Origin of the sequence: Amycolatopsis sp. NPDC006125, from assembly GCF_040614195.1 — a bacterium.
GTDB lineage: Bacteria > Actinomycetota > Actinomycetes > Mycobacteriales > Pseudonocardiaceae > Amycolatopsis_E > Amycolatopsis_E tucumanensis.
This window is the reverse complement of record NZ_JBEXTZ010000035.1, coordinates 1-54989: the sequence shown is the minus strand read 5'-3', so window position 1 is coordinate 54989 and position 54989 is coordinate 1. Positions and strand designations below refer to the sequence as shown.

Sequence of the window (54989 nt, the reverse complement as noted above, 5' to 3'; positions counted from 1 at the left end):
TGCGCGAACACCACGGCCGCCGCGGGGGCACCACCCAGCACGGACGCGTACGAGCCGTCCACGGCGAGCACCGTCATGTTCGGGTTCAGCGTCTTCGAGAACACCACGAACGCCCCGCCGTGGTAGCGCGAGATGACGCAGAACACGATGGGCCCGCGGAAGTTCACGATCGCCCGCCCGATCTCCGCGCCGTACTCCAGCTGGAGCTTGCGCATCGACTCCGGGGAACCGTCGAAACCGGACAGGTTCGCCAGCACCACCAGCGGCCGGTTGCCGCTCGCCGCGTTGATCGCGCGCGCCGCCTTCTTCGACGAGCGCGGGAACAACGTGCCGGCGGTGTAGGTGTCCGGGCCGTCGGTGGGCGGGAACCCGCGCCGCGGCACCGACCGCGACTCGATGCCCAGCAGGCACACCGGGATCCCGCCGAGGTGCACGTCCTGCACGACCGCGGTCTCCGCGTCCGCCATGCCTGCCCAGCGTTCCAGGATCGCGTGGTCCTGGTCGGCCAGCGCGCGCATCACGGTGCGGATGTCGAACGGCTTCTTGCGGTCCGGGTTGGTCTCCCGCGAGAAGATCTGGCCCACCGTGGTGAAGTCGGACCCGACGATCGCGTGCGGGTAGTCGCACACGTCCCGGTCGACCGGGTCGGTCGTGGTCGCCCGGCGCGGGCCGTTCTCGCCCGGCAGCACGTACGTGTGGTCGTAGTGGGTCATCAGCACGCCGTGCGCGGCGCCGAGGTTCGGCGCCCAGTACTGCGCCTGCCCGTTCGGCCCCATCACGCGGTCGTACCCGCCGATGCCGAAGTTGTCCTCGGCCGACACACCACCGGAGAAGTCCAGCGACTGCTTTCCGGTCAGCACCATCGCCGAGTCCGGCGTCATCACCAGGATGCCCTTGGTGTGCATGAGCATCGTGGCTTCGGCGTTCCAGTACGGCTGCGCGCCCACGTTGATGCCTGCGACCACGATGTTGATCTCGCCGCCGTCCTGGGTGAACTGGACGATGCGGCGCAGGGCCGCGGCGATCCAGTCCATGTTCTCGGTGCCGGAGTCCATCGCGATCCGCGCGCCGGCGGACAGCGCGTACCACTCGACCGGGACCCGCAACCGCTCCGCGAGGTCCAGCGCGGCGATCACGCGGGCGCACTCCGGTTCGGACAGCGCGCCCAGCGCCTTCGTCGGGTCGCCGAGCAGCACCACGCGGGTCACGCCCTCCGGGTACCGCTCGGTCGGCGTGGTCGCCACGCCGGCGACGATCCCGGCCTTGTTCAGGCCCCGCTCGCGCTCGACCGGCACCAGCGCGCCGGAGTCGTCGAGGTCGTACTCGGTGAACGAGCCGCCATCCCCGGCCAGCATGCCGGTCAGCTCGTACGGGTAGACCGTGCCGCGGCGTCGCGCGCGCAGCACCTTCTGGCCGTAGTCGTCCAGCGGCTGGATCAGCTCGGTCGGCGGGTCGGTGATGGTCAGCCGGACACCGGTGGCGACGTCGTAGGTCACCCGCACCGCGATCGGCCGCAGCTCGCCGGTCTCCTTGTCGCGCTGGCGGCCGAGGAACAGCACCTCCTCGACACCGGCGCCCGCGGTGGTTGGCACCACGCGCTGCGCGACCGTGTTCAGGTCCTCGGCGGTGAGGTCGCTGGGCGGCCACACGTAGAGGAAGATCCGGTTGGTGTCGAGCCGTTTCTTGGCCGGGCGCTGGGCCTGCACCTTGCGGATCGCGTCCAGGCACGCGCCGAGCGCGCCCTCGACCGCGGGCAGGGCCAGGATGCGGCCCTCGTCGTCGCGCAGCGGAGTCAGGTCGCGGACCTGCGCCATCGCCACCAGGCGCTCGTCGGACGGGTTCTTCGGTGCGACGCAGCGCAGCAGGTAGACGTCCTCGTCGGCCGACGGCAGCCGCGTGAGGTCGAAGTTCTGCAGGCGCCGCAGCTGCAGCCGCTGACCGATCAGCGGGTGCAGGCCGCGGATCAGCCGCTCCTCGGCCAGGCCCGCCGACGACGGCCGGAACGTGAAGTGGTGGTGCATCGCCGATCCGCTGCGCCCGGCGACCGTCGTGGTGACGCGGCGCAGGTTGCCCGGCAGCGCGACGCGGGACAGCACCTCGCGCAGCTCCGCGGCCATCAGGTCCGCGTCGGCGGGCTGGCCGGTCCAGGTCAGGTAGATGTCGGCGACCAGCGCGCCGGGCTCGGCCTTCGCCGCGACGTCGGCGACCGTGCGCACCGCGTCGGCCAGGTCGTCGAAGTCGGCGACGGTCGCGATGAGCCGCTGCCGCTGGCCGTCCAGGTCGTACCCGGCGGTGACGAACGCGTGCCCGCCCGCGGTGCCGGTCTCCACGCCCTCCAGGCCGTGCTCGCGGTAGTAGCGGCGGCTGAGGACCTCCAGCAGCGGGCCGGGGTCCAGGCCGGGCCGTCCGATGCGCTGGCCGAGCAGCCGCACCAGCGGTTCGGGGCTGGCGACCATCTCAGCGATGCGCTGCTCGCGGTCGGGCGCCTCCGGGTTGGCGTCGAGGTAGCTGAGGTGGCGGCGCACCTTCGTGTAGACCTCGGCGCGGGTGCGGCGCAGCAGCGGCTGGGCGAACCAGCGGAACACCAGGCTGCGGGCGAGGTCGCCGACCACCGGGAACCGCAGCTGGGTGGCGCGGATCAGGTGCTCCAGCGCCTGGCCGACGGTCTGCCGGAGCCCGTTGTGCGGCGGGGCCTCGGTGAGCCACTGCTGCAGCAGCGCGGTGATCACGGCGACGTCGGAGGCCGCGCGCGACTGGGCGAGGAAGATGCGGAAGACCGCCTCCTCCAGCTCGGGCGTGCGATCGAGCCCGTCGACGCCGTAGTGGCTCAGCACGCGGGTCAGCCGGCCCTGGAAGTTCTCCGACAGCCCGGCGCGCTCGGCGTCCAGGCTCTGCAGGTAGGTGTGGAAGTGCTCGCGCGGGCTGTGCACCCGCGTCTCGGCCTTGGTCTCCTCGCCGTCCGGCTTGTTGCGGGACAGCTCGGACAGGTCGGCGAAGACCTCCAGCAGCGCGGTCTCGGCCTCCAGCGGCCGCTGCGGCAGTTCGGCGCGCGCGGCCAGGTACCGGGCCAGGGTGCGGCCGCCGTCGCGCGGGTCGACGTCGAACCCGAGCAGCATGCTGCGCAGGTCGGCCAGGCCCCGCTCGACGCGGTGGGCCGCGGCCAGCCCGTCCGGCTCGGACGGCAGGTCCAAGTCCACCCCGGCGGTCTCCGGGGCCGCGTCGGCATCCTCGGCCAACGGTTCCAGGCGCAGCAGTGCGGCCCCGGTTTCGACCTGGCTGCCGACGGAGACCATCGACTCCTTGAGCAGCGCCTTGAACGGCGCGCGCAGGACGGTCTCCATCTTCATGGACTCCAGCACCAGCACGGGTGCGCCGGCCTCGACCTCGTCGCCGACGGCGAGCGGCGTGGCGACCACCAGGGCCGGGGCAGGCGAGCGGACCACGCCGCCCTCGTCGCGGCTGATCCGGTGCGTGACGCCGTCGACCTCGACCAGGTGGATCGGCCCGTGCGTGCCGGTCACCAGGCGGAAGCGGCGGCCGTTGACGTGGATCTGGCCGGTGTGGGAGTCGTAGCGCTCCAGCTCGGCGTCGACGGTCTGCACGTCGTCGCCGGTGACGAACCCGATCCGGTAGCGGCCCGGCCCGGTTTCGGCGACGGTCAGCCGGTAGGTCGCGCCGCGCAGCTTGAGGTCGATCGGGCGGCCCACCTCGTGCTGCACCTGGGGGCGGCCACCGTGCGCGGTGGACAGCAGGCGCTGCAGCTCCACCTGCTTCTCGTCCTGGTAGGCCTCGATCGCGGCGGCGGCCAGCGCGATGCCGGAGTGGGCGTGCGAGACCAGGCGGCCCTGCGCGCGGACGCGGTCGATCCAGCCCGTGTCTGCGCTGGCGTCGATCACCTCGGGCTGGTCGAGCAGGTCGAGGACGAAACTCTTGTTGGTGGTGCCGCCCTCGATGAGCACGGTGGTCTCGCGCATCGCGCGGCGCAGGCGGGACAGCGCCTCGTCGCGGTCGCGGCCGTAGGCGATGATCTTGGCGATCATCGAGTCGAAGTCGGCGGGGATGGTGTCGCCCTCGCTGACGCCGGTGTCGACGCGGATGCCCGGGCCTGCCGGGAGGTCGAGCAGCGCGATGCGGCCCGGGGCGGGCGCGAAGTCGCGGTCGGGGTCCTCGGCGTTGAGCCGGGCCTCGATGGCGTGCCCCAGCTCGGCGGGCGGGGCGCCCTCCAGCTTGCCGCCGGACGCGACGTGCAGCTGGGCCTTGACCAGGTCCATGCCGGTGGTGGCCTCGGTGATCGGGTGCTCGACCTGCAGGCGGGTGTTCACCTCGAGGAAGGCGAACAGCTTCTCGCCGGGGTGGTAGAGGAACTCCACGGTGGCGGCGCCGCGGTAGCCGACCGCGACGGCCAGCCGCTCGGCGGACGCCTTCAGCTCGGCCACCTGGTCCGGCGCGAGCAGCGGCGAGGAGGACTCCTCGATGATCTTCTGGTTGCGGCGCTGCACCGAGCAGTCGCGCACGCCCAGCGCCCACGCGGTGCCCTGGCCGTCGGCGATGACCTGGACCTCAACGTGCCGGGCGCCGGTGACCAGGCGCTCCAGGAACACCACGCCGCTGCCGAAGGCGCGCGCGGCCTCCTGGCTGGTGCGCTCGTAGGCGTCGCGCAGCTCGTCGGCGTTGTGGATGACCCGGATGCCGCGGCCGCCACCGCCTGCGGTGGCCTTGAGCATCAGCGGGTAGCCGATCTGCTCGGCGGAGCGCAGCGCGGCGTCGAGGTCCTCGACCGGGCCGCGGCTCCACGGCGCGACCGGCACGCCCACCTCTTCGGCGATCAGCTTCGCGCCGATCTTGTCCCCCAGCTTGCGCATCGCCTCCGGGTTCGGGCCGATGAAGGTGACGCCGATCTTCTCGCAGAGCTCGGCGAAGGCCGGGTCCTCGGCGACGAAGCCCCAGCCGACCCAGGCGGCGTCGGCCTTCGTCTCGGTCAGCGCGCGTTCCAGGACGGCGAGGTCGAGGTAGGGGCGGTTGGCCGCGGGACCCAGGTTGTAGGCGATGTCGGCTTCCCGCACGAACGTGGCGTTGCGGTCCGCGTCGGTGTAGAGGGCCACCGTTTCGATGCGCGGCCCGCCCTCCGCGTTGAGCTCACCGACGGCGTGGATGAGCCGCATCGCGGCTTCTCCCCGGTTGACGATCGCGACACGACTGAACACCGAATCGAGCCTCACAAGTTGTGGTGGTTGGACTGCGCGGCCTCCCCTGGCCGCTGGTCCAGCATCGCGCGTACCCACCGGTAGTGTGATCGTCGCACCCGCACCGTGCCGACGGCGGTTTTTTGTCGGAACCCTCCAAAGGACCGCTCTGACCCGGGACTATGCCCACGGCTCGCGCGCACGCGGGACCGCGCGGATCGTGAGAGCCTGGTCACTCGCCCTTGTAGAAGACGGCCAACGGCCGGCTAGCCGCGGCGCACCGGGAGGCGCAGGTGCAGCACGCCGTCGCCCTGGACGACCACCTCGGGGTCGCCGAGCATGAGGTCGCCGCCGGCGAGCGGTCCGAAGTACGGCTTCCCCCGGCCGAAGACGACCGGCACGACGTCGATCGCCACGTGGTCGATGAGCCCGAGCGCCAGCGCCTGCCCGCCGACGTCGCCCGCGCCCACCCCGATTTCGCCGTCGCCCGCCAGTTCCTGCGCTCGCGCGATCCCCTCCTCCACCGAGCCGGCGAAGTGGTAGGGCGCCTCCGGGTGCCAGCCTTCCGGCCGCGGCCGGTGCGACACGACCACGACGTGCTCGCTCGCGGGCGGATGACCTTCCCAGCCGTTGGTCAGGTCGAACTGGTGCCGCCCGACGACCAGGACCTTCTGGCGCGACCACATGCCGCGGACGTACTCGGCGGAGGCCGCCGAGACCCGGAACGGCGAACCGTGGATGTCGGGGTGGTCCTCGTCGACGAGCGGGTGGTCGCCGTTGAAGTACCAGTCGTGGAGCGGTCCCACGTCGTCGTTCTCGTCGGCGATGTAGCCGTCCAGCGAGGCCACCGCGTGCAGGTAGGTCGTCCCCATCGTCGCTCCTCCCAGGGGGACCAGCGTCCCCCAGGGGCCGTGCGGGCGCAACCGCCCCGGCGGGGCACCCCGCACGGCGGAGGTGCCCCGTCAGCGCCTCACAGCTGGTAGAGCCAGTCGGTCCAGCGGTAGTCGTCCAGGGGGCGTTCGGTCAGGTACTGGTTGCGCAGCAGCCGGGCCAGGCCGTCGCAGTGCCAGAGCTCGCCCCAGACCCGCGCGCTGGACTGCACGCGCGCGGTCCGCGCCGTGCGGGCCTGCTCGTACGCCGTGAGCGCGGCCGGCCAGTCCAGCGCGGCGGCGGCCTGCTGCTTGGCGACCTCGCCGGCGAGGCTGTGCGCGTCTTCCAGCGCCTGGCACGCCCCCTGCGCGAGGTATTGCAGCATCGGGTGCGCCGCGTCGCCGGTCAGCGCCAGCCGTCCGTCGACCCAGCGCGGCACCGGCAGCCGGTCGTACATCGGCCACCGCCGGTCCCGCCACAGCCACGCCAGCCCGCGCCGCACCGCGTCGCAGGTATCCTCGAACGCCGCGTCCAGCTCCTCCGGGCCGCCCCACTCGGTCTCGCCGCGCTCGTAGGCGGGCGAGGCGAACACCGCGACCGTGTTGAGCAACTCCCCACCCCGCAACGGGTATTGCACGAGGTGGCACTTCGGTCCGAAGTGGACGACCACGTCGGTCAGCACATCAGCATCCAGCCCGGTCACCTCGGACACCGGGCGGGTGCCGCGGTAGGCGACGTACCCGGAGCACACCGGCTGGTCGCCGGACAGCCGCGACCGCAGCGACGACCACAGCCCGTCGGCGGCCAGCGCGGCGCCCGCCGCGAACTCCCGCTCCCCCACCCGCAGCCGGACGCCGTCGGGCCGCACCTCGACGTCGTCGACCTTGTGATCGGCCAGCAACTCGACTCCGGCATCGGCACAAGCGTCGTGCAGGATGGTCAGCAGGTCGCTGCGGTGGATCACCACGTACGGCGCGCCGTAGCGTTCGACGAACCCCGGCCCGAGGTCCATCGACGTCAGCTCGGCGCCGTCGAGCGCGTCCTTGAGCACCAGCCGCCGCGGCAGCACGCCGCGCGCGACCACTTCGTCCAGCAGACCCCACTCACGCAGGATCCGGGTCGCGTTGGGGGCCAGCTGCAGCCCGGCGCCCACCTCGGCGAACGCCGGGGCCCGCTCCAGCACCCGGACCCGTTGCCCGGCCGCGGCGAGGGCGAGGGCGTTGGCGAGCCCGCCGATCCCGCCGCCGACCACCACGACATCGGTGTCGGTCATGTCTTCCTCCTACAGCCAGGGGCCGAGTTCAGGGGCCTGCTCGGCACGTCCGGTGAGCCAGCGCGCGAGGGCGGGGCCGTGGCCCTGCGCGGTCCGCCGCCGGAGCGCGTCGGCGATCAGCGCCTCGACCAGGTCCGCGGGCAGGTCCTCGAACCCGACGCCGCAGTCGAGGTCGACGGCGTGCACGGCGACCTCGCGGGTGCGCATCCAGACGATCTCGGTGGCGGGCACGGTCCGGCCCTGCGCGGTGACCACCTCGTTGGCCCAGGCGTCCGCGGGCAGGGCCGCCACGTCGGCCGCCAGCGCGTCCGCCGAGCCGTGCACCAGCCGCCGCAGTTCGGGCACGGGCAGCTTCGCCCCCGCCTCGATTTCGGCGGCGCGGTGCTCGGCACTTTCGTACATGCGCGACTCGACGCCGGTGCGGGCCCAGCTCAGCAGGCGCCGCAGCGCTTCGGCGTTGTAGTGCAGGTGCGCCACGAGGTGGCGGCGGGTCCATCCGGGCAGCAGCGTCGGCGCGTCGAACGCGTCGTCGGGCAGCTCGTCGACCGCCCGGAGGACGAGCCGCGTGCCGTCGTCCATCCAGTCACTCATCGCGGGCCACGTTCTCCAGCCTGCCCAGTCCGCTGATCTCGGTGACCAGCCGGGCGCCGTGGGACAGGTACCGCGGTGGTTTCCGCGCGTGGCCGACCCCGCCGGGGGTGCCGGTGGCGATGACGTCGCCGGGCCGCAACGTGAGGATCGTGGAGGCGTAGCGGACCAGCTCGACCGGGTCGAACACCAAGTCGCCGGTGTTGGCCTTCTGCACCTGCTCGCCGTCGACCGCGCAGCTCAGGTCCAGCTCGGGCCTGGTGCCGCCGGGCAGCTCGTCCGGGGTCACCAGGTACGGGCCGAACGGCGTGGTGCCCTCGAAGGTCTTGCCCTGCAACCACATCGGCGACCGGTACTGCCAGTCGCGGGTGGTGACGTCGTTGAGGACGCTGAACCCGGCGATCGCCGCGGCCGCCTCGGTCTCGCTCGCGCGGCGCACGGTGGCGCCGACGACGAGCGCCAGCTCGGCCTCCCAGTCCACCGCGTCCGATTCGGGCGGCAGCGCGATCGGGTCGGCCGGGCCGACGAGCGCCTCCGGGTACTTGGCGAACAGCGTCGGGTACCGCGGCAGTTCGCGGCCCATCTCCAGGATGTGGTTGCGGTAGTTCAGGCCGACGCACAGGATCTTGCCCGGGCGCGGCACGACCGGGGCGAGGTCCGCACCGGCCAGCGGCCGCTCCGGGGTGACCGTCTCGGCCTGGGCGCGCCAGTCCTCCTGGGCCAGGAACGCGCCGACGTCGGGCGCGCCGAGCTCGGCGTAGCGCTCACCCTCGACTCGGATGGCGCGGGTGCCCTCGGCGGTGCGCAGGGTCGCGAGCTTCACCGCTGCCCTCCCACCCGCACGCGGTCGGCGTGCAGCCGTTCGAAGATCGGGGTGTCGCTGAAGCGGAACAGGTCCAGCTGCGTGTCGGCGGCGAGGGTCACCTCGGCCCAGGACGGCACGACGAACAGGTCGCCGTGGTCGACGGTCCACTCCTGATCGCCGACGCGGACCGTGCCGGAGCCGTCGAAGACCTGCCACACGGCCGATCCGACCTCCTGCCGCGGCGCGGTCTCGGCGCCGGCGCGCAGCCGGTGGAACTCGGCGCGGATGGTCGGCATGACGTCGCCGCCGGTGGTCGGGTTGGTGAAGCGGACCGCGGCGTGACCGGGCTCGACCACGCCCGGGTGGCCCTCGTCCTCCAGCGCGAGCTGGTCGGTCAGCGCGGCGTCGGTGTGCTCCCAGCGGTAGGCGGCGATCGGCGAGTTCACCGCAGGCGCGGTCTGCGACACCGGGCGCAGGCCGGGGTGGGCCCACAGCCGCTCGGCGCGGGAGCGCTCCGGAGTTTCGGTGCTGGACACCTGCTCGGGGCCGAACTCGAAGAACGCCGAGCCGGTGTAGTGCACGAACGGGATGTCCAGGCCGTCGATCCAGGCCATCGGCTCGCTGGCGGTGTTGTGGTGGCCGTGGAAGTGCCAGCCGGGGGTGAGCAGGAAGTCGCCGCGGCGCATGGCGACCGGGTCGCCGTTCACGACGGTCCACACGCCTTCGCCCTCGACGACGAACCGGAACGCGTTCTGGGTGTGCCGGTGCTCGGGCGCGTTCTCACCGGGGCCGAGGTACTGGATCGCGGCCCACAGGGTCGGCGTCGCGTACGGCGCGCCGCCGAGGCCCGGGTTGGCCAGCGCGATGGCGCGCCGCTCCCCGCCGCGGCCGACCGGCACCAGCTCGCCGGCCTTCTCCGCCAGCGGCAGCAGGGTCTTCCAACGCCAGGCGTGCGGGCGCATCGCCGGGGACGGGCTCATCGGCATCAGGTCGCCGATCTCGGTCCACAGTGGAACGAGCAGTTCCTCCGCGAACCCCCGGTACAGCTCGTCGAGCTCGGGGGACGGATCGGGCTGGTTGGCGGTCATCGCCTGGCCACTCCTTCCTCGGGGACGGCGGGTCGAGGAGGACGCTAGGCGATGTTCTGTCAGCAGGGATCTAGAATTCTGCTGTGAAGAACAAGCCGTCCTACGCGATCGACTCGGTCGACCACGCGCTCCACCTGGCCACGGTGCTGCAGCAGGAGGGGCCGATGGGGGTGTCCGAGGCGGCCGCACGGCTGGGCGTGTCCCGTTCGACGGCGCACCGGCTGCTGCAGATGCTGGTGTACCGGGACTTCGCCGAGCAGGGCCCGGACCGCCGCTACCAGGCCGGGCCGGTGCTGCGGCCCGCGGATCCGGCCGGCGCGCCGGTGGCGTTGCTGCGCCAGGCGGCGATGCCCCACCTGCGCGCGCTGGTGGCGCGGGTGCGGGAGACGGTGAACCTGCAGGTCCTGGCAGGCACGGAGACGCGGTTCGTGGCGTCGGTGGAGTGCGACCAGATCCTGCGGGTGGGCGACCGGGCGGGCCGGGCGCTGCCCGCGCACCAGGTGTCCGGCGGCAAGGCGCTGCTGGCCGCGCTGCCGCCGGCCGAGCTGACGCGCCGGTACGCCGGGACGGACGTGGACCTCGTCCGCCTGCGGCGTGAGCTTGGCCTGGTGCGGCGGCGCGGCTTCGCGGTCAACGACCAGCTGACGGAGACCGGCCTGACCGCGGTCGGCGTGGCGATCCCGTGGCCCGCCGGGGCCGAGCCCGCGGCCGCGTTGTCGGTGGCCCTGCCGTCGGCCCGGTTCGACCACGACCTGCTGCCCACCTGGGTCGGCGCGCTGTCGGCGGCGGCGACGGCGATCGCGAACGACCTGGGCTGAGGGTCAGCCTTTCCGCGGGATCGCGGCGATCGCCTCGACCTCGACGACGTACTGCGGCGCGGCCAGAGCCGCGACCACGGCCAGCGACTGTGCCGGGAAGTCGTCGCCGGGGAACCAGAGCTTGAACGCTTCGGCCTGCGCCGCGCGGTAGCCGTCAAGGTGCTCCACCCCGCCGACGAGCGTCAGCAGCTTCACCAGGTGTTCCGGCCCGCCACCGGCGGCGGAGAGCAGCGCCTCGATGTTGGCGAAGATCTGCTCGCCCTGGGCCCGCGCGTCCGGCCCGGCGAGCGTGCCGTCCGGCCGCACGCCGAGCTGCCCGGCGAGGTAGACGATCTCGTGCCCCTCGGGCACGGACGCGAGGTGGCTGTAGCGCCCGGCGGGCGGCGCGACGGTGTCGGGGTTCCAGCGGTTCACCCCGCCATGATCCACCCCGGGCGGGTGCGCGGCAACCGTCCGGGGTGGACAGACGCGCCGTCAGCCGATCTGCAGGTCCACGCAGGCGTAGAAGGCGTTGGCGGTGTCGGCGATGTTCCACACCGCCAGGAGTTTCTGCCGCCCGCTGAAGCCGCTGAGGTCGACCGGATGCGAGACGGTCGCCGGGGGCTGCGCGCCGCCGTCGTCGACGAACCCGACGCGGGTGCCGCCGATGTAGTACTCCCACGTGCTGGTGCGGTGCTGGGCGGTCAGCCTCCAGGTGAAGGTCACCGTGTTGCCGACCGGGGTGGCGCGCCAGCCCTTGCTGTCGTCGTCGAGCTCGGCGAAGCGGGTGTTGCCGCCGCTGCAGCTGCGCAGCCCCTTCGGGCCTTCCACGCTCTGCGGTTCGTACTTGATGTCGCCGCAGGGCACGATCCCCTGCGCGCACTGGGCCTGCCTGCTCGGCGGGGAGTTGACGTAGCCGTGGGCGCTGGCGGTGCCCGGGAGGGCCACGAGGGCGATGGGAGCGAGGGCCGCCCCGGCGGCGATGGTCGCGATGCGTCGTCTGATGGTCATGTCGGCTCCTTGCGGTGAACCCGGATGACTTTTGGTCTAGACCACGTGATATGGACCATAACGTGAAGTTTGTTCGCGGTCAACGGCGCGGTCGGAAAAGCACCACCTTCTGGAGCAACAGCGGCGAAACGGCGAAACCGTGCCGCTCGCAGGCCCTCACCGCGCGCGACGACGAATGCACGGTCACCCGTTCCACCCCAAGCTCCACGGCCAGCTCCAGCAGCCCGTCGATGAGCCGTCCGCCGAGGCCGGCGTCCCGCGCTTCGGGCACCACGTACACGCACTGCACGTCACCGGAGGTGCGCGAGAACGACTGAGGCGCCGGCACGCGCGGGGTGATCGCGAGGAACCCCATCCCGATCACCGCACCCTCCCGCACCAGGACGAGGCACCGGTGGGTGGTCGCGTGCTCCCGCGCCCACACGGCGAACTCCCGGACGAACCGGCCGCGGTCCACCCCCGGCGGCGGACCGTCCCGCTCGGCCACCCACCGCCACCGCAACGCGGCCACGGCCTCGAACTCCTCCGGGCGGGCAGCGCGTACTTCGATCACACCTCCGATCCTCGCAGCCCTTCCCCGTCGGACCGGTCAGCGGGGCAGCCGGACGGTGGCGACGAGCCCGCCCTCCGGCCGGGCAGCGAGTTCGAGCGTCCCGTCGTGGGCGCGGACGATGCTCGCCACGATGGCGAGCCCGAGGCCGACCCCCGCGTGCTCCCCGGTGCGGGTGCGTTTCGTGCCGCGATGGAAGGGTTCGGTCAGCGTCGGCACCAGGTCCGGCGGCAACGGCGGCCCGGTGTTCTCCACCCGCACCACGCTCGCGTCCCCGTCCGGTCCGGTGTGGACGGTCACGCTGCCGCCGGCCGGGAGGTTGTGCACGATCGCATTCTGGACGAGGTTCGTCACCATCCGCAGGACGAGCTCGGCCGAACCGGTGACCCGCGCCGCCTCGCCCGCGACACCGAGCTTGATCCCGCGTCGTTCGGCGAGGGGCAGGAGTGTTTCGGCGGCTTCTTCGGCGACGAGGGACAGGTCGACGGGCTCGCGGGTGAAGCTGCGCCGGTCGCTGCGGCTGAGCAGCAGGAGCGCCTCGGTCAGGTCGATGGCCCGCGTGTTGACGACGTGCAGGCGTTCGATGAGCTCGTCCCGATCCCACGTCGGGTCCTTGCGGGCGACGTCGAGCAGCGTCTGCGAGATCGCCAGCGGGGTGCGCAGCTCGTGCGAGGCGTTGGCGGCGAACCGCTGCTGCTCGGTGACCTGGGATTCGAGCCGTTCCAGCATCGTGTCGAGCACGTCGGCGAGCTCGCGGAACTCGTCGTCCGGGCCGTCCATGCGGATGCGGTGGGACAGCGAGCCGTCGGACGCCCGCCGCGCCGCGTCGGTGATCCTGTTCAGCGGCGCCAGCATCCGCCCGGCGAGCACCCATCCGCCGAGCAGGCCGAAGAACAGCAGGAAGGCCACCGCGGTGGCCGCGGCGGGCCCGCTGACGGCGAGCAGGCCGGGAGGGCGCCGGGGCGGCCCGGGCGCCCGGTCGGGGAACGAACGCGCGAGCAGCACCCAGAGCAAGACCATCAGCAGCGCGCCGGCGAGCAGGAGGAACCCGGCGTAGCTGAGGGTGAGTTTCAGCCGCAGGCTCAGCCCGCGACGCCTATCCACGGTCTCCGCCGGTGTCGATCCGGTAGCCGACGCCGGGCACGGTGGCGATGAGCCACGGCTCGCCGAGCCGTTTGCGCAGCGCGGACACGGTGATGCGGACGGCGTTGGTGAACGGGTTGGCGTTCTCGTCCCAGGCCCGCTCCAGCAGCTCCTCGGCGCTCACCACCCCGCCTTCGGCCGCGACGAGGACTTCCAGCACGGCGAACTGCTTACGGGTGAGCGCGACGTAGCGGCCGTCGCGGTAGACCTCCCGGCGGAACGGGTCCACCCGCAGGCCCGCGATCTCGCGGACCGGCGGCCGGGCGTGCGCGCGCCTGCGGTCGAGCGCCCGCAGCCGCAGGACCAGTTCCCGCAGCTCGAACGGTTTGGTGAGGTAGTCGTCGGCGCCGAGCTCGAACCCGGAGACCTTGTCGTCGATCCGGTCGGCGGCGGTGAGCATCAGGATCGGGGTGCCGCTGCCGGAGGCGATGATGTGCCGCGCGATCTCGTCGCCGGAGGGGCCGGGGATGTCGCGGTCGAGGACCGCGAGGTCGTAGGAGTTGACGCTGAGCAGCTCCAGCGCGGTGTCCCCGTCACCGGCGATGTCGGCGGCGATCGCTTCCAGCCGCAGGCCGTCCCGGACTGCTTCGGCCAGGTAGGGCTCGTCCTCCACGATCAGCACGCGCATATCGGCAGCGTAGGCAGCGCGGCATATCGCCCGCATATCCGGAGCGGATCACGGCCGCATCCGCGGGTCCTCCGACGGGTCCGGGTACATCGGCGGGCAGCCGTGGCACACCGCGTCCGGGCGGAGTTCGTAGTGCCAGGGCTCGTTGCGGTAGATCTGGCACAGCCCGTACGCGGCGCCGTGCGCGGACAGCCACGCCGCGGCGCGGGCCGGGCCGATGTCGACGGCTTCGCCCGCCACGTGCGGCGACGTTTCCGGGGTCGCGACCCAGCGCGCGGCCTCCTGCCGGGAACCGTGCCGGGCGACCGCGCGCCGCAGCAGCTCCTCCTGGTACTCGGGCGAGCGCCAGCCGCTGTTGACGCGGAGCCGGACGCCGTCCGCTTCGGCGGCCTTCGCCGCACGCCGCAGCGCGTCGAGGAGGTCGGCGTCGAGCTTGCCCACCGCCGGGGTTTCGTCCCACACCGAGACCCGCGCGCCGTCCGGGACGACGCCGTCGGCCTCGCCGAGGGTGGTCCACGGAACCGGCGGCGCGGCGGCCACGAACAGCCGCCGCACCCCGGGTGCGGCGATCACCACCCCGGCGATCGCGAGGCCGACGAGCACGATCCGGCGGACGCGCCGGGCGGGCGCGGGCAGTGGCAGGGTGTGGTCCATACCTCCACTCAAGGCGGGAGGCTGTTGCCACGGCGTCTGCGCTTTCCGATACGCCCGCGATATGTCCCCGCGATATGTCTTACGGGTAGTAGCGGGTCAGGGATTCCGCCACGCAGGCCGGTTTCGCCAAGCCCTCGATCTCGAAGGTGAAGTTCCGCGTCACCTGCACCCCGCCGCGGCCGACCTCCTCGACCGCGGCGATCACGGCGTGCAGGCGCACCCGGCTGCCGACCGGGACGGGCGCCGGGAAACGGACCTTGTTGACCCCGTAGTTCAGCGCCATGCCGACACCGGTGACCTGGAGCAGCTCGGCGACCATCGGGATGCCCCAGCTCAGCGTCATGTAGCCGTGGGCGATCGTGCGGCCGAACGGGCCGTCCGCCGCGCGGGCGGGGTCGGTGTGGATCCACTGGTGGTCCCCGGACACCTCGGCGTAGGCGTCGATCAGCTCCTGCGTCACCTCCCGCCACGACGAGCGGCCCAGGTCGCGCCCCGCGAGCGCCAGGATCTCCGGGATCCCGTTCGCCACCACCGGCATCGAAGTCACTCCCCTCAGGCCGCGACGGCCTGCGCACCGGTCGGCTCGCCGGCGCGCTCGTCGTAGTTGGGCTTGCGCAGCAACGCGAGCATGCAGCCCAGCGTCAGCACGACCTGGAACACCGCGTACACGATCACCGCGACGATCGACCCGGTCTGGTTCAGCAGGAACTGGCCCACGATCGGCGTGGTGCCGCCGAGCAGGGTGCCGCACAGCTGGTAGCACAGGGAGATGCCGGTGTAGCGCACGTTCGCGGGGAAGCGGCTGGCGAGCATCCCGGCCAGCGCCGCGTAGTACAGGCAGTGCGGCACGGTCGCGACCGCGGTGCCGATCATCGCGAGCGCGTAGTTCTCGGTGCCGATGAACAGGAACATCAGCGGCATCAGCAGGATCTCCGGCACCAGCATCACGATCACGGCGCGGGACCAGCTGCGCATCTTCGTCGCGATCACCGCGCCCCACGGCTGCACCAGGATCTGCGTGATGTTGGCGACCAGGATGATCGTCAGGAACGAGCTCTTGTCGAAGCTGAGGTCCGAGGTGGCCCAGGACAGCGCGAACGTCGACTTGAAGTAGGTGGCCGACAGGCCGATGGTGCAGGCGCCGATGCCGAGGACGATCAGCAGCGGCTGCGTGCGGAGCACCTCGGTGAACGGCAGCTTGGCGACCTCCTTCCTCTCGATGAGGTTCGCCATCGCCGGCGATTCGGCGACCCGCAGCCGGATGAACAGGCCGACGATCACCAGCAGCGCGGAGAACAGGAACGGCAGGCGCCAGCCCCACGCGGTGAACGCGTCGTCGGGCAGCTGGCTGATCGCCAGGAAGCACACCGTGCTCAGGGTGTTGCCGACGGGCGAGCCCTGCTGGGCGAACGCGCCGTAGAGGATCGACTTGCCCTTGGGCGCGTGCTCGGAGGCGATGAGGACGGAGCCGCCCCACTCCCCGCCGAGGCCGATGCCCTGCACCATGCGGATCGCGATGAGGAGCAACGGCGCGGCGACGCCGATCTGCGCGTAGGAGGGCAGGACGCCGATCAGCGTGGTCGAGATCCCCATCATCAGCAGCGTGATGACCAGTGTCTTCTTGCGGCCGAGGCGGTCGCCGTAGTGGCCGAAGATCACCCCGCCCAGCGGGCGGGCGAGGAAGCCGACCCAGAACGTCGCGAACGCCACCAGCGTGCCGAGCGCCCCGTCCAGCTCGGGGAAGAAGACCTCGTCGAAGACCAGCGCCGACGCGGTGCCGTAGATGTAGAAGTCGAACCATTCGATGGTCGAGCCGATGAACGACCCGATGCCCGCTCGTCTGGCCGCCGTGGCCGTGCTCATGGTGATTTTCTCTCCCTTGAGATCCCGTGTTGCTCGGACACCGTGCCAAACGGGACCTAGAAGAGTCCAATACCGAATCGCGGGGCCGGTAAGACGGCGGTCGTCTCAATCACGCACGAGGATGACCGTGCGCTCCCCGGGCGCGTCCCGGTGGGCCCAGGCCGCCTCGACCTGGTCGAGCGGGAACGGGTTCGGGCGCACGGCCATGCCGCCCGCCGCGATCGCGGCGACGAGCTCGGTGAACTCCGCCTGCATGACCTGCGTGTCCACGGCGCCGAAGCCGCTGCCCAGGATCCGGAAAGCGTTGGAGCGCAGGAGGTGCCCGGACAGGGTGATCCCGTCGCCGCCCATGCCACCGATCTGCACCCAGTCGAGCAGGCGGGTGTGCTGGGTCCGCGCTCCGAGGACGGCACGCATGGCGAGTTCGGTGGGCTGCCCCCACACGTAGTCCAGGACCACGTCGACCTCGGCGGCGGCCTCGGCGAGCGCGGCCACGGTGGCGTCCTCGTCGGGGCGGAGCTGCACGACGGCGTCCGCGCCCTGGTCGAGGAGTTCGTCGAGGCGGGCGCGGTTGCGTCCGGCGGCGATCACCCGCCCCGCGCCGAGGTGCTTGGCGACCTTGACGGCCGTCGAGCCGGCGTTGCCGGTCGCGCCGTGCACCAGGACCGACTGCCCGGCCCGGAACGGCACGCGGGTGCGCAGCGCGGTCCATGAGGACAGCGCCGGGTTCATGGTGGCGGCCACGAGCGCGGGATCGGCTCCGTCCGGAACCGGGATGACGGCGGCCGGATCCACGACGATGCGCTCGGCCAGTGTGCCTGCGCCCATGAGCATGACGTAGCCGAGGCTGCCGTCCGCCCGGCGGACGACGGCGTCCGCACCCGCCAGGGCGGGCAGTGCCTGGGAACTCGTGTAGTGCTTGCCGGCGGCGATGCCGCGCGTGGCGGGGTGCACGCCGACGGCGAGGACGTCCACCACCTCCTGGTCGGGACCAGCCTCAGGAGCCGGGACGGAGCGGAAGTGCGGCGGCTCGTCGAAGGACTCGACAAGCGCGGCGTTGATCGTGGACATGCGGATCTCCCCCCGTTTAGAAACGGCTTGGTATCTTATGGGTCCGAGACTACGTCCGCGGGTTAAGATACGCAAGCAGATCTAACCGAATGGCTGACGACAGGGGGCAGTGATGAGTGAGCGGCGGACGGAGGGCATTGCCACGCGACGCAGGGGTGCCACCCTGGAGAACGCGATCACCGATGCCGCCTGGGAGGTTCTGGTCGACCAGGGCTACCACGGCTTCACCTACGAGGCAGTCGCAGCGTGCGCCGGCACCAGCAAGCCGGTGCTCTACCGCCGCTGGCCGCAGCGCGAGGACCTCCTCGTCGCCACACTCGCCCGGCACTGGCGTCCACTCGACATCCCTCCCGACACCGGCAGCCTGCGCCAGGACGCCCTCGCACTCCTGCGCACGATCAACGCCGAGCGGTCCCGCGCGGTGGTGCTCCTGCGCATCCAGCTGGCGGACTACTTCCGCGAGACCGGAACCACCTTCGACGACCTGCGCGGCCGCCTCCGCCCCGCGGACCAGACGCCCCCCTTCGCGGCGCTCGTCGAGCGCGCCGTCGAACGCGGCGAGCTCGCGGACGAGCCGCGGTCCGCGCGCCTGGTGAACCTGCCCTTCGACCTGCTGCGCCACGACATGCTGATGCGCATGGGCGCGGTCCCGGACGAGGCGATCGTCGAGATCGTGGACACCGTGTGGCTTCCCCTGCTCGGCGTGTCACCCCACGGCGCGCAATCCGCCAGGACCCCTAAGCAGGCGTAGGCAAGGCCTGCTCCGCGATCGCCAGCACCGTCCGCAACGCCGCCGACGGGTTGTCCGGCCGCCAGGCGAGCGCGGCCTGCAACCGCACCGGCTCACCCGCCAGCGGCCGGTACGCCAGCCCCGTCTGCTGGATGTGCTGGCACGACGACACCGTCAGCGTCACCCCGACCCCGGCCGCCACCAGCGCGAGGATCGTGTACGAGTCCGGCGCCTCCTGCACCACCCGCGGGTTGAACCCGGCCGACACACACACCCGCACCGTCGCGTCCCGCACGCTGGACCCAGCGTTGGCCGGGAAGCTCACGAACGCCTCCTCCGCCAGCGCCTCCACCGGCACCTCGTCCAGCCGCGCCAGGGGATGGTCCGACGGCAGCGCGCAGATCATCTCCTCCTCGTCGATCACCCGCGCCTCGACGCCGGGCTGGGTGATCGGCAGCCGGACGAACCCCAGGTCCAGCGAGCCGTCCGCGACGCGCGCCAGTGCCACGTTCGCATACGTCTGGCCGCGCATCACCAGCTCCAGCCCGGGGTGCGCGGCCCGCACGGCGCGGGTCAGCAGCGGCAGGCTCTCGTGGCTGGACGCGCCCGCGAACCCCACCGTCACGCGCCCGTACTCGCCCCGGCCGGCCGCGCGCGCCGCCTTCGTGGCGATGTCCAGGTCCTCCATCACCCGCCGGACCGGGGCGAGGAACGACTCCCCCGCGCTGGTCAGCCGCACCGAGCGGGTGTTGCGCTCGAACAGCTGGACCCCCAGCTCCTTCTCCAGCTGCCGGATCTGCTGCGACAGCGGCGGCTGCGCCATCTGCAGCCGCTTGGCGGCGCGCCCGAAGTGCAGCTCCTCGGCCACGGCCAGGAAGGACGTGAGGTAACGCAGCTCCATTATTACCAACTCCGTCTTGATCTGACTCCGATTCGGTATTGGACACTAATCAATCTCGGTGGCACGGTGAAGACCGCCCCATCCACGAGCTGCACAGGAGCGCGACGATGCCCCGCCCGGGTCCGGACAAGACGATGAGCCTGCGCGACGCGGTCGCGGCTTTCGTGCACGACGGCGACACCGTCGCGCTGGAGGGGTTCACGCACCTCATCCCCACCGCGGCCGGGCACGAGATCATCCGCCAGGGCCGCCGCGACCTCACCGTCGTCCGGATGACCGCGGACATCGTCGTCGACCAGATGCTCGCCGGCGGGTGCGTGCGCAAGCTGGTGTCCTCGTTCATCGGCAACTCCTCCGCCGGGTCGCTGGGCGAGTTGCGCCGCCGGATCGAGCACGCCGACCCCGAGCCGCTGGAGTTCGAGGAGTACAGCCACTACGGCCTGATCTGCCGCTACCTCGCCGGGGCGCAGCGCCTGCCGTTCTACCCGCTGCGCTCCTACGCCGGCTCCGACCTGCCTGGCGTCAACCCGAACATCCGCAAGGTCGCCTCCCCCTACGGCGACGAGCAGATCTACGTCGTCCCGCCGGTCAACCCGGACGTCACGATCATCCACGCCCAGCGCGCCGACCGGGCGGGCAACACCCAGATCTGGGGCCTGACCGGCATCCAGGCCGAGGCGGTGTTCGCCGCGGACAAGGCGATCGTCGTGGTCGAGGAGATCGTGGCCGACGAGGTGGTCCGCTCCGACCCGAACCGCACGGTGGTGCCCGCGCACGCCGTGGACGCGGTGGTCGAGGTCCCGCGCGGGGCCCACCCGTCGTTCGCGCAGGGCTACTACGACCGCGACAACGCCTTCTACCGCGCGTGGTCGGGCATCAGCAGGGACAAGGAGAAGCTGGCCGCGTGGATGGCGGAGTGGGTGCACGGCACGGCCGACCACGCCGAGTACGTCGCCAAGCTGGGCGAGGAGTTCTGGGCCGGCCTCGCGGTCGGCGAAGCGCTGAGCGAACCGGTGAACTACGGACGGAGGCTCTGACATGACCACCTCGAGTGAAACCCTGTCCGTCGTCGCCTCCCGCGAACTGGCGGGCAAGCGCACGGTGTTCGCCGGCATCGGCCTGCCCACGCTGGCCGCGTCGCTGGCCCACCTGACGGTCGCGCCGGACCTGGAGATCGTCTACGAGTCGGGCGTGTGCGGGGCGCACCCGTCGCACCTGCCGGAGACCATCGCCGACGCCGTGCTGATCACCGGTGCCGAGGCGGTGCTGTCGATGCCCGCGTTGTTCGGCTACGTGCTGCAGGGCGGGCACATCGACGTCGGGTTCCTCGGCGCCGCGCAGATCGACCGCTGGGGCAACCTGAACTCCTCGGTGATCGGCGACTGGCACTCCCCGAAGGTGCGGCTGCCCGGTTCCGGCGGCGCGATGGAGGTCATGGCGAACTCGCGCGAGGTGTTCGTGGTGATGCGCCGCCACGACCCCCGGTCCTTTGTGGACGAACTGGACTTCTGCACCTCGCCCGGCCCCGACCGGGCCCTCGCCGACGGTGTGCGGCCCGCCGGGCTCGGCGTCACCAGGGTGATCACCGAACTCGGCATCCTCGCGCGCAGCGGCCCGGGAGAGGAGCTGAAGCTGGTCGCGCTGCACCCTGGCGTCACCGTGGACCAGGCGCGCGAGTGCACCGGCTGGCCGCTGGAGGTGGGCGGCGACCTGACGGTGATCGAACCGCCGAGCGAGGCCGAACTACGGTTGCTGCGCGAAGATGTCGACCCGGAGCGGGTGTATCTGCGATGAAGGAGAGGACCGTGCGCATCAGGATCGTCGGGACCGGGGTGATGGGCCGCGGGATCGCCCAGTGGGCCGCGACCGCCGGGCACACCGTGGAGCTGGCCGACGCCCGGCCGGAGTCGGTCGGCGAGGCCGTGGAGTTCGTCCGCGGCATGCTCGACCGGGCCGTGGCGAAGGGCCGCAGCACCGCCGAGGAGGCCGCCGCGATCGGCGCGCGCCTGGTGCCGCTGGACTCCCCCGCACAGCCGGGCGAGGCGGACCTGGTGATCGAGGCGATCCGCGAGGACCTGGACACCAAGGCCGCGTTGTTCACCGAACTGGAGAAGGCATTGCCGCCCACGACGGTGTTCGCCACGAACACCTCGTCGCTGCCGGTCACGCAGATCGCGGCGCGGCTGTCCGATCCGTCCCGCCTGGTCGGGCTGCACTTCTTCAACCCGGCGCCGCTGATGAAGATCGTCGAGGTGATCCCCGGCGCCCGGACCCGGCCCGAGGTGGTGGACACGGTGTCCGCACTGGTCCGGGACACCGGGCACAGCGCGGTCGTCGTGTCGGACACGCCGGGCTTCCTGATCAACCACGCCGGCCGCGGGCTGGTCACCGAGGCGCTCGCGCTGCTGGAGCGCCAGGCCGCGGAGCCGGCCGAGCTGGACCGCATCGCGCGTGACGTGCTGGGCCTGAAGATGGGCCCGTTCGAGCTGATGGACCTCACCGGGCTGGACGTCACCGCGACGGTCATCGAGTCGATCTGGGCCGGGTTCCGCTACTCCGACCGCCTGCGCGCGTCCTTCCTCACGCCGAACCGGGTCGCCGCCGGCCTGCACGGCCGCAAGACGAAGCAGGGCTGGTTCGACTACACCGAGGGCGCCGAAAAGCCCGTCGAGAAGCCCATCACCGGGGACGCGGATCGTCCGGTGTGGACGGACGATGACGAGCTGCGCGCCGCGCTGACCGAGGCCGGGGCGAAGGTCGCCGACACGCTCACCGAGGACGCGGTCGCGCTCGTCACCACGTGGGGCACCACGGTCGCCACCGCGATCGCCGCGCAGGGGCTGCCGCCGGAGCGGACGTTCGGCGTCGACCCGCTGTCGATCCGGACCGCGCGCCGGGTGCTGGCGATCACCCCGGCCGCCGACCCGGCCGCGGCCCGGGACGCGCGAGCCGTGCTGGCCCGCGGGGACAAGGCGGTGTCGGTGGTGCGGGACGTCGAAGGCGGTGTGGCGCAACGGCTGGTGTCGTCGATCGTCTCGGTGGCCGCCTCGATCGCCGAGCAGGGCATCGCCGCGCCCGCCGACATCGACCTGGGCGTGCGGCTCGGGCTCGGCTACCCGCGCGGCCCGCTGGCCTGGGGCGACGAGGTCGGCCCGGCCCGGCTGCTCGCGCTGCAGCGCGCGCTGCACGAAGCCACCGGCGACTCGCGCTACCGCCCGACGCGGTGGCTGGCCGAACGCGCGCAGCTCGGCCTGCCGCTGACCGCCGCGGGCACCGCGCCCGAAGACGTCTGAGGAGGAGAAAGCCAATGCTGGCACGGGATTTCGGTCTCACCGAGACCCAGCGCGACTTCCGCCGGATGGCGGCGGAGTTCGTGGACGCCGAGATCGCGCCCAACGCCCGGGAGTGGGACCGCGCCGAGCACGTCGACCAGTCCGTGGTGCGGCGGCTCGGCGAGCTGGGGTTCCTCGGCCTGACCCTGGACGAGCGGTACGGCGGGGTGGACGCCGACATGCTGTCCTACGTCCTGGTCACCGAGGAGCTGGGCCGCGGCGACTCCGCGGTGCGCGGGATCGTGTCGGTGTCGCTCGGCCTGGTGTCGAAGACGATCGCCGCGCACGGCACCGACGAGCAGAAGCAGGAGTGGCTGCCGCGGCTGATCAGCGGTGAGGCGCTGGGCTGCTTCGGCCTCACCGAACCGGGCACCGGCTCCGACGCAGGGTCGCTGAGCACCCGCGCCAAGCGCGACGGCTCCGACTGGGTGATCAACGGCAGCAAGATGTTCATCACCAACGGCACGTGGGCGAAGGTCGCGCTGACCTTCGCGCGCACCAGCGACCGCGGCATCACCGCGTTCCTGGTGCCCACCGACTCCCCCGGCTTCACGGCGACGGAGATCAAGGGCAAGCTGGGCCTGCGCGGCCAGGCGACCGCCGAGCTGACCTACGACAACGTCCGCGTGCCCGATTCGGCGCGGCTCGGCGAGGTCGACAAGGGCCTCGGCATCGCGCTCGGCACGCTGTCCCGCGGCCGGATCTCGGTGGCCGCGGGCGCGGTCGGCGTGGCGCAGGCGGCCCTGGACGCGGCCACCCGCTACGCGACCGAGCGGGAGCAGTTCGGCAAGCCGATCGCGTCATTCCAGCTGGTCCAGGAGCTGCTCGCGGACGCGGCGGTGGACGTGCAGGCGTCGCGGCTGCTCACCCACCAGGTCGCGCGCATGGCCGACGCCGGGATGAAGCCGAAGGAGTACGCCACCGACGCTTCGGCGGCGAAGTACCACGCGAGCGAGACCGCGGTGCGCGTGACGAACAACTGCCTGCAGGTGTTCGGCGGGTACGGGTTCATCGACGAGTACCCGGTCGGCAAGTACGTCCGCGACGCCCGCGTGCTCACCCTCTACGAAGGCACCAGCCAGGTGCAGAAGCTGATCATCGGCCGGGACCTGACCGGTGTCAACGCGATGACGTGATGCCCAGCCGCGCCAGCTGCTGGTCGAAGGGGACGAACTCGTCCTCCGCGGCCACGGCCGGCGGGGCGGGCCGCCCGCTCACCGCGGCGGCCAGCTCACCTGCGGCGCGCTCGATGCGCGCGGTCAGGTCGCCGTCCGGCCCGTCGGAGGCGCCCCAGTCCTCCGAGGCGGCGAAGACGGCGGTCGGCATGACGTCGGCGCGCAGGTAGGCGAACAGCGGCCGCAGCGCGAACTCCAGCGCGAGCGAGTGCCGGGCGGTGCCCGCGGTCGCGGCGATGAGGACCGGCTTGCCCTGCAGCGAGCCGGCCTCGATCACGTCGAAGAACGACTTGAACAGGCCGCTGTAGGAGGCGTTGAAGATCGGCGTCACCACGATCAGCCCGTCGGCGCGGATGACGGTCTCGACGGCGTCCCCCAGCTTCGGGCTCGGGAAGCCGGTGACCAGGTTGTTCGCGATGTCGGTGGCGAGGTCGCGCAGCTCGACGACCTCGACCGCGGCGCCGGTCTCGCGTGCGGCGGCCTGCGCCAGGCGGTCACCCAGCAGCCGCGTCGAGGAAGGGCTGCTCAGGCCGGCCGAAACGACCACGAGTGTGCGGGACATGGACCTCACCCTGCTCAGGTAGTTGTGCGTTCAACTAGTCGGCACAACAGCCTGGGCAGGGTGGGTATTCCATCACTGGCGGTAGGACTCGACCTCGCTGACCGGGCGGGCCTGCGCCTGGTCCGGGTCCTCCCCGAACTCGCGCGCGGCCCGGCGCTGGCGGAGCAGGTCCCAGCACTGGTCCAGCTGCTCCTCGACCCGGCGCATCCGGGTGCGGTCCTCGTCGCTCAGGCCGTCGCCGACCGAACGCGACCGCAGCTCGTGCTCCTCGGCGATCAGCTTGTCGATGTTGGCGATGATGTCCTGGTCGGCCATGGTGTGTCTCCTCGTTCCGGTAACCGCTTCAGACCGTACCCGCGATCACCCGTAACTGCGGCCCTTCCAGGCCGCGCCGCGCCCGCGCCAGTGCCGCACGGCCGAGTCGACGGTCATCAGCAGGTACAGCGTCGCCGTGACGGGCAGCAGCAGCGACGCGGGCCACGGCTGCCGGTAGTAGCGCAGCATCGGGACGTAAGTGAGGGTCATCACCAGCCACGCGGCGAGGGCGGGGAGGCGTGCGGGGCCGGCGCCGGCGAGGGTCAGGACCGGGGGCGCGAGGAACACCAGCGCCAGGCCGAGCACGGTGCCAGCGAGAAGCGCCGGGGAGTGCCGCAGCTGGGTGTAGGCGCTGCGGGCGACCATGTCCCACAGCGAGCGCAGGGACGGGTACGGGCGGACGCTGCGCACGTCGCCGGCCAGGCCGAGCCAGATCCGGCCCCCGGCGCGTTTGAGCAGCCTGCCGAGGGCGACGTCGTCGATCACCGCGTCCCGGATCGCGGCCACTCCCCCCGCCCGCTCCAGCGCGCTGCGCCGGACGAGGCAGCACCCGCCGGCCGCCGCGGCCGTGCGGCCGGGGCCGTTCACCCGGCGGAACGGGTAGAGCATCGCGAAGAAGTACACGAAAGCGGGAACGACCAGCCGCTCCCAGCCGGTGCGGGTGCGCAGGCGCGCCATCTGGGACACGAGATCGCGCTCCCCCGCGGCTTCGACCAGCGCGGTGACCGAGTCCGGGCCGTGCGCGATGTCGGCGTCGGTGAACAGCAGGAAGTCCGGCTCGCCGGCCTGCTCGGCGCCGTGGGCGAGCGCCCACAGCTTGCCGGTCCAGCCGGGCGGCCGGTCACCCGGTGCGGTGACGGTGAGGCGGCCGCCGCCCAGGGCGCGCGCGACCTCGGCTGTGCCGTCGCCGCTGCCGTCGTCGACGAGGATCAGCCTCAGCGGCCCCGGGTAGCGCTGGGCGAGCAGCGCGGGCAGTGTTTCCGGCAGGATTCCGGCCTCGTCGCGGGCGGGTACGACGACCGCCACGGAGGGCCACGCCGCGGGCGTCCGGCGGGGCGGTAACCGCTGGTCAGTGCACCAGAACCGGGTGGCGGCCAGCCACAGCCAGACCACCAGCGCGACCACGCCGACGATGATCATGAAGAACAGTTTCCCACCCGGGAATCGTGACGTACCGGATCCGATGGGGTAAGGTCGTTCTTGTCGGGAGTTTTTCGCAGGCTGGCAACCGGGCCGGTTTCGTTCCCTTCGGTTGGCCCTTCGTGGTTGATCCTCCACGAGAGAAGTTTCCTTTTTGACCTCTCCCACTTCCGTCGTCCCGGACCGGAAGAGCCCCAAGCCGTTGCTGTCGGAACAAGCGTCGATGACCGAGATGGTGGTCATCCGGGCGTTCCTGATCATCCCCTTCGTCGCGCTGATCGCGGCCGTTCCCGTGTTCTGGGGCTGGGGACTGAGCTGGCTCGACCTCGCCGTCGCCGCCGCTCTCTACACGGTGTCCACTTTGGGCATCACGATCGGCTACCACCGCTACTTCACGCACGGTGCGTTCCGCGCGAACCGTCCACTCCGGATCGCGCTGGCGATCGCGGGGAGCATGGCCGCGCAGGGACCGGTGATCGGCTGGGTCGCCGACCACCGCCGCCACCACGCGTTCTCCGACCGCGCGGGCGATCCGCACTCGCCGTGGCTGTTCGGCACCTCGCCTGCCGCGCTGGCCAAGGGTTTCTGGCACGCCCACATGGGCTGGCTGTTCGGCCGCGACCGGACCAATGTGGACCGTTTCGCGCCGGATCTGGCCGCGGACCCCGACATCCGCGCGGTGGACCGGTTGTTCCCGCTCTGGGTTTCGTTGTCCGTGCTGCTGCCGGCGCTGATCGGCGGGCTGGCCACGATGTCCTGGCAGGGCGCGCTCACCGGGTTCCTGTGGGCGGGTCTGGCGCGGGTTTCGTTCCAGCACCACGTGACCTGGTCGGTGAACTCGATCTGCCACATGATCGGCGACCGCCCGTTCGCCAGTCGCGACCGCTCGGCCAACTTCTGGCCGCTGGCGATCCTGTCGATGGGCGAGTCGTGGCACAACTCCCACCACGCCGACCCGACCTGCGCCCGCCACGGCGTGCGCCGCGGGCAGATCGACGTGTCCGCCCGGGTGATCTGGGCGTTCGAACGTCTCGGCTGGGCCTGGCAGGTGCGCTGGCCCACCGAGCAACGGCTGGCCCGGCTGGCCGTGAAGTCGTCCGCACCGTCGAAGGGATCGTCATGACCTGGGCTCGCCACGCTTCCGAACAGCAACCCGAGACCGGCCCGATCGCCGAGGCACGGGCCCGGATGGCGCAGGACGAGGCGATCGCCAACCACCGCGCGGCGCGCACGGTCGCCGACCACGCGTTGGACGTCCACGACTGCCGCGAGCTGCTCGACATGCTCGGGCTCACCACGAAGAGCGCGGCCTCCGCGCTCTGATTGTTAGAGAAAATATCAAGGAGAAACACATGGCACAGGGCACCGTCAAATGGTTCAACGCCGAAAAGGGCTTCGGCTTCATCGCGCAGGAGAGCGGACCGGACGTCTTCGTCCACTACTCGGAGATCGACGGCAACGGCTTCCGCAGCCTTGAAGAGAACCAGCAGGTGACCTTCGAGATCACGCAGGGCGCCAAGGGCCCGCAGGCGAGCCGCGTCAGCATCGTCTGACCCTCGCGCGACTGTTCAACGGGCCGGTTCCCCACGGGGGACCGGCCCGTTGCCGTTCGCGGGCACTGCCGGTCCATTGCCGCTCACGCAGAATGATCACCAGCGCCGCCTGGCAACCCCGCGCGCGGCCAGGCAGGCGTACCCACCCGCGCGCCACAGCGCACCCGCCCGAGCGGACCACCTGCTGCCGCCCCCCAAAAACCCGCCTCCCGCCCCGGGCAGGCGCACGAGCCTCCGGAACGCTGCTCGCGCAGCACCGCCCGCCACCGGACCCACTCCGTCGGCCCGCCGCCGCTTCCGGCGGGCTCACCGCCCCTACCGTCAGGCGGCCGTCAGATCCGGCAGCCCCGCCGGTGTGCCCGCGTCGATCCACTTCGCCAGGCGGTCGCGCGTGAACAGCTCGTCCAGCACCATGAACGCGGCGCCCACCACCCCGGCCTGGTCGCCCAGCGACGAGCGCACGATGCGCAGGTCCCGCGTCGCCAGTGGCAGGGACCGTCCGTAGATCACCTCGCGGATCGTGGCGAGCAGGTGGTCGCCCGCGCCGGCCACGCCACCGCCGATCAGCAGCAGCGACGGATTGAAGAAGCTCACCAGCATCGCCAGCTGGTCGCCGATCAGCCGTCCCGCGCGCTGGATCAGCTCCAGCGCCGCGCGGTCGCCGTTCTGCGCCGCCCACGCCACGTCTTCCGCCGTGACCACACCGTTCTCCGCGAGGCGCTCGGCCAGGATCGGGCTGCCACCGTCCTTCGCCGCGGCCTCACCGTCCCTGGCCAGCGCGGCGCCGCCGGCAAGCGCTTCCAGGCAGCCGACGTTGCCGCACCGGCACACGACCGAGGTGTCGGCGCGCGCCGCCGTGTGCCCGATGTCGCCGGCGCACCCCTGGCTGCCCCGGTGCAGGTGGCCGCCGGAGATGAGCCCGGCGCCGATCCCGGTGCCGATCTTGACGTAGAGGTAGTCCCGCGCCCCGGCCGCCGCGCCCGCCCGGAACTCGCCGAGCGTCATCGCGTTCACCTCGTTGTCCACCCACACCGGCGCGTTGTGCCGCCGGGCGAAGTGGTCGCGCACCGGGTAGCCGTCCCAGCCCGGCATGATCGGCGGGGCGCTGGGCCGCCCGGTGGCGAACTCGACCGGCCCGGGCAGCCCGATGCCCACACCCCACACCTGGGCGTCCGGCCGGCCGGCCAGCAGGTCGTCGAAGAGGGCGCCGACCTGGGCGAGCACGGGTTCCGGCCCGCGGGCGACGTCGGAGGCCTCGGTGCGCTGCGCGAGCAGGTTCCCGGCGAGGTCGGTGAGCCCGGCGCTGATGCTGGTCGCGCCCAGCTCGGCGGTGAGGATCACCCCGGCGCCGGAGCGGAACCGCAGCTCCCGCGGCGCGCGCCCGCCGCTGGAGGGCCCCAGCTCGCCGTCTTCCAGCAGCCCGGCGCGCATCAGGTGGCCGACGCGCTGGCTGATGACGGTCCGCCCGAGGCCCGACCGCCTGCCCAGCTCCGGCCGGGTCCGCGCGGCGCCGGAGCGCACCAGGTCGAGCACCAGGACCAGATCGTCGAGCTGGTCGGACGGGATGGTTGCGGTCACGGGGGTCCCTTCGCTCGCACTACCCGGAAATTCGTACCAGGCCCGGCGCTCAGCCGGGCGTGACCTCCACCCAGTCGCGGCGGGCGGCGGAGTTCAGGACCGCCTCGGTGATGGCCGTCGCGCGGGCGCCGTCGGCCAGTGTCGGGAGGCCGTCGGGCTTTTCGCCGCGCATCGCGGCGTAGGCGTCGGCGATGAAGCCGGTGAAGGAGTCCAGGTAGCCCTGCGGGTGGCCGGCCGGGACGAGGTTGCGGGAGGTCGCGTCGGCGCCGAGGGCGGGGTCGCCGCGGTGCAGGATCCGCGTCTCCTCGCGCCCGCCCATCCACAGGACCTCCGGATCCTGCTGGTCGAACGCGTACTCGGTGTCCGGCGTGTCGATCCGCAGCTGCAGCTGGTTGCGCCGCCCCGGCGAGATCTGGCTGATCACCGCCGACCCGAACACGCCTTGCTCGGTCTCGAACTGCAGCAGCGCCGCATCCTCGGTGTCGACCTCGACGCCCGCCCGCACCGGCACGACCCGCGGCAGCACCGCGTGCACCCGCGCGATCCGCTGGCCGGTGACGAATTCCGCCAGATCGCACCAGTGCACCCCGATGTCGCCGAACGCGCGCGACGGCCCGCCGAGCCCGGACTGCACGCGCCAGTTCGTGTCGCTGTCGCGGGAGAGCCAGTCCTGCAGGTAGACGCCGTGGATCAGCCGGACGGGCCCGCCGCGCACGCGGTCCCGCACCTCGCGCACCACCGGGTAGAAGCGGTAGGCGAACGGGACGGCGACCACCCGGTCGGTGTCCCGCCACCGCCGCACGAGGTCGGCGACCTCGGCGCCGCTGGTGCCGACCGGCTTTTCCAGCACGACATGCTTGCCCGCGTCGAGCGCGATGCGGGTCAGCGGCGCGTGCAGGGCGTTCGGGGTGCAGATGTGGACGACGTCGATGTCCGGGGCGGCCGCCAGCTCCTCGGCGCTGTCGACGGCGGTTCGCGCGCCCAGCTCCGCCGCGGCTTCGCGGGAGCGGGCGGGCGTGGACGCCGCCACCGCGGCCAGGTCCTGCCCCAGCGTGTGCACCGCACGGGCGTGCACGGCTCCGATGAACCCGGCGCCGACGATCCCGGCCCGCAACGGCATGCTCACTTCTCCCCCTGTCGACAGGTCTTCTGCACTACTGAAATCATCTAATGCATACCGTGAACAAAAGTCAAGCCGCAAAAAGGGGCGTCGTCCTCGACCAGCCTGGGGGTCACTGGGAGAACGACGCCTCCACCATCATAGCCGCTTCCCGGCGGGGCGTGCAGGGTGAACGGATCCGGACACGAAGAAGGCCGGCGAGCCCCCAGGCCCCGCCGGCCGCGCATCCGCTTCAGCGGATGACGTGGGCCAGAATAGGGGCTGGACACCTCGGTTTGTCAACGGCTCCCGGCTGACTCAGAATGGCTGCCGACCACCGGCCGTCCGCCAAGGCGGACAATCCCTTCGAGCACGAGGAACTCCATGGACCAGGGCGGGCAGGAGGGCGGCTCACTCGCCGCCAAGATCACGCACCTGATCACCACCCTCTACCCCGAGGGCAGGCCCGGGTACGCGAAGCTCGCGGCGCAGATCCGCGAGCGCACGGGGGCGACGCTGTCGAGCACCTACCTGTGGGAGCTGGCCAGCGGCCGCAAGCGCAACCTGACGCAGGACACGCTGGGCACGCTCGCGGCGTTCTTCGGCGTGCCCGCGGAGTACTTCCTGGACGACGCGGTGACCTCCCGTGTCGACGCCCAGCTCGAGCTGGCGCAGGCGCTGCGCAACCACAAGGTCCGGTCCATCGCGCTGCGCGCGGACGGGCTGTCCGACGATACCCTGGACGCGCTGCTGGCCATGGTCACCGAGGCCCGCAAGATCGAGCGGCTCGGGCCGCCTGCCGAGCAGCCGGAGGACGAGCCGGGCGCGTAGACCGGGCAGGCGCCGCGCCGGCTCGCGGACGACGCGCGAGCGGAGGTGACGGCAGCGCGATGGTGACGCGACGCGACCTGCGACGGTGCCAGGCCCTGGTGGCCGACCTGCCGCTGCCCCAGCCGTTTTCGGTGCCCGCGCTGGTGGACGCCCTCGCGGCGCGGCGCGGCCGCCCGATCCACGTGCGCACGCTGCCGCCCGGGTCCGGCGGGTCGGCGTGCGGGGCGTGGATCCGGCTGGCGACGGCGGACGTGATCTACGTCGAGGAGAAGACGAGCCGGGTGCACCGCGACCACATCGTGCTGCACGAGATCGGCCACCTGCTGTGCGACCACAGCGGTGCCGGCGGCGGGGCGCACCCGTTGGCGCGGGTGCTGCCGGACCTGTCGCCGGACCTGATCGAGCGGCTGTTGACCCGCACCGGGTACACGACGGAGGAGGAACAGGAGGCCGAGCTGGTCGCGAGCCTCATCCGGACCGCTGCGCAGGCCCGCGCCACCTGGACGACGACCGGAGCACTCCGCGAGTTCGAAACGGCGCTCGGCCTGCGCGGGACGTGGGAGTGACCGGCGCGCAGCTGGGGCCGGTGGGAGCAGGCGGTGTGCTGCGCGGAATCGCCCGGCGCCCTGCGGTTCCGGCAAGTGTGCCTGGTGCCGCGACCGGTCGCGCTACCAGCAACCGCGCCGGTCCCAGCACTGCGCCGAATCCGCGCCACGGCCCCGCGCCACGCCGTGGAGGCCATCCGTGAACCCGGCCGTCCTGCAGAGCGCGAGCACCGACCTCCTCGTCGCGGGCACCACGCTCCTCTGGGGCGCGCTGCTGATCCGCGCCCCGGCCGCCCGGCGCTCGCCTCCGCGGCGGCGCATGCTCATCGCGATCGCCAGCCTCGCCACCTCGATCACGGTCGCCCTCGATCCGGTCACCGGCCTGGTCAACCGCGCGCTCCGGCTCGGCGACACGTGCGGCATCGTGGTCAACGTCTGGGGCGTGGTCAGCTCCGCGCTCATCCTCGACTTCGTCCTCGCCGCCACCTCCCGCCGCCGCCCGCTGCTGGTCTACGGCGCCGCCGCGCTGGTGAGCGCCGCCTTGCTGCTGCTCAACACCGGCGCCACCGCGGCGGCCTGCGTCACCCAGGCGGACGCGCCGTGGTTCGACCTGTTCTGGCTGCTGCTCTGCCTCGCGCACGTGCTGGGCACCGGCCCCGCCGCGATCCTGTGCGCCCGCTACGGCCGCCGCGCCACGACTCGTCCCCTGCGCGCCGGCCTGTACGTGCTCGCCACCGGCTTCGCGTCCTCGACCGTCTTCTGGGGCCTGGTCGGGCCCGCCTACCTGGTGACGCGTTCACCGTGGGTGGCGGCGACGTTCCCGCTCAACGTCGCGGTCACCGCGTGGGTGATGGCGCTGGGCACGGCCCTGCCGCAACTGCTGCGGCTGCACCGGTCCGTGCACGACCGCCGCACCCTGCGCAGGCTGGAACCGTTGTGGCGGCGGCTGGTCGCGGCGGTGCCGCAGGTCCACCTGCCGGAGAACGGCCGCTGGGCCAGCGACCTGCGGCTGTACCGCCGGGTCATCGAGATCCGCGACGCGGTCCTGGTCCTGCGCGACTACGTCGCCCCGGCCACGCTCGCGGCGGCCCGCGCGCACGCCGGCTCCGAAGCCCTCGCCACGGCCTGCTGGCTCCCGCTGGCCGAAGCTGCCAAACGACGCGGCGCGCACCCGCGCACGGCGCCCCCGCCGGGCGAGGACTGCTCGGGCGACGAGTGGGCCGACGAGGTCGGCTTCGCGCTCACCCTCGCCGAGCACCAGGACTCCGCTCTGGTCCGGTCCTTCCGGCCGGACGCCGAGCTCACTCAGCGGTAGTAGCCCTCCACCGGCACGCGCGCCTCCTCGAACAGGAACGGGCCCTCCTGCGGCACCGGCTTCGCCACGACGGGCGCGGTCGGCTCCTTCAGGCTCTCCAGCTGCTCACCGGACAACGCGAACACCACGCGCCCCAGCCCGGACCGCGCCAGCGCGCCCGCGCACATCCCGCACGGCTGGCAACTGGTGTACATCGTGGTGCCGGCCGCCGTCTCCGGGTCCAGCTCACGCGCCGCCCACCGGGCCAGTTTCTGCTCGGGGTGGGCGGAGATGTCCCGGTCGGTGATCGTCGTGTTGCGGTCCTCGGCGAGGATCCGCCCGTCGGGACCGACCAGCAGCGACCCGAACGGCGGGTTGCCCGACGCCCGGGCCTCCCCGGCCAGCTCGATCGCGCGCCGCAAGTACTTTTCGTCGTCGGACATCAGCCCTCCAGATGGGCGCGGACGGTCGCCAGCGCCTGCCACGCGGCCTGCGGCCGCAACGTTTCCGCGGGGTCACCACTGAACGGGTCGAGCACCACGGTCTCCGCGCCCAGCACCCGCAACTCTTCGAGGTCGGCCACGATCTGCTCGATGGTGCCCTCACCGGCCAGCCGCTCCCCGGTGATCGGACGGCCGGTCAGGCGCAGCGCGATCCGCGGCACGAGAGCGGGCACCGGCCGTTCCGCTTCGTCGGCCATGGCCTTCAGCTTCCTGGTCGCCGACCGGAACCACTCGGGCGCGAACCGCAGCGGGTGCCACGGCTCGCCCCGCCGCACCGCCCGCCGCATCGCCGCGGGGCTGTTCCCGCCGATCCACAACGGGATCTGCGCGGTGCGGTAACCGGGATCGGCCCACGCCTCGCGCAGCGCGTCGAGGTACTCGTCGGTCAGCGCGCCGCGCCGCTCGAACGGCACGCCCAGCGCCGCGAACTCCTGGCGCGCCCAGCCGACCCCGACGCCGAGCACCAGCCGCCCGCCGCTGAGGGCGTTCAGGTTCGCCGCCATGCGCGCGGTCAGCAGCGGGTGCCGGTAGGGCAGGACGAGCACCGTGGTGCCGAGCCGGATCCGCTCGGTCACACCGGCCAGCCAGGACAACGTCGTGAACGGCTCGTAGAACGGCGCCGGGTACTGCTCCGCCACGTCCGCCGTGATCGCCACGTGGTCGGACACCATCAGCAGGTCGTAACCCAGCCCCTCCACCGTCCGGCCCCAGTCGCGCAGCACGCCCGGATCCGTGCCGGGGCCGAAGTTCGGAACATTCACACCGATTCGCACGGCATCCAGGTTAGGCAGCGATCACCGGCACGCACACCGATTCCTTGCGGTCTTCCCGGCCGTCCACCGTGGATCTCCCGGTATTTTCGGCGTATGACCGAGACTCTCGACGCGACCGACTGGGCGATCCTCACCGAGCTGCAGCGGGACGGCCGGGTGCCGCTGACCGAGCTGGCCCGCCGGGTCAACCTCAGCGCCTCCGCGACGACCGAACGCGTCAAGCGGCTCGAAGCGTCGGGCGTGATCACCGGCTACCGCGCGGAGGTCGACCTCGGCAAGGTCGGGTACCCGGTGCTCGCCGTGGTGCGGCTGAAGTACCCGGGCAGCAGGCACGAGCCGCTGCACCGGCTGCTCGCCGAGCGCTGCGAGATCCTGGAGTGCCTGCGCACCACCGGCGACGACTGCTACACGCTGAAGGTCGCGGCCGCCTCGATGGAGCACCTGGAGGAGGTCGCGGACCAGCTGGCGCAGTTCGGGAGCACGACGACGAGCGTGGTGTACCGGCGGACGCTGCCCGCGCGCGGTCCCGCCGGACCGCCGGCAGTCAGACCAGCGGTCGTCCCGAACGCAGGCGGCGGCGCAGGTCCCAGAGGTAGGCGTTGAACGGGAACTTCCGCAGGAGCTTCGGGGACAGCCGCACCCCTAGTCCGACCGCCGTGAGCACCCGCTCGAACCGGCGCTGGTCGCGTGGCGTCCAGTCGAGCTTCATCTCCTCGCGGAACCGGCCGGGCAGGAACCCGGTGGTGACGAACCGGTTGACCGGTCCCAGCGTGCGGCTGACGAAGCCGGGCAGGAACTTCAGGTCGGCGATGTCGAGCAGGTGCTGCCGCACGGTGTCGTCGATCGAGATTTCGGCCAGCGCCTCGTTCCAGTACTCCTCGAAGGCCCGCCGGTCGGCGGGCCACATGTCCTCCTTGACCTGCAGCGTGGTGCCCAGCCGCGCGGAGTTCCGGTAGATCTCCTCGGTCTGCTCGGGCGTCAGCGGCCCGATGAACGCCTCGTAGACGTCCTCGAACCCGCGGTACAGGCACGCGGCGACCCACAGTTGCAGCTTCGGGTCGAAGGCGTTGTAGGACACCGGGCTGGACGGGGTCGAGCGGACCCGCGCGTGCGAGGCGTTCACGGCCTTGCGGTAGGCCTTGCGCTCCTCGTCGGTGCCCAGCGCGGTCACGGCCAGGTAGGTGACCGTGGTCCGGCTCCGCTTGATCGGGTGCTTGAACAGGTTCCCGCTGTCCACGCGGCTCTCGTACACGCCGTAGCCGACGGCGGGGTGCGCGAGCTGCATGATCACGTTCGCGGCCCCGGCCAGCAGGCCGGCCCCGATCATCGCGTCGTCGAGGCGGGTGGCGGCAGCCTGGGCCATCGTTGGCCTCCAATTCTGCTCACGTGTGTTCGCAGATATTGCAGCGCGGCCGGTGCGCACCTGTCAAGATGGGGGTGTGGAATCGACATCGCTGCGCACCTACGGCGGCGTCGCGGGCGAGGACCGGCAGGCCGAGCGCCGCGCCCAGCTCGTCGAGGCCGGCCTGGAACTCCTCGGCGCGCGCGACGGCGACCGGAACCTGACCGTGCGGGGCGTGTGCCGCGAGGCGGGGCTGGCCGCGCGGTACTTCTACGAGAACTTCGCCGACCGGGACGCGCTCGCGGTCGCGGTGTACGACTCCGTGGTCGAGGGCATCGCGGCCACGACCCTGGAGGCCGTCCAGTCCGCGCCCGGCGACGCGCGCGCCAAGACCCACGCCGGACTGAGCCGCCTGGTCCGCACGATCGCCGAAGATCCACGCAAGGGCTTCCTGCTCTTCTCCCCCAGCCTGAACAACACCGTGCTGGCCGAGCGGCGCGCCGCGTCCGCGCGGTGGTTCGCCGGACTGCTCGGCCTGCAGGCCCGCGAGTTCTACGGGATGCCTTCCACGGCCCGGCTGGACCTGCTCGCCGAGATGCTGGTCGGCGGGCTGTCCCAAGCACTGACCTCGTGGCTGGACGGCAACCTCGAACTGTCCGAAGAGGACCTGGTGGAGCACTGCACCGAAGTCTTCCTCGCCGTGTCGAAGATCGCCTGAGGCCGTTACCTAACGATCGCTAATGAGCTATCGTCGGGACCGGACCACTGGAGGTGCCGCCGATGACCGCTGTCCGGATCGCGAACTTCTCCGGCTATCTCGGGGACCGCTTCACGGCGATCGACGAGGCGATGAGCGGTGACCCGGTCGACGTCCTGATCGGCGACTACCTCGCCGAGGTCACCCTGGCCGCCCTCGCGACCGGCTACCGGCGCGACCCCGAGCGCGGTTACGTCGAGTACTTCGTCGACCAGATCCGCCCGCACCTGGCCGCGATCGCGCGGCGTGGCGTGAAGGTCGTGACCAACGCGGGCGGCTTCCACCCCGCCGCGCTCGCGGAGAAGCTGCGCAAGGTCGCCGCCGACGAGGGTGTGTCGCTGCGGATCGCGCACGTCGAGGGCGACAACGTGCTGTCCCGGCTGGGCGAGTACGCCGACGCCGGGCACCGGCTGGAGAACCTGGACACCGGCGAGCCGCTGGCGTCCTGGGGGCACGAGCCGCTGGCCGCGAACGCCTACCTGGGCGGCTGGGGCATCGCGGCCGCGCTCGCCGAGGGCGCGGACATCGTGGTGTGTGGTCGCGTCGCGGACGCCTCCCTGGTCACCGGGCCTGCCGCGTGGTGGCACGGCTGGGCGGTCGACGACTGGGACGCGCTCGCCGGCGCGGTCACCGCCGGCCACGTCATCGAGTGCGGTTCGCAGGCCGTGGGCGGCAACTTCTCCGGCTTCACCCGCATCCCGGACATGCTGGTGCCGGGTTTCCCGATCGCCGAGGTCGCCGCGGACGGCAGCAGCGTGATCACCAAGCACGCCGGGCACGGCGGCGCGGTCACCGTCGACACCGTGACGGCGCAACTGGTCTACGAGATCCAGGGCCCGCGTTACCTCAACCCGGACGTCACGGTGCACCTGGACACCGTGCGGCTGACCGCGGCCGGGCCGGACCGGGTCGCGGTCACCGGCGCCACCGGCTCCCCGCCCCCGCCGACGACGAAGGTCGCGGTGTTCGCCGCGATCGGCCACACGCTCGTCAACACCGTCTACGTCACCGCGCCGGACGTGGACGCGAAGGTCGCCCTGCTGCGCGCGCAGATCACGCGGGACCTGCCCGAGGGCGTCGAGCTGGACATCACGCGCCTGGGCACCGCGGCCACCGACCCCGAGACGCAGTGGGACGCGACGGTCGCGTTGCGGGTGATGGCCGTCGCCGCGACCCCGGAGCCGCTGGCGGAGCTGAAACTGCCCGCGCGGCTGGGATCGCTGTACCTGCAGAGCATCCCGGGCTTCTACCACGACGGCGGCGCCGGGCTGACCGGCCGCAGCAGGCCCCGCATCGACTACTGGCCCGCGCTCCTGCCGATGTCGGAGGTGGCGCACCGCGTCGTCCTCGACGACGGCCGCACGCTGCCGATCGGGCCGCCGCCGTCCGCGCCGGTCCAGCCGCAGCCGGTGCACCCCGAACCCGCCGAGCGGCCGCTGCCGGACCGGGTCCGGAAGGCGCCGCTGGGCGCGGTCGCCTACGCCCGCAGCGGCGACAAGGGCGGCAACAGCAACGTCGGGGTGTGGGTGCCCGACGAGCGCGCGTGGCCGTGGCTGCGGCAGGCGCTGTCCACGGCGGAGCTGCGGAAGCTGCTGCCGGAGGCGGCGGAACTGGACATCGTCCGGCACGAGTTCCCGCACCTGCGGGCCGTCCACTTCGTCCTGCGCGGCCTGCTCGGCACCGGCGGGTCGGCGAACCTGCGTGCCGACCAGGTCGGCAAGGCCGTCGGCGAGTACCTGCGCGCCAAGCACGTCCCGATCCCCGAGGAGCTGCTCGACGATGTCGCTCACTGACCGCATCACCGCCGCCGTGGCCGAGCCGGCCACGAGCGACGAGTTCGACCCGCACGCCGAGCTGACCGAGGTGCTGGCCGGGATCGGGATGAGCCCGGCCGACACCGGCGGCGCGATCACGTTCCGCGGGGCGGACCCGGTGGTGCCGAGCACGCTGCGGCTGGGCGGGTCGGCGGCGATCGCACTGGCCGCGAAGTCCGCCGCGATCGCGAAGCTGTGGCGGTCGCGTGGCGGCGACGGGCAGGACATCGCAGTCGACCTGCGGGTGGCGCCGCACCGGCTGTGCCCGTTCTACGACCGGAAGTGGGAGCTGCTCAACGGTCATCCGGCGAGCGCTCCGGCGAACCCGTCGCAGGCGCTGGGTTTCCGCTTCTACCGCACGGCGGACGACGAGTGGGTGATGCCGCTCAACCCGTACCCGAAGATCAAGCTGGCGGCGCAGAAACTGCTCGGCGTGCCCGACGACACCGAGGCGGTCGCCGCGGCGATCGCGAAGTGGCGGGGCCGGGACCTGGAGAGCGCGGCGGTCACGGCGGGCGCGGTGCTGCCGATGCTGCGCACGCCCGCGGAGCTGATGGCCGAGCCGCACTACCGCGAGGTGCTGGCGGACCTGCCGCTGGTGGAGGTCACGAAGATCGGCGACAGCGCGCCGGAACCGCTCGGCCCGGCGGAGGACCCGCTGGCCGGGGTGCGGGCGCTCGGGATGGGGCACGTCATCGCGGGCGCCGGGGTGGGCCGGGCGCTCGCGCTGCACGGCGCGGACGTGCTGAACGTGTGGCGGCCCAACGAACTCGAGCACGACGTCACCTACATCACGGCGAACGTGGGGGTGCGGTCGGCGACCGTGAGCCCGTACGAGGCCGAAGGCGCCGGGCTGTTGCGGTCGCTGCTGCGGGACGCGGACGTCTTCTACGCCAACCGGCGGCCGGGCTACCTGGCCAAGATCGGGTTCTCGGCGGAGGAGGCCGCGGCGGTGCGGCCCGGCATCATCCACGCGACCGCGTCGCTGAACGGGGAACAGGGCCCGTGGGCGGACCGCGTGGGGTTCGACCAGAGCGCGGGCAGCCTGGTCGGGATGATGCACCTGGAGGGCGACGGGGTGCGGCCCGCGCTGCCGCCGATCCTGGTGGTCAACGACTACATCGTGTCGTGGCTGCTGGCGGCGGGGATCGTGGAGGCGCTGACGCGGCGCGCCCGGGACGGCGGCAGCTACCGGGTGCACGTGTCCCTGACGCGGGCCGCGCTGTGGATCCTGAGCCTGGGCGTGTTCGACAAGGCGTACGCGACGGAGACCGCGGGCCGCGGGGAGGAGCACGCGTACCTGGACCCGGAGACGTTCACCGCCGAGACGCCGCTCGGGCACTACCAGGGCGTCACCGACCAGGTCCACATGTCCGCGACGCCGGGCCACTACCGGACGGTGCTGGTGCCGCGCGGTTCGTCACGGGCGGAGTGGCTGGGGTAGCACCACTGGTCGACATCGAACGAGGAGGAGGCCGGCGATGACCGGATACTGGCTGCGCCGGATCGAGCGGTGCGACCCCGAGCGGGACCACCAGGAGATCTACCGCATCTCCATCGGCTTCGAGTTCCCCTGGGACTACCAGCGGGCGCTGGAGTTCGCCCTGTTCCGCACGTACTGCGTGCCGAGCATATCGCGGTTGCTCGCCGCGACGGGCGAATTCGAGAAGCGGCCGCAGAAGCGCTACGACGACACCGCCCTGCTGATGGCGGAGCTGGCCGAGAACGGGTACGACTCGCCGCGCGGGCGGGAGGCGCTCAGCACGGTCAACCGGATGCACGGCCGGTACCGCATCAGCAACGACGACATGCTGTACGTGCTGTCGACGTTCGTCTACGACCCGATCGACTGGATCGACGAGTTCGGCTGGCGGCCGCTGCACGAGAACGAGCGCCAGGCGGCCTACTTCTACTTCCGGGAAGTCGGCCGCCGCATGGGCATCAAGGACATCCCCGGCGACTACGATTCCTTCCGGAAGTTCAAGGACGCCTACGAAGAGGCGAACTTCGTGTACTCGGCGGACAACAACCGGATCGGCCGGTACACATTGGACCTGTTCTGCGCGTGGTACCCGAAACCGCTGCGGCCCGCGGTCGCGATGGGCGCCAAGAGCCTGCTCGACGACCGGATGCTGGCGGCGTTCGGGTTCCGGCCGAGCCCGGCGTGGGTGGGGCGCGCGGCACGGGCCGGCCTGCACGCGCGATCAGCGGTGGTGCGGCTGCTGCCGCCGCGGCGGAAGTCGAAGCTGCTGAACTCGAAGGTGCGCAGCTACCCCGGTTACCCAAAGGGGTACTCGCCATCGGACCTCGGCGCGCCGGAGCCGCCGGCCGACATCGACCCGGCCTTGCTGCGGCGGCGACCGCGCTGATTCCGATATGGGCTCCGGAAGCTGCCCCCCACTCCCGTGCAGCGCCTCGATCTCGTGGGCGAACCGGTCGGGCGGCACGCGGCGCTTCACCTTCAGCGTGGGGAGCGCTGCGCGGGTGGTTGCGGGACGGCGCGGCCGCACCCCTGTGGTCGCGCCGTCCCGGGTCTACTTGGTCGCCGCCTCGAAGAACCACGCGACCGTCAGCGCGCCCGGGTCCGTGACGCCCCGCGCGTGCTCGCCGACGTAGCTCGCCCGGCCGCGCTTCGCCAGCAAGGCCTCCGTCGAGCGGGCTCCGGCGTCGGCCGCGGCGGCGGCGTCCTTCAGCGCGGTTTCCACGTCGGCGCCCCGCTCGGCCGCGGCGGCCAGTGCCTCCGCCGCCGGTACCATCGCGTCGACCATCGTCTTGTGGCCCACCTCCGCGCCACCCAGACGACGGACCGTCGCTTCCGCTTCGCCAGCGGCGCGCGCCAGGCTCCGCGCCGACACCTCGTCCCCGAGGCCCTTCGCGAACTCGCGGAACCACATGCCGAACAGCGGGCCGCTGGTGCCGCCCGTGTGCAGGAACGCGTTCGACACCGCGGTGAACACCTCACCCGGGGTGCGCGGGTCGTCCGCGGTCAGGTTCGCCCGCACCTTCGCCAGCGCGGACCGGAGGTTGGTGCCGTAGTCGCCGTCACCGGCGCGCCGGTCCAGCTCCGTCAGCTCGGCGCCACGCTCGTCGATGACGGCGGCGAACCGCTCGATCCAGGCACGAGTGTCCACAATGGTCTCCTTCACCACGTCAGGGCCGGCGTGCGGACCGGCGCGTCCCACAGGGCCAGCAGTTCGTCGTCGGCGCGCAGCAGCGTGATCGAGCAGCCCCGCATGTCCAGCGCGGTCACGTACGAGCCCACCAGCGCGCGCCCGATGCGCACCCCCAGCCCGTCCAGGAACCCGCCCAGCTCGCGGTGCACCACCGACAACTCCAGACCGTGCGTCGCCCCGAGGCCGTTGACGATCGCGATCACCTCGTCGCCCCGGTCCAGGCCGAGCGCGGCCACCAGCGGTTTCGTCAGATCGCCCACCAGCTCCCGCACCGGCGCGAACGGGCGCCGCCCGACACCGTGCTCGCCGTGGATGCCGACTCCGAACTCGATCTCGCCGTCCGGCAGGTCGAACGACGGCCGGTCCTGCCCCGGCTGCGTGCACGCCTCCAGCGCCAGCGCCAGCGTGCGCGCCGACGACACGATCCGCTCCCCCAGCGCGGCCAGCTCGTCCAGCGACGCGCCGTTCTCCGCGGCCGCGCCGCAGATCTTCTCCACCGCGACGACCGCCGCCGTGCCGCGACGGCCCGGCGCGCCGTCCTCCTGGCCGTCGGTGGCGAGGTCGTCGTCGACCAGGACGGTGCGGGTCTCGATGCCGTCGTCGGCGGCCAGCTCGGCGGCGATGCGGAAGTTCAGCACGTCACCGGTGTAGTTCTTGACGATCAGCAGCACCCCGCGGCCGCGGTCGGCGGCGGCGATGGCGGCGCGGATCTGGAACGCGGTCGGGCTGGCGAACACCGCGCCCGGCACGGCGGCGTCCAGCATGCCGCTGCCGACGAAACCGGTGTGCAGCGGCTCGTGTCCGGAGCCACCGCCGGAGACCAGCGCGACCTTGTCCGCCTGCCGCGCGCGGACCACGTACGCCGGGTCCTCGTGGTAGCGGACGAGGTCCGGGTGCGCGCGTTGGAGCCCCTCGAGGGCCTCCCGCACGAAGTCGTCCGGATCGTTCACGAGCTGGCGTGCCGCCATGCCACCCCTCCGTCATCGTCGACTGTCATTCGACATTATCGAATGTCTTCCGAACATAGAACGACGCGGGACTGTTGTAAAGTACGGCTGGCAGGAGGGTGCGCCGATGATCCAGTCCGTCGACCGGGCGGTCCGCGTGCTCGGCGTGCTGCAGGCGGAACGGCGGCTGAGCCTGTCCGAGATCGCCGCCCGGCTCGGGCTGGCGCCGTCCACAGTGCACGGCATCATCAAGACCCTGCAGGCCCACGGTCTGGTGCTGCAGGACCGCGACTCCGCCCGCTACCGGCTCGGGCCGGCGGTGCTCAAGCTGGGCAACGTCTACCTCGACACCCTCGAACTGCGGTCCCGCGCGCTCACCTGGGCGGCGGAGCTGGCGCGCACGACCGGCTGCGCGGTGCGGACCGGGGTGCTGCTGCCGGGCGAGGTGATGATCGTGCACCACGAGCCTCGCCCGGACGGGTCCCGCCAGATGCCGGAGGTCGGGATCGTCATCCCGGCGCACGCGAGCGCGCTGGGCAAGGCGATGCTGGCGTGGTCGCCCGGCCTGGCGCCGGAGCCGCTGCGCAGCATGACCCGGGACACCATCACCGACCCGGCGGAACTGGCCGCGCACCTTGAGCAGGTGCGCGGCGAGGCGCTGGCGACCGAGGTGGAGGAGGCGGTGATCGGCGAATGCTGCGTGGCCGCGCCGATCTTCGACGCCGGGCAGGACATCGCCGGGGCGATCGGCGTGGTGGTGCCGATGACGGACTGGCCAGCCGGACCCGCCGTCCCCGGCGCGGTCCGCGAGGCGGCCCGTGCGATCTCCCGCGAGCTGGGCGCGCCGTCCTGGCCCCCGGCGGGGTGAAGGCGCCATGACCTGGGCGGGCGAGCTGCTGCGGATCTTCACCGCCGAGACCGCCGGGGCCGCGATGGTGGAACTGGACGAGGCGGTCCTCGTCGCGGGCCACGGCATCGAGGGCGACCGGTACGCCACCGGCCGCGGCCTCTACTCGACGCGCCCGCACGAGGACCGGCAGGTCACCCTGATCGAGGAGGAGACGCTGGTCACCCTCGCCCGTGACCACGAGCTCACCCTCGAACCCGGGGAGACTCGCCGCAACCTGCTCACCCGCGACGTGCCGCTGAACCACTTGGTGGGCAAGCACTTCCGCGTGGGCGGCACCGTGCTGTTCGGCGGACGGCTCAACGTGCCGTGCCGCTACCTGGAGAACCTGCTCGGCAAGCCGGTGTTCGCACCGCTGGCGAACCGGTCCGGGCTCAACTGCCGCATCGTCGCCGGCGGCACGATCCGGCCCGGCGACCGCATCCTGCCCGCATGATCGCGTCCCCGCCGGGTACCCGGCCGGCATGACGACCTCACCCTTCGAACCCGACCCGCACCTGGGCGAAGAGCGCATCGCCGCCGCGGATGCCGGTCCCGGCGCGCCCGAGCCGGCGCCCGGGTTCGGGCCCCGCGGCGGCAACGAAGAAGACGAGCACCGCGGCGAAACGGCGGACCAGGAGCGCGAAGACTCCTGATCCGCCGTCCGCCAGCGGAATCAGTACGGGCAGGTCGACCGGTACTCCTCGATCGCCAGGCCGCTCGGGTTCGGGCAGAGGAACTGGTCGTAACGCGTGTCGTCGTCGATGAACCGCTTGAACCACGAAATCATGTACTTCGCCATCGTGGTGTTGGACGTGTTCGGGAAGAAGTGCGACGCGTTGTTCAGCTCCATGTACGCCTTGTCCAGCGAGCTGGGCAGCGACGTGTAGAACGGCTCGGAGTGCGAGGAGACCGGCGCGACCGAGTCGGACTCGCCGCCGATGATGAACGTCGGCACCTGCACGCTGGAGAAGTTCTTCCGCAGGTTCCACGGCGCGAGCGGGACGGCCGCCTGCAGGCTGGGCCGTTCGTCGGCCGCCTCCAGGGTGCCGCCGCCACCCATCGAGTGGCCCGCGACGCCGAGACGGCTGCTGTCGATGCGGCTGCGCACCGTGCTGCGCTGCGTGAGGTAGTCCAGCGCGGCGAGCAGCTGGTCACCCCGGCTGGACGGCTGGTCGTAGCGGGTGATCGTGTCGATGGTGAACACGACGAACCCCTGCGAGGCCAGGCGCGGCCCGATCCAGGCGATGCTGGACTGGTCGGCCGTGTACCCCGGCGAGATCGCGACCGCGCCGAACGTGCCCTGGCTGGTGTCGGTCGGGTAGTAGATGGTGCCCCCGCCGAAGCCGCTGACGGCAAGCGACGAAACCGTGGTCTGCGAGACGGCGAACGGGCCACGGCTGGCCTCGATGCTCGACTCGGTGGGGTCGGGCCCGCGCTCGTACGGGTTGTCGGCGGCCTGGGCGGAGGCGGTCGCGGTGGCGGTGCCCGCGACCAGGGCCAGCGCCGTGACCAGCCGGGCCAGGTGTCTTGGTGAACGTGCCATGCGTTCGAACTCCCTTTCCGTGAGAGGGGAACCAGGGAACTCTGGCAAAGGCCGCCAACCACGCGCATCGGTGAAATCGCCAGTCAGCGGAAGCGGGCGGCCAGCTCCACGCGGGACCGGATGCCGAGGCGCGCGAAGATGTTGCGCAGGTGGTGGTCGACCGTGCGGTGGCTGATCACCAGCTGCGCCGCGATCTCCCGGTTGGTCGCGCCCTCGGCGACCAGCCGGGCGATCTGCAGTTGCTGCGGCGTCAGTTCCGCCGGCTTGGCGCAGCCCGGCACCGACTCCCCCGCCGCCCGCAGCTCGGCCGTCGTGCGCTCGGCCCAGCGCGGCGCGTCGTAGCGCTGGAAGATCTTCAACGCGTCCCGCAGCAGCTCCCGCGCGGCCCGCGCCTTGCGGTTGCGGCGCAGCCGGTGCGCGTAGAACAGCTCGGTCTTGGCCAGTTCCAGCGCGGTCTGGCTGGCGCGGTGCAGCTCGATCGCGGTCTCGAAGTGCTCGTCGGCGTCCGGTTCGCCGAGCAGCGCGCGGCAGCGGTGCGACAGGGCCATCCGGACGTCGCTGCCGGTGCTGCGGGCCCAGTCCTCGTACGGGGCCAGCGCCTTGGCTGCCTTCACGGTCTGCCCGCAGCGCGCGGCGGCCTCGACGAAGTGCGGCGTCGCCATCGCCCGGATCCCCGGGTGCACCCGGCCGGTGCCGGCCGCCATCAGGCGGAACCGGTCCAGCGCGTCCTCCGGCCGGTCCTCCGCGAGGTCGACACAGGCCGAAGCCCACGTGCTCAGCGCGCCGGGCCGCCCGAGCCCGCGGGTGGCGACCTCGTGCCCGGCCGCGTCCAGCCGCGCCTGCGCGGTCTCCCGGTCGCCGCGCAGGGACGCCTCCAGCGCGAGGATCGTCAGGTGGTCGACCGCCGAGTTCGGCTGGCCGATCGTGCGTGCCATCCGCAGCCCCTCCAGCGCGCTGGACAGCGCCGCCGAATGCCGGTCCAGCAGCAACTCCGACACCGCCACGTACACCAGCGCCCACGGCACGACCGCGGTGGTGCCGCGGCTGCCCGCCGAGGTGACCGCGCCGACGGCCAGTTCGTGTGCGCGGGCGGCGTCGCCGAGCGTGTAGGCGGCCTGGCTCGCCCAGATCTTCGCCACCGGCTCGTCCAGCACCCCGCCGAGCCCGACGACCCGGCGCAATGGTGCGGCCGCGCGGTCGTGCCGTCCGCGGAAGGCGTCGCTCATGCCGGCGAAGTGGTCCAGGATCAGCCGGGTGCGTGGCGAGTCGTCGGGGCGGCGCAGCTGCTGCGCGCGGTCGGCGATCGCGTAGTACCGCACGTAGTCCCCGGCCAGGCAGCTCGCCTCGCCGGCCAGCATCAGCGCGGTGAGGGCGTGGTCGCGCTGGGCCCCCGCGAGCTGGTTCGCCGCGACGAGCAACGTCTGGCTCGCCACCGCCGGCATGCCCTCACGCATTTCCAGGCTGCCCTGCAGCAGGTCGGCGACGCCGCGCACGGACGTGCCCCGCGCCAGCGGACGGGCCTGGCGCAGCAACGCCCGCGCCCGCCGGGGCCGCCCGGCCAGCCAGAACTCCGACGCCGACTCCAGCAGCTCGCCCGCCAGCCGCGGGTCCGCGCCTCCGGCGAGCGCGGCCCGGTGCCAGGTGCAGCGCAGCCGGTGCCGGTCCGGGTCCAGCACGGACAGCAGGAGGGTGTGGGTGGCGCGCCGGTCGGCCAGCGGCGCCTCCTCGCGGATCAATGCCTGCAGCAGCGGGCTGGCGGTGAGGACGTGATCGCCGTCCAGGCGGACGAACCCGGCCGTCCGGGCCTCCTCCAGCGCGCGGAGGTCCACTCCGGACCGATCGGTGGCGCGGACCAGGGTGTCCACGTCCAGCCAGTCGTCGAGCGCCGCCATCAGGGCGATCTCGCGGGCGCCGCGATCCAGCGCGGCGAGCCGCTCGCGGACCGCGCGGCGCAGTCGGCTGTGCGGCGGGATCCGTCCCTCGGCGGCCAGCTCGGTGAGGGCGAGCGGGTTGCCGGAGGCCAGGTCGAGCAGGTCCGGGACGGGTTCGGGGACGCCGTGGTCGGCGAGCACCTGGGCGCTGTCCTCCGCGCCGAGCGGTTCGAGCCACACCGCGGGGACTCCGTCGAGCGGCGTCTCGGCCGTGAACACCACGAGCACGCCGGCGCCGGACAGCCGGCGAGCCGCGAAGGCCAGCGCCTCGCGTGATTCGGGGTCGAGCAGGTCGGCGTCGTCGACCAGGCACAACAGCGGCGCGGCTGCGGTCAGGGCCGCGTGCACGGCGCGGCCGAGCGCGAGCGGCTCTGCGGGGAGATCGGTCAGTTCCGGCAGGAGCTGGAGCAGGCCGCAGTGGGCGAGGTGCCGTTCGGCGGCCACGCCCCTGGCCTCGCGGACGCCGAACCCGGCGGCCTCGGCCCTGGCCGCGGCGAGCAACGCCGTCCGGCCCGAACCCGGCTCGCCGAGCACGACGAGACCGCCGCCGCGGCCGTCCCGGGCGTCCCCGAGCGCGCGGCGGAGCACCGTCAGCTCACGATCGCGACCACGCAGAACCACCTGGTCAACGGCGCCCATGGCGTCATCGTGCCCCGCGCCCCCGGCCGTCCGTAAGGGACTGTTGTGGGGAACTCACGCGCCCGCCGCTTTTTGAGCCAGGAACACGCACGCGGATGACAAGTTTTCCGGCGCCGCGAGGCTCAGGGGGCCAGCCGCGGGCCGTCCGGCCACCCGGGCCAGCACTTCCCCGCCAGCCCGCCCGACCCACCGCTCGGGACGGCAAGCCCGTAGACCGGCCACCCGCGGACCGGCCCGGCGGGCCGCTACGGCTTGCGCCCCACCGCTCCGACGATGCACCGCGCCGCGAGGCTCAGGGGGCCAGCCGCGGCCGTCCGGCCACCACAGTTCGCCCAGGCCGGTCCGACACCACCCGTCGCTCACGTGAGCGCCGCCAGACGCGCGGCGCGCGGGCCGTCCGGCCACCCGGGCCAGCACTTCCCCGCCAGCCCGCCCGACCACCGCTCGGGACGGCAAGCCCGTGGGCAGGTCAGGTTCGACCAGCCGGGCCGCTACGGCTTGCGCCCCACCGCCCCGACGATGCACCGCGCCGCGAGGCTCAGCGGGGCCAGCCGCGGGCCGTCCGGCCACCACTCGTCGCAGACGGCGAGTCCGGGCTCGGACAGCGCGTTCGGCTTGATCAGCTCCAGGCCGTCGAGCATCGCCATGATCTCGTCGCGCGTGCGGAACCGCCCGGCGCCCATCGGGCCGTTGACGAGGATGTTCTCGATCCGCTTGGCCACCTCGGTCAGCTCCGGCACCTCGGGGTCGAAGAAGTGCGAGAACACCACGTAGGAGCCGGAGGGCAGCGCGTCGATGTAGGCGCGCATGATGCCGGCGGCGCCGTCGCCCTCGTAGTGGTGCATCGTGCCGACGTGCAGCAGCACCAGCGGCTCGCTGAAGTCGAGGTGGCGCCGCACGACCTCGTCGCCGAGCACCTCGGACGGCTCGAAGATGTCCGCCTCGGTCATGTGCACGAAGTCGTTCTCCTCGAGCAGCGCGCGGCCGTGCGCGAGGACCACCGGGTCGTTGTCGACGTAGACGACCATCGCCTCGGGGTTGGCGCGCTGCACGATCTGGTGCGTGTTCTCCGCGGTCGGCAACCCCGAACCGCAGTCGAGGTACTGGGCCACGGTGGTCTGGCCGGCGAGGAAGCGGCAGGCGCGGTTGAGGAAGCCGCGATTGCCGCGGGCGATGTCCACCGCCTCCGGGACCGCTTCGTTGATCTTCCGCATCACCATGCGGTCGACCTCGTAGTGGTCCTTGCCGCCGAGGAATCCGTCGTAGATGCGGGCGATGCTCGGCCGGGTCGGGTCGACGCCGACCGGCACCTGGCTGGGCGAAGAAGCCATCACAACACCTTCTCGCGAGCTGGTGGGTGAACACACAGTAGTGCTCCGCGTTCGCCCCGTGGAACCGCCCTCAGGCGACGGGCGCGGACTGGGCCAGCGCGCCGGTCAGGGTCGAGTACACCGGCAGCACCCGGTCCAGGCCGGCGAGCTTCAGCGGCTGCAGCACGGTCCCGCTCGCCGCGACGACCCGCAGCGGCGTGTGGTTGCGGGTGCACCGGTCGTCGGAGTTGATCAGCAGCGTCAGGCCGCACCAGCCGAAGAACTCGACGTCCCGCAGGTCGAGCACTACGGGCGCGGGCGGGGTCGCGACGGTCACCGCGGTGCTGAGCTCCTCCTGGAGGTGCCCGAGCGAGCTGAAGTCCACCTCGCCGGCGACGTGCACCACGACAGCGGAACCACGGACCTCCCGGCGGGTGGTGAGCAGACCGTCGGCGGAGGTGCTCCGTGACATGCCGCTGCCCTCCCCTGCGCCCGAGGCCCGGTGCGGTTGTCCTATCACGGGAGGTTCGGGGTGTCCACCGATCCACCGGCCCCGACCTGGCGTTTCGTCCTCGTTGGCCTCGTCTCGAAGGAGTCACCCGCCGGGTTTCGCGCATGTTTCCCCCATATTTTTTCTTGACATGACGTTTTCCTGCACCGACGATCGCTGGCATGCAGAATGACGTCAAGGTTGGCGAGCTGGACCGCCGGATCGTCGCCGCGTTGCAGCTCAACGGCCGGGCGTCGTGGGGCGCCGTGGCCAAGTACGCGGGCACCAGCGAGTCGACCGTCCTGCGCCGCGCCGCCCAGCTCACCGAGAGCGGGCAGCTGCGCGTCATCGGCGTGGTGGACGTGCTGCGCTGCGGGCTCGGCGTGCCCGTCCTGGTCCGGTTCCGCTGCCGTCCCGGCACCGCGGGGGCGGTCGCCGAGGCGGTCGCCGCGCGCCCGGAGACCCGCTACGCCAGTGTCCTCACCGGCAGCGCGGACTGCACCGCCGAGCTGGTGCTGCCGACGCACTCCGACGTGGCGCGGCTGCAGCTGGACGGCCTGCCCGTCGGCGGCGACGTCCTGGAGACCGAGACGCTCGCCGTGATGCGGACCTTCACGTCCAACCACGACTGGGACTCCGGCGTCCTCGGCCCGGACGCCGTCGCGGGCCTGCGTGGTGAAGACGTGCGGCCGTTCGAAGAACAGCTGTGGGAGCGGCCGCCGGAGAAGCTCGACGAGCTGGACCTGGCGATCATCGCCGCGCTCGGCGAGGACGGCCGGATGTCGTTCAAGGAGCTGTCCCGCCAGGTCGGCAGCAGCGAATCGACCGCGGCGCGGCGGGTGGACTCGCTGGTCAAGCGGGGCTGCCTGCGTTTCCGCACGCTCGCCGAGCCGGGCATCCTCGGCTTCACCGTCGAGTTCATGCTGTGGCTGTCGGTGCTGCCCGGCCACCTCGACGCCGCCGGGCAGCAACTGGCCGCCCACCCCGGCACGCGGTACCTGTCCGCCACGACCGGCCGGTTCAACCTGGTCGGCCAGGTCGTGCTGCGGCACTACGGCGAGCTCTACCGGCACACCACCGACGTCGTGGGCGCGCTGCCCGGGCTGCAGGCCGCCGACGTCACGCTCCAGGTGTCGACCCTCAAGCGCGCCTGGACCCCCACTCCCCGCACCATCCTGGAGGAAGCGTGAACGACCAGCTCCACCCCTGGCAGTGGGACGAGCCCACCTGGCGCGGGCACGTCGGACGGGTGCGGGCCGGGCGGCCGCTGCGCCCGTCGTCGTGGCCCGGCGGCGCGCGCGTGGCGGTCGCGCTGTCGTTCGACTCCGACCACGAGACGCCCGCCCTGCGCGACGGCGAGGTGCTGCCCGGCAAGCTCGCGCAAGGCGAATACGGGGCGCGTGTCGGCGTGCCGCGGATCCTGCGGTTGCTGGAGCGGTTCTCCGCACCCGCGACGTTCTTCACGCCGGCGGTGTCGGCCCTGCTGCACGACGGCGAAGTGAAGTCCTATGTGGACGGCGGGCACGAGGTGGCGCTGCACGGCTGGATCCACGAGCGCAACACCTCCCTGCCGCCGGAGGCCGAGCGCGACCTCGCCTTCCGCGCCGCGGACACGCTGGAGCGGCTGGCCGGGACCCGTCCGGTGGGCATCCGCACGCCGTCCTGGGACTTTTCCGCCGCCACGCTCGCCATCACCCGTGAGCTGGGGCTGGCCTACGACTCGTCGCTGATGGCCGACGACGACTGCTACGAGCTGCTGGCCGACGGCGAACCGACCGGGGTCGTCGAGCTGCCGGTGGAGTGGATCCGCGACGACGCGCCGTACTTCATGATGGAGCGCTTCGCGTCGCTGCGGCCGTACACGCCGCCGCGCGGGGTGCTGTCCATCTGGCGCGACGAGTTCGACGCGGCCCACGCCGAGGGCGGGTTGTTCCAGCTGACCCTGCACCCGCACATCATCGGCCACCGCTCGCGGATGGCCGTGCTGACCGAGCTGCTGGAGCACATCAGCGGCCACGACGTCTGGTTCGCCACCCACGCCCAGGTCGTCGCCCACGTCCTCGCCGAGCAGGAGGCACCGTGACCACCCACGCCGCGACCGCCCAGGAGCACCGGCTCTCGCCCGCGCAGCGCAAGGCGATCGTCGCCGGCGCGGTCGGCAACACCGTCGAATGGGTCGACTGGGCCGTGTACGCGACCTTCGCCCCGGTGTTCGCCAAGCAGTTCTTCACGCCGGGCAACGAAACCACCGCGCTGCTGTCCACGTTGGCCGTGTTCGCGGTCGGGTTCGTGATGCGGCCCATCGGCGGCGCGGTGCTCGGCGCCTACGCCGACCGGCACGGCCGCAAGAAGGGCCTGACGCTCACCATCTCGCTGATGGCGGGCGCGTCACTGGTGATCGCGGCGTGCCCGACGTACTCGAAGATCGGGGTGCTCGCGCCGATCGTGCTGCTGCTGGCACGGCTGGTGCAGGGCTTCTCCGCCGGTGGCGAGTTCGGGTCGTCCTCGGCGTTCCTCATCGAGTCCGCGGCCCGCGGGCGGCGCGCGTTCGCCGGGTCCTGGCAGCAGGTTTCGGTCGGCGCGGGCGCGCTGATCGCGTCGCTGATGGGAACCGTGCTGAACTCGACGCTGTCCGACGCGCAGCTGCAGAGCTGGGGCTGGCGGCTGGCGTTCGGCATCGCCGGGCTGCTCGGACTGGTCGGGCTGTGGCTGCGCCGCTCGGTGCACGAAACCGAGGCGTTCACCCGGATCAAGGACCGGCCGCGCGGCAACCCGCTGGTGGCGATGTTCCGCGACCACCCGAAGGCCGCGCTGCGGGTCGCCGGCGTGACGATCGCCGGCACGCTCATCTACTACGTGTGGGTCACCTACATGCCGACCTACGCGCACCTGGCGACCGGCATCCCGCTGCGGCAGGCGCTGCTGGCGAACACGCTCGCGATCGTGGTGTTCCTGATCCTGCTGCCCTTCGGCGGGCTGCTGTCCGACCGGATCGGGCGCAAGCCGACGATGGCCGCGTTCGCCGCCGGGTTCCTGCTGTTCTCCTGGCCCGCGTTCCACTTCCTGGCGGCGGACTTCTGGACGCTGCTGCTCATCGAGATCGTCGGCATGGTGCTGATCGTCGGGTACTCGGCCAACTGCGCGGTGATCATGGCCGAGCAGTTCCCGCCCGAGGTGCGCACCACCGGCATCGGGCTGCCGTACGCGCTGGCCGTCGCCGTGTTCGGCGGCACCGCGCCGTACGTGACGACCTGGATGAACGCGCAAGGGTTCGGGCACCTGGTGTGGCTGTACGTGGCGATCGCCGCGGTGATCGGCCTGGCCGTCTACACGACGATGCCGGAGACGAAGGGTAAGGAGCTGTAGTGCGGCACGTGCTCGTCACCGGCGCCGCGAGCGGGATCGGCGCCGCGATCGCCGCCCGGTTCCGCGGTGACCGGCTGACCCTGGCCGATGTGGACGGTGATCGGCTCGCCGCGGTGGCTGCCGGGCTGGGCGCCGAGTGCCGGGTCGGCGACCTGGCCGACGCCTCGTTCGCGGAGTCCCTCGTGGACTCCGATGTCGATGTGCTGGTCAACGCGGCCGGGATCTACCCGGCGACGCCGCTGCTGGAGATGACGGCGGCGACGTGGGACCGGGTGCAGGACGTCAACGTGCGCGCGGCGATGCTCACGACCGTCGCGTTCGGACGGATCTGCGTCGCGGCCGGGCGCTCCGGCGTGGTGGTGAACATCTCGTCGGGCGCGGCGACGCGAGCCCGTCCTGGCGCAGCGCACTACGCGACGTCGAAAGCGGCGCTGGAGATGCTGACCAAGGCGTGCGCCGTCGAGCTGGGGCCGCACGGCATCCGGGTCAACGCGGTCAGCCCGGGGTTCGTGACCGTGGACAGCGCGGCGAACCCGGTCACCGAGGAGTACGCGGCCGCGGTGTCGGTCAACCCGCTCGGGCGGCGCGGTCAGCCGGCCGACATCGCCGAGGCGGTGCACTGGCTGGCGGGCGAGCAGGCCGCGTGGATCACCGGCGCGGTGCTGCGCGTGGATGGCGGTTCGACCGCCGGCGCGCCGGGATTGCCGTTGCACTGGGACGGCGCGACGGCCGTCCAGGAGGGGAGTTCGCATGTCTGAGCCGTACACGGTCGTCGGCGGCGGGGCGATCGGCGGCACGCTGGCGTTCCACCTGGCGCGGGCCAGGCACCCGGTGCGGATCGTCGACACCGACGCTGCGCACGTCGCCGCGATCCGGCGTCACGGGCTGGTGCTGCGGGGTCCCGGGGGCGACGCGAGCGTTGCGGTGGAGGCGTGTTCACCCGACGAGGCGCCCGCGGTTCTGGGCCCGGTGCTGCTGGCGGTGAAGGCGCAGGCGACCGAGCAGGTCCTGCCCTGGCTCGCGCCGCGGCTGGCGCCCGACGGGTTCGTGGTGTCGCTGCAGAACGGGCTGAACGAGCAGGCGATCGCGGCGGCGGTGGGCGCCGACCGGACGGTGGGGGCGTTCGTGAACCTGTTCGCCGACGTGGTCGAGCCCGGCGTCGTCCAGGACGGCGGCGCGGGCGCACTGGTGGTGGGCGAGCCGGACGGGCGGATCACGCCGCGGGTCGAGCGGATCGTGGCCGACCTGCAGGCGTGGGGCCCGGCCAAGGCGACGGCGAACGTCGAGGGGTTCCTGTGGTCGAAGCTGGGTTTCGGCGCGATGCTGACCACGACGGCGCTGGCCGACGCGCCGATGGCGGACCTGATCGACCGGCATCGCCCGCTGATGCACGCGATCACGGCGGAGGTGCTGGCCGCCGCGGGCGACCGGGTGCTCGAGCCGTTCGACCAGTTCGACCCCGGCGCGTACCTGCCGTCGGCGTCGCCGGTGGCACGGGAGGCGGCGACGGACCGGCTGGTGGCGTGGCTGCGGACCCAGCCGAAGGACCGCAGCGGCATCTGGCGGGACATCGCGGTGCGGCGGCGGCCGGTCGAGGTGCACCACCACTACCGGCCGGTGCTGGAGCTGGGCGGGGTGCCCTTGCTGGCGGCGGTGCTCGCCCTCTTGCGGGACGTCGAGAGCGGACGCAGGCTGATGTCGGAAGATCACCTGAGCGAACTGGAGCGGATGCTGTGACCGATGTCCGGGCGTTGCACGAGTGGGCGCGGGCGCACCGCGAAGAGATGGTCGACGACCTGGGCCGGTACACCGGGCTGGAGACGCCGAGCACCGACCGGCTGCTGCTGGAGGCCGGGCTGTCCTGGCTGGACGGCTGGCTGCGGGCGCGGCTCGGCGAGCCGGCGTCGGTGGGCGTGACCGAGGGCGGCGAGTTCGGCGACGTCCGGGTCTACGACTACGCGGGATCGGACGCCGCGCCGGTTCTGCTGCTGTGCCACTACGACACGGTGTGGCCACAAGGGACACTCGACGGGTGGCCGTTCACAGTGGACGGTGACATCGCGACAGGGCCGGGTGTGTTCGACATGAAGGCCGGGCTGGTGCAGGCGGTGTGGGCGTTGCGGGCGCTGGAGGCGGCGGGGCTGCCGCGGCCGCCGGTGCGGCTGGTGCTCAACGGCGACGAGGAGATCGGCAGCCCGGTGTCGCGGCCGGTGATCGAGAAGTCGGCGGCCGGGGTGCAGGCGGCGCTGGTGTTCGAGGCCGCGGCCGACGGTGCGGTGAAGACGGCGCGCAAGGGCGTCGGGATCTACCGGGTGTCCGCGACCGGGGTGGAGGCGCACGCGGGGCTCGACCCGGGCAAGGGCGCGAGCGCGGTGGACGAGATCGCGCGGGTGGTGCTGGCGCTGCACGGGCTGACGGACCTGGCGGCCGGGACGACGGTGAACGTCGGCGTGGTCGGCGGCGGTTCGCGGGGGAACGTGATCGCGGGCTCCGCCTGGGGCGAGGTGGACGTGCGCGTGTCGAGCGCGGCCGAGGCGGCGCGGATCGAGGAGGCGCTGGCCGGGCTGGCGGCGGCCGACCCCCGCGCGACGGTGACCGTGGAGGGCGGCTGGAACCGCCCGGTGATGGAACGGTCGCCCGGGATCGCGGCGTTGTTCTCGCGGGCGCGGGACCTGGCCGCGGAGATGGGGGTGACGCTGCGGGAATGCGCGGTGGGCGGCGCCAGCGACGGCAACTTCGTGGCCGCACTGGGTGTCCCGGTGCTGGACGGTTTCGGCGCCACCGGCGACGGCGCCCACGCACGCCACGAGCACGTCTCGGTGAGCGGCATGGTGGAACGGAGCGCCCTCGCCGCCGCGGTGCTCACGTCGCTGGCCTGAGGCTGTTCGCGGTTGGCCGGGAAAGCGTCTGGCCCCGGACGGCTGGCCGCTGGC

Annotated in this window: 56 protein-coding genes (1 of these 56 running past the window's edge); 26 read left to right on the top strand and 30 right to left on the bottom strand. The window is 72.6% G+C overall.

Features of this window, described 5'->3' with window-relative positions; translation table 11 throughout:
- The 6 genes from ABZ193_RS19575 to ABZ193_RS19550 form a co-directional block, all read right to left on the bottom strand.
- Window positions 1-5204: the 5' portion of a carboxyl transferase domain-containing protein gene (locus ABZ193_RS19575; RefSeq protein ID WP_354710889.1), read on the bottom strand. Its footprint begins 280 nt before the window's first position; 5204 of the gene's 5484 nt are visible here — the first part of the coding sequence; the start codon lies at window positions 5202-5204; its stop codon lies beyond the left edge, outside the window.
- Between the two features lie 245 nt (window positions 5205-5449).
- The gene (locus ABZ193_RS19570) at window positions 5450-6055 is read right to left on the bottom strand and encodes a dihydrofolate reductase (protein WP_020421322.1); all 606 of its coding nucleotides are present in this window, start codon (window positions 6053-6055) and stop codon (window positions 5450-5452) included.
- A gap of 98 nt (window positions 6056-6153) precedes the next feature.
- Complete coding sequence (locus ABZ193_RS19565; protein WP_020421323.1) at window positions 6154-7326, bottom strand: FAD-dependent monooxygenase; 1173 nt, start codon at window positions 7324-7326, stop codon at window positions 6154-6156.
- A gap of 9 nt (window positions 7327-7335) precedes the next feature.
- Window positions 7336-7917, bottom strand: a complete 582-nt coding sequence (locus tag ABZ193_RS19560; protein ID WP_235716250.1) for a maleylpyruvate isomerase family mycothiol-dependent enzyme — start codon at window positions 7915-7917, stop codon at window positions 7336-7338.
- The gene (locus tag ABZ193_RS19555; protein ID WP_020421325.1) at window positions 7910-8737 is read right to left on the bottom strand and encodes a fumarylacetoacetate hydrolase family protein; all 828 of its coding nucleotides are present in this window, start codon (window positions 8735-8737) and stop codon (window positions 7910-7912) included. The genes ABZ193_RS19560 and ABZ193_RS19555 overlap by 8 nt, the downstream gene beginning before the upstream one ends.
- Window positions 8734-9807 carry a cupin domain-containing protein gene (locus tag ABZ193_RS19550; protein ID WP_237337148.1) on the bottom strand — a complete coding sequence of 358 codons (1074 nt, stop codon included), beginning with the start codon at window positions 9805-9807 and terminating at the stop codon, window positions 8734-8736. Before ABZ193_RS19550 ends, ABZ193_RS19555 begins: the two co-directional genes overlap by 4 nt.
- An 83-nt stretch (window positions 9808-9890) precedes the next feature.
- On the opposite strand from ABZ193_RS19550, the gene ABZ193_RS19545 reads away from it, so the two are divergent.
- Window positions 9891-10625, top strand: coding sequence for an IclR family transcriptional regulator (locus ABZ193_RS19545; protein ID WP_237337149.1), 735 nt, complete (start codon window positions 9891-9893; stop codon window positions 10623-10625).
- 3 nt (window positions 10626-10628) lie between these two features.
- On the opposite strand, the gene ABZ193_RS19540 is transcribed toward ABZ193_RS19545, so the two are convergent.
- From ABZ193_RS19540 to ABZ193_RS19500, 9 genes are all read right to left on the bottom strand, one after another.
- Window positions 10629-11039 carry a RidA family protein gene (locus tag ABZ193_RS19540; RefSeq protein WP_354710888.1) on the bottom strand — a complete coding sequence of 137 codons (411 nt, stop codon included), beginning with the start codon at window positions 11037-11039 and terminating at the stop codon, window positions 10629-10631.
- A 60-nt stretch (window positions 11040-11099) separates the two neighbouring features.
- Window positions 11100-11615, bottom strand: a complete 516-nt coding sequence (locus ABZ193_RS19535) for a lytic polysaccharide monooxygenase auxiliary activity family 9 protein (RefSeq protein WP_020421329.1) — start codon at window positions 11613-11615, stop codon at window positions 11100-11102.
- 79 nt (window positions 11616-11694) lie between these two features.
- Entirely contained in the window at window positions 11695-12168 is a 474-nt protein-coding gene (locus ABZ193_RS19530) for a GNAT family N-acetyltransferase (protein ID WP_354710885.1), read from the bottom strand.
- 36 nt (window positions 12169-12204) lie between these two features.
- Window positions 12205-13269, bottom strand: coding sequence for a HAMP domain-containing sensor histidine kinase (locus ABZ193_RS19525; RefSeq protein WP_354710884.1), 1065 nt, complete (start codon window positions 13267-13269; stop codon window positions 12205-12207).
- Complete coding sequence (locus ABZ193_RS19520) at window positions 13262-13936, bottom strand: response regulator transcription factor (protein ID WP_020421332.1); 675 nt, start codon at window positions 13934-13936, stop codon at window positions 13262-13264. The genes ABZ193_RS19525 and ABZ193_RS19520 overlap by 8 nt, the downstream gene beginning before the upstream one ends.
- A 48-nt stretch (window positions 13937-13984) precedes the next feature.
- Complete coding sequence (locus ABZ193_RS19515) at window positions 13985-14590, bottom strand: M15 family metallopeptidase (protein WP_354710883.1); 606 nt, start codon at window positions 14588-14590, stop codon at window positions 13985-13987.
- A gap of 79 nt (window positions 14591-14669) precedes the next feature.
- On the bottom strand, window positions 14670-15128 hold the full coding sequence (locus tag ABZ193_RS19510) for a MaoC family dehydratase (protein ID WP_354710881.1): 459 nt from the start codon (window positions 15126-15128) through the stop codon (window positions 14670-14672).
- Between the two features lie 14 nt (window positions 15129-15142).
- The gene (locus ABZ193_RS19505) at window positions 15143-16453 is read right to left on the bottom strand and encodes an MFS transporter (RefSeq protein WP_354710879.1); all 1311 of its coding nucleotides are present in this window, start codon (window positions 16451-16453) and stop codon (window positions 15143-15145) included.
- A gap of 105 nt (window positions 16454-16558) precedes the next feature.
- Entirely contained in the window at window positions 16559-17524 is a 966-nt protein-coding gene (locus ABZ193_RS19500; protein ID WP_354710878.1) for a zinc-binding alcohol dehydrogenase family protein, read from the bottom strand.
- Window positions 17525-17636: 112 nt separating this feature from the next.
- On the opposite strand from ABZ193_RS19500, the gene ABZ193_RS19495 reads away from it, so the two are divergent.
- Window positions 17637-18275, top strand: coding sequence for a TetR/AcrR family transcriptional regulator (locus ABZ193_RS19495; RefSeq protein WP_354710877.1), 639 nt, complete (start codon window positions 17637-17639; stop codon window positions 18273-18275).
- Here ABZ193_RS19495 and ABZ193_RS19490 read toward each other — a convergent pair.
- The gene (locus tag ABZ193_RS19490) at window positions 18262-19155 is read right to left on the bottom strand and encodes a LysR family transcriptional regulator (protein WP_020421338.1); all 894 of its coding nucleotides are present in this window, start codon (window positions 19153-19155) and stop codon (window positions 18262-18264) included. The genes ABZ193_RS19495 and ABZ193_RS19490 overlap by 14 nt on opposite strands.
- Before the next feature lie 107 nt (window positions 19156-19262).
- On the opposite strand from ABZ193_RS19490, the gene ABZ193_RS19485 reads away from it, so the two are divergent.
- Genes ABZ193_RS19485 through ABZ193_RS19470 form a run of 4 tightly spaced genes read left to right on the top strand, consistent with a single transcriptional unit; the run spans window position 19263 to window position 23623 of the window.
- Window positions 19263-20192, top strand: coding sequence for a CoA-transferase (locus tag ABZ193_RS19485; RefSeq protein WP_354710875.1), 930 nt, complete (start codon window positions 19263-19265; stop codon window positions 20190-20192).
- A gap of 1 nt (window position 20193) precedes the next feature.
- Window positions 20194-20949, top strand: coding sequence for a CoA-transferase (locus tag ABZ193_RS19480; protein WP_354710873.1), 756 nt, complete (start codon window positions 20194-20196; stop codon window positions 20947-20949).
- Window positions 20946-22448: a 3-hydroxyacyl-CoA dehydrogenase gene (locus ABZ193_RS19475; RefSeq protein WP_354710871.1), complete on the top strand. Its 1503-nt coding sequence runs from the start codon at window positions 20946-20948 to the stop codon at window positions 22446-22448. The genes ABZ193_RS19480 and ABZ193_RS19475 overlap by 4 nt, the downstream gene beginning before the upstream one ends.
- Before the next feature lie 14 nt (window positions 22449-22462).
- Window positions 22463-23623, top strand: a complete 1161-nt coding sequence (locus ABZ193_RS19470) for an acyl-CoA dehydrogenase family protein (RefSeq protein ID WP_020421342.1) — start codon at window positions 22463-22465, stop codon at window positions 23621-23623.
- Here ABZ193_RS19470 and ABZ193_RS19465 read toward each other — a convergent pair.
- The 3 genes from ABZ193_RS19465 to ABZ193_RS19455 all read right to left on the bottom strand — a co-directional run bounded on the left by ABZ193_RS19465 (window position 23607) and on the right by ABZ193_RS19455 (window position 25679).
- Window positions 23607-24224 carry an FMN reductase gene (locus ABZ193_RS19465; protein ID WP_354710869.1) on the bottom strand — a complete coding sequence of 206 codons (618 nt, stop codon included), beginning with the start codon at window positions 24222-24224 and terminating at the stop codon, window positions 23607-23609. The genes ABZ193_RS19470 and ABZ193_RS19465 overlap by 17 nt on opposite strands.
- 72 nt (window positions 24225-24296) lie before the next feature.
- On the bottom strand, window positions 24297-24539 hold the full coding sequence (locus ABZ193_RS19460) for a DUF2630 family protein (RefSeq protein ID WP_020421345.1): 243 nt from the start codon (window positions 24537-24539) through the stop codon (window positions 24297-24299).
- A gap of 45 nt (window positions 24540-24584) precedes the next feature.
- Window positions 24585-25679 (bottom strand): glycosyltransferase, encoded by a 1095-nt coding sequence (locus tag ABZ193_RS19455; RefSeq protein WP_354710867.1) that lies wholly within the window; start codon window positions 25677-25679, stop codon window positions 24585-24587.
- Between the two features lie 223 nt (window positions 25680-25902).
- Between ABZ193_RS19455 and ABZ193_RS19450 the strand changes: the two genes are divergently transcribed.
- From ABZ193_RS19450 to ABZ193_RS19440, 3 genes are read left to right on the top strand one after another with little or no spacing between them, the layout of a single operon-like run.
- A complete protein-coding gene (locus ABZ193_RS19450) occupies window positions 25903-26802 on the top strand; it encodes an acyl-CoA desaturase (protein WP_354710866.1) in 900 nt (299 codons plus the stop codon).
- Window positions 26799-27002, top strand: a complete 204-nt coding sequence (locus tag ABZ193_RS19445) for a hypothetical protein (RefSeq protein ID WP_020421348.1) — start codon at window positions 26799-26801, stop codon at window positions 27000-27002. Before ABZ193_RS19450 ends, ABZ193_RS19445 begins: the two co-directional genes overlap by 4 nt.
- 29 nt (window positions 27003-27031) lie before the next feature.
- Window positions 27032-27232: a cold-shock protein gene (locus tag ABZ193_RS19440; RefSeq protein ID WP_020421349.1), complete on the top strand. Its 201-nt coding sequence runs from the start codon at window positions 27032-27034 to the stop codon at window positions 27230-27232.
- 321 nt (window positions 27233-27553) lie between these two features.
- Here the strand turns inward: ABZ193_RS19440 and ABZ193_RS19435 are convergent, their stop codons facing one another.
- Both ABZ193_RS19435 and ABZ193_RS19430 read right to left on the bottom strand, forming a co-directional pair.
- Entirely contained in the window at window positions 27554-28810 is a 1257-nt protein-coding gene (locus ABZ193_RS19435; protein ID WP_354710865.1) for an ROK family protein, read from the bottom strand.
- A 49-nt stretch (window positions 28811-28859) separates the two neighbouring features.
- Entirely contained in the window at window positions 28860-29930 is a 1071-nt protein-coding gene (locus ABZ193_RS19430; protein ID WP_354710864.1) for a Gfo/Idh/MocA family oxidoreductase, read from the bottom strand.
- 363 nt (window positions 29931-30293) lie between these two features.
- Here ABZ193_RS19430 and ABZ193_RS19425 point away from each other — a divergent pair, with 363 nt between their 5' ends.
- From ABZ193_RS19425 to ABZ193_RS19415, 3 genes are all read left to right on the top strand, one after another.
- Entirely contained in the window at window positions 30294-30740 is a 447-nt protein-coding gene (locus tag ABZ193_RS19425) for a hypothetical protein (protein ID WP_020421352.1), read from the top strand.
- Window positions 30741-30799: 59 nt separating this feature from the next.
- A complete protein-coding gene (locus tag ABZ193_RS19420; RefSeq protein ID WP_354710863.1) occupies window positions 30800-31306 on the top strand; it encodes a hypothetical protein in 507 nt (168 codons plus the stop codon).
- Between the two features lie 178 nt (window positions 31307-31484).
- Entirely contained in the window at window positions 31485-32600 is a 1116-nt protein-coding gene (locus ABZ193_RS19415) for an MAB_1171c family putative transporter (protein ID WP_354710862.1), read from the top strand.
- On the opposite strand, the gene ABZ193_RS19410 is transcribed toward ABZ193_RS19415, so the two are convergent.
- Both ABZ193_RS19410 and ABZ193_RS19405 read right to left on the bottom strand, forming a co-directional pair.
- Complete coding sequence (locus ABZ193_RS19410) at window positions 32591-33025, bottom strand: nucleoside deaminase (protein ID WP_237337205.1); 435 nt, start codon at window positions 33023-33025, stop codon at window positions 32591-32593. The two genes, ABZ193_RS19415 and ABZ193_RS19410, sit on opposite strands and share 10 nt — an antisense overlap.
- Window positions 33022-33855, bottom strand: a complete 834-nt coding sequence (locus ABZ193_RS19405; RefSeq protein ID WP_354710861.1) for an LLM class flavin-dependent oxidoreductase — start codon at window positions 33853-33855, stop codon at window positions 33022-33024. Before ABZ193_RS19405 ends, ABZ193_RS19410 begins: the two co-directional genes overlap by 4 nt.
- A gap of 93 nt (window positions 33856-33948) precedes the next feature.
- Between ABZ193_RS19405 and ABZ193_RS19400 the strand changes: the two genes are divergently transcribed.
- Entirely contained in the window at window positions 33949-34458 is a 510-nt protein-coding gene (locus tag ABZ193_RS19400; RefSeq protein ID WP_020421357.1) for an Lrp/AsnC family transcriptional regulator, read from the top strand.
- On the opposite strand, the gene ABZ193_RS19395 is transcribed toward ABZ193_RS19400, so the two are convergent.
- Complete coding sequence (locus tag ABZ193_RS19395) at window positions 34400-35218, bottom strand: oxygenase MpaB family protein (RefSeq protein WP_354710860.1); 819 nt, start codon at window positions 35216-35218, stop codon at window positions 34400-34402. The two genes, ABZ193_RS19400 and ABZ193_RS19395, sit on opposite strands and share 59 nt — an antisense overlap.
- Window positions 35219-35294: 76 nt before the next feature.
- On the opposite strand from ABZ193_RS19395, the gene ABZ193_RS19390 reads away from it, so the two are divergent.
- The 4 genes from ABZ193_RS19390 to ABZ193_RS19375 all read left to right on the top strand — a co-directional run bounded on the left by ABZ193_RS19390 (window position 35295) and on the right by ABZ193_RS19375 (window position 40137).
- The gene (locus ABZ193_RS19390) at window positions 35295-35915 is read left to right on the top strand and encodes a TetR/AcrR family transcriptional regulator (protein WP_354710859.1); all 621 of its coding nucleotides are present in this window, start codon (window positions 35295-35297) and stop codon (window positions 35913-35915) included.
- A 62-nt stretch (window positions 35916-35977) separates the two neighbouring features.
- Complete coding sequence (locus ABZ193_RS19385; protein WP_354710857.1) at window positions 35978-37747, top strand: acyclic terpene utilization AtuA family protein; 1770 nt, start codon at window positions 35978-35980, stop codon at window positions 37745-37747.
- Entirely contained in the window at window positions 37734-39212 is a 1479-nt protein-coding gene (locus tag ABZ193_RS19380; RefSeq protein ID WP_354710856.1) for a CoA transferase, read from the top strand. The genes ABZ193_RS19385 and ABZ193_RS19380 overlap by 14 nt, the downstream gene beginning before the upstream one ends.
- A 37-nt stretch (window positions 39213-39249) precedes the next feature.
- Window positions 39250-40137, top strand: coding sequence for an oxygenase MpaB family protein (locus tag ABZ193_RS19375; protein ID WP_237337170.1), 888 nt, complete (start codon window positions 39250-39252; stop codon window positions 40135-40137).
- 165 nt (window positions 40138-40302) lie between these two features.
- Here the strand turns inward: ABZ193_RS19375 and dhaL are convergent, their stop codons facing one another.
- Window positions 40303-40899: a dihydroxyacetone kinase subunit DhaL gene (gene dhaL, locus ABZ193_RS19370; protein ID WP_084506189.1), complete on the bottom strand. Its 597-nt coding sequence runs from the start codon at window positions 40897-40899 to the stop codon at window positions 40303-40305.
- 11 nt (window positions 40900-40910) lie between these two features.
- The gene (locus ABZ193_RS19365; protein ID WP_020421364.1) at window positions 40911-41909 is read right to left on the bottom strand and encodes a dihydroxyacetone kinase subunit DhaK; all 999 of its coding nucleotides are present in this window, start codon (window positions 41907-41909) and stop codon (window positions 40911-40913) included.
- Between the two features lie 106 nt (window positions 41910-42015).
- Here ABZ193_RS19365 and ABZ193_RS19360 point away from each other — a divergent pair, with 106 nt between their 5' ends.
- Genes ABZ193_RS19360 through ABZ193_RS19350 form a run of 3 tightly spaced genes read left to right on the top strand, consistent with a single transcriptional unit; the run spans window position 42016 to window position 43430 of the window.
- A complete protein-coding gene (locus ABZ193_RS19360; RefSeq protein WP_123685832.1) occupies window positions 42016-42756 on the top strand; it encodes an IclR family transcriptional regulator in 741 nt (246 codons plus the stop codon).
- Window positions 42757-42763: 7 nt separating this feature from the next.
- Complete coding sequence (locus ABZ193_RS19355; protein WP_354710855.1) at window positions 42764-43231, top strand: MOSC domain-containing protein; 468 nt, start codon at window positions 42764-42766, stop codon at window positions 43229-43231.
- Window positions 43232-43259: 28 nt separating this feature from the next.
- Window positions 43260-43430, top strand: a complete 171-nt coding sequence (locus tag ABZ193_RS19350; protein WP_354710854.1) for a hypothetical protein — start codon at window positions 43260-43262, stop codon at window positions 43428-43430.
- Window positions 43431-43450: 20 nt separating this feature from the next.
- Here the strand turns inward: ABZ193_RS19350 and ABZ193_RS19345 are convergent, their stop codons facing one another.
- The 4 genes from ABZ193_RS19345 to ABZ193_RS19330 all read right to left on the bottom strand — a co-directional run bounded on the left by ABZ193_RS19345 (window position 43451) and on the right by ABZ193_RS19330 (window position 48672).
- On the bottom strand, window positions 43451-44320 hold the full coding sequence (locus ABZ193_RS19345) for a dienelactone hydrolase family protein (RefSeq protein ID WP_354710853.1): 870 nt from the start codon (window positions 44318-44320) through the stop codon (window positions 43451-43453).
- An 83-nt stretch (window positions 44321-44403) separates the two neighbouring features.
- Entirely contained in the window at window positions 44404-46890 is a 2487-nt protein-coding gene (locus ABZ193_RS19340) for a LuxR C-terminal-related transcriptional regulator (protein WP_354710852.1), read from the bottom strand.
- Between the two features lie 491 nt (window positions 46891-47381).
- The gene (locus tag ABZ193_RS19335; RefSeq protein ID WP_027936348.1) at window positions 47382-48221 is read right to left on the bottom strand and encodes an SAM-dependent methyltransferase; all 840 of its coding nucleotides are present in this window, start codon (window positions 48219-48221) and stop codon (window positions 47382-47384) included.
- 70 nt (window positions 48222-48291) lie between these two features.
- Window positions 48292-48672, bottom strand: coding sequence for an anti-sigma factor antagonist (locus tag ABZ193_RS19330; protein ID WP_020421372.1), 381 nt, complete (start codon window positions 48670-48672; stop codon window positions 48292-48294).
- 200 nt (window positions 48673-48872) lie between these two features.
- On the opposite strand from ABZ193_RS19330, the gene ABZ193_RS19325 reads away from it, so the two are divergent.
- The 6 genes from ABZ193_RS19325 to ABZ193_RS19300 are packed head-to-tail and all read left to right on the top strand — an operon-like array spanning window position 48873 to window position 54935.
- Complete coding sequence (locus ABZ193_RS19325) at window positions 48873-49880, top strand: Lrp/AsnC family transcriptional regulator (RefSeq protein WP_020421373.1); 1008 nt, start codon at window positions 48873-48875, stop codon at window positions 49878-49880.
- Window positions 49877-50773, top strand: a complete 897-nt coding sequence (locus tag ABZ193_RS19320; protein ID WP_354710849.1) for a polysaccharide deacetylase — start codon at window positions 49877-49879, stop codon at window positions 50771-50773. Before ABZ193_RS19325 ends, ABZ193_RS19320 begins: the two co-directional genes overlap by 4 nt.
- Window positions 50770-52056, top strand: coding sequence for an MFS transporter (locus ABZ193_RS19315; protein WP_020421375.1), 1287 nt, complete (start codon window positions 50770-50772; stop codon window positions 52054-52056). The genes ABZ193_RS19320 and ABZ193_RS19315 overlap by 4 nt, the downstream gene beginning before the upstream one ends.
- Entirely contained in the window at window positions 52056-52814 is a 759-nt protein-coding gene (locus ABZ193_RS19310) for an SDR family oxidoreductase (RefSeq protein ID WP_354710848.1), read from the top strand. The genes ABZ193_RS19315 and ABZ193_RS19310 overlap by 1 nt, the downstream gene beginning before the upstream one ends.
- Window positions 52807-53793, top strand: a complete 987-nt coding sequence (locus ABZ193_RS19305) for a 2-dehydropantoate 2-reductase N-terminal domain-containing protein (RefSeq protein WP_354710847.1) — start codon at window positions 52807-52809, stop codon at window positions 53791-53793. Before ABZ193_RS19310 ends, ABZ193_RS19305 begins: the two co-directional genes overlap by 8 nt.
- Entirely contained in the window at window positions 53790-54935 is a 1146-nt protein-coding gene (locus tag ABZ193_RS19300; RefSeq protein WP_354710846.1) for a M20/M25/M40 family metallo-hydrolase, read from the top strand. Before ABZ193_RS19305 ends, ABZ193_RS19300 begins: the two co-directional genes overlap by 4 nt.
- The last annotated feature ends 54 nt before the right edge of the window (window positions 54936-54989 follow it).

What these genes read in the sequence shown, in the direction of transcription:
- ABZ193_RS19535 (WP_020421329.1), bottom strand. Translation starts at nt 11,615, where the DNA reads ATGACCATCAGACGACGCATCGCGACCATCGCCGCCGGGGCGGCCCTC.
- ABZ193_RS19480 (WP_354710873.1), top strand. Translation starts at nt 20,194, where the DNA reads ATGACCACCTCGAGTGAAACCCTGTCCGTCGTCGCCTCCCGCGAACTG.
- ABZ193_RS19520 (WP_020421332.1), bottom strand. Translation starts at nt 13,936, where the DNA reads ATGCGCGTGCTGATCGTGGAGGACGAGCCCTACCTGGCCGAAGCAGTC.
- ABZ193_RS19340 (WP_354710852.1), bottom strand. Translation starts at nt 46,890, where the DNA reads ATGGGCGCCGTTGACCAGGTGGTTCTGCGTGGTCGCGATCGTGAGCTG.
- ABZ193_RS19350 (WP_354710854.1), top strand. Translation starts at nt 43,260, where the DNA reads ATGACGACCTCACCCTTCGAACCCGACCCGCACCTGGGCGAAGAGCGC.
- ABZ193_RS19305 (WP_354710847.1), top strand. Translation starts at nt 52,807, where the DNA reads ATGTCTGAGCCGTACACGGTCGTCGGCGGCGGGGCGATCGGCGGCACG.
- ABZ193_RS19330 (WP_020421372.1), bottom strand. Translation starts at nt 48,672, where the DNA reads ATGTCACGGAGCACCTCCGCCGACGGTCTGCTCACCACCCGCCGGGAG.
- ABZ193_RS19440 (WP_020421349.1), top strand. Translation starts at nt 27,032, where the DNA reads ATGGCACAGGGCACCGTCAAATGGTTCAACGCCGAAAAGGGCTTCGGC.
- ABZ193_RS19385 (WP_354710857.1), top strand. Translation starts at nt 35,978, where the DNA reads ATGACCGCTGTCCGGATCGCGAACTTCTCCGGCTATCTCGGGGACCGC.
- ABZ193_RS19335 (WP_027936348.1), bottom strand. Translation starts at nt 48,221, where the DNA reads ATGGCTTCTTCGCCCAGCCAGGTGCCGGTCGGCGTCGACCCGACCCGG.
- ABZ193_RS19420 (WP_354710863.1), top strand. Translation starts at nt 30,800, where the DNA reads ATGGTGACGCGACGCGACCTGCGACGGTGCCAGGCCCTGGTGGCCGAC.
- ABZ193_RS19355 (WP_354710855.1), top strand. Translation starts at nt 42,764, where the DNA reads ATGACCTGGGCGGGCGAGCTGCTGCGGATCTTCACCGCCGAGACCGCC.
- ABZ193_RS19500 (WP_354710878.1), bottom strand. Translation starts at nt 17,524, where the DNA reads ATGTCCACGATCAACGCCGCGCTTGTCGAGTCCTTCGACGAGCCGCCG.
- ABZ193_RS19450 (WP_354710866.1), top strand. Translation starts at nt 25,903, where the DNA reads ATGACCGAGATGGTGGTCATCCGGGCGTTCCTGATCATCCCCTTCGTC.
- ABZ193_RS19460 (WP_020421345.1), bottom strand. Translation starts at nt 24,539, where the DNA reads ATGGCCGACCAGGACATCATCGCCAACATCGACAAGCTGATCGCCGAG.
- ABZ193_RS19570 (WP_020421322.1), bottom strand. Translation starts at nt 6,055, where the DNA reads ATGGGGACGACCTACCTGCACGCGGTGGCCTCGCTGGACGGCTACATC.
- ABZ193_RS19455 (WP_354710867.1), bottom strand. Translation starts at nt 25,679, where the DNA reads ATGATCATCGTCGGCGTGGTCGCGCTGGTGGTCTGGCTGTGGCTGGCC.
- ABZ193_RS19565 (WP_020421323.1), bottom strand. Translation starts at nt 7,326, where the DNA reads ATGACCGACACCGATGTCGTGGTGGTCGGCGGCGGGATCGGCGGGCTC.
- ABZ193_RS19375 (WP_237337170.1), top strand. Translation starts at nt 39,250, where the DNA reads ATGACCGGATACTGGCTGCGCCGGATCGAGCGGTGCGACCCCGAGCGG.
- ABZ193_RS19515 (WP_354710883.1), bottom strand. Translation starts at nt 14,590, where the DNA reads ATGGACCACACCCTGCCACTGCCCGCGCCCGCCCGGCGCGTCCGCCGG.
- ABZ193_RS19395 (WP_354710860.1), bottom strand. Translation starts at nt 35,218, where the DNA reads ATGGCCCAGGCTGCCGCCACCCGCCTCGACGACGCGATGATCGGGGCC.
- ABZ193_RS19360 (WP_123685832.1), top strand. Translation starts at nt 42,016, where the DNA reads ATGATCCAGTCCGTCGACCGGGCGGTCCGCGTGCTCGGCGTGCTGCAG.
- ABZ193_RS19485 (WP_354710875.1), top strand. Translation starts at nt 19,263, where the DNA reads ATGCCCCGCCCGGGTCCGGACAAGACGATGAGCCTGCGCGACGCGGTC.
- ABZ193_RS19550 (WP_237337148.1), bottom strand. Translation starts at nt 9,807, where the DNA reads ATGACCGCCAACCAGCCCGATCCGTCCCCCGAGCTCGACGAGCTGTAC.
- ABZ193_RS19495 (WP_354710877.1), top strand. Translation starts at nt 17,637, where the DNA reads ATGAGTGAGCGGCGGACGGAGGGCATTGCCACGCGACGCAGGGGTGCC.
- ABZ193_RS19465 (WP_354710869.1), bottom strand. Translation starts at nt 24,224, where the DNA reads ATGTCCCGCACACTCGTGGTCGTTTCGGCCGGCCTGAGCAGCCCTTCC.
- ABZ193_RS19470 (WP_020421342.1), top strand. Translation starts at nt 22,463, where the DNA reads ATGCTGGCACGGGATTTCGGTCTCACCGAGACCCAGCGCGACTTCCGC.
- ABZ193_RS19510 (WP_354710881.1), bottom strand. Translation starts at nt 15,128, where the DNA reads ATGCCGGTGGTGGCGAACGGGATCCCGGAGATCCTGGCGCTCGCGGGG.
- ABZ193_RS19475 (WP_354710871.1), top strand. Translation starts at nt 20,946, where the DNA reads ATGAAGGAGAGGACCGTGCGCATCAGGATCGTCGGGACCGGGGTGATG.
- ABZ193_RS19430 (WP_354710864.1), bottom strand. Translation starts at nt 29,930, where the DNA reads ATGCCGTTGCGGGCCGGGATCGTCGGCGCCGGGTTCATCGGAGCCGTG.
- ABZ193_RS19325 (WP_020421373.1), top strand. Translation starts at nt 48,873, where the DNA reads ATGCAGAATGACGTCAAGGTTGGCGAGCTGGACCGCCGGATCGTCGCC.
- ABZ193_RS19425 (WP_020421352.1), top strand. Translation starts at nt 30,294, where the DNA reads ATGGACCAGGGCGGGCAGGAGGGCGGCTCACTCGCCGCCAAGATCACG.
- ABZ193_RS19505 (WP_354710879.1), bottom strand. Translation starts at nt 16,453, where the DNA reads ATGAGCACGGCCACGGCGGCCAGACGAGCGGGCATCGGGTCGTTCATC.
- ABZ193_RS19445 (WP_020421348.1), top strand. Translation starts at nt 26,799, where the DNA reads ATGACCTGGGCTCGCCACGCTTCCGAACAGCAACCCGAGACCGGCCCG.
- ABZ193_RS19345 (WP_354710853.1), bottom strand. Translation starts at nt 44,320, where the DNA reads ATGGCACGTTCACCAAGACACCTGGCCCGGCTGGTCACGGCGCTGGCC.
- ABZ193_RS19365 (WP_020421364.1), bottom strand. Translation starts at nt 41,909, where the DNA reads ATGGCGGCACGCCAGCTCGTGAACGATCCGGACGACTTCGTGCGGGAG.
- ABZ193_RS19380 (WP_354710856.1), top strand. Translation starts at nt 37,734, where the DNA reads ATGTCGCTCACTGACCGCATCACCGCCGCCGTGGCCGAGCCGGCCACG.
- ABZ193_RS19560 (WP_235716250.1), bottom strand. Translation starts at nt 7,917, where the DNA reads ATGAGTGACTGGATGGACGACGGCACGCGGCTCGTCCTCCGGGCGGTC.
- ABZ193_RS19400 (WP_020421357.1), top strand. Translation starts at nt 33,949, where the DNA reads ATGACCGAGACTCTCGACGCGACCGACTGGGCGATCCTCACCGAGCTG.
- ABZ193_RS19490 (WP_020421338.1), bottom strand. Translation starts at nt 19,155, where the DNA reads ATGGAGCTGCGTTACCTCACGTCCTTCCTGGCCGTGGCCGAGGAGCTG.